Genomic DNA, 57,671 nt, shown 5'->3' on the forward strand with positions numbered 1-57,671 from the left:
CGGCGAACGTTGTCCGAAAAAAGCAGCAGGCCAGCGAGCTTCCCATCCACCTCAATGAAGCTTCCACTGCACGCCAGGTAATCCATGTGGCGCAACATGGCGGCGGCCCAATCGGTTTCGGGCGTTTCTTTATGAGCATAAGCCAACGTACCGAAACGTACTTGGACACCATCGATTCGCCCACACAGCCCAGATCCGGGAGTTTCTTCCACGTCCTGCGGGACTGCGAGGGGCAATTGGCGCTGTTGCGCCGCTTCAACAATCGCTTGGGAAACCGGGTGCGTTGAGGCCTGTGCCAGCGAAGCGGCCAGGCCGAGCAGGCGCTGTGGATCTTCCAAGCCGTTGACTTCTATCGACTGCAGGCGGGCATGACCGCTAGTCAGTGTCCCCGTCTTGTCGAGAAACACTTGCTTGATCCCGGCCAACGCCTCCAGGGTTACGCCGTCCTTGATCAGGATGCCCCGTCGCGCAGCCCTTGAAATACCCGACATGATGGAAATGGGGACCGCCAGGATCAAGGGGCAAGGCGTAGCCACCACCAGAACCGCTAAAGTTCGCAAGGGGTCTCCACTCATTAGCCAGGCCGCGACAGCAAACAGCAATGTCAGTGGAATGAAAAACAATGCATAGCGATCGGCCAAACGCACGAACGGTGCACGCGAACGCCGTGCCGTCTCGGCCAGCCGCACGATCCCGGCATAAGTGCTTTGTGCCGCTGTTTGCGTGGCTATGAGCAGGATGGGCGCACCGACATTGGCGATGCCACTGGACACTTGCTCACCTTCCCGACGAGTCACGGGCATCGATTCGCCGTTGAGCGCCGACTCATCCAGCGTGGCGGCAAGGCTCAGCAGGCGTCCATCGACAGGCACTACCTCGCCTAAGCGTACCAACAGGGTCTGATGCGGCTGGATTTGTTCAACGGGGATCTTGCGCAGGCCTCCCTCCTCCTGCAACCAGGCAAAACGCGGCGCCCGGTCGACGAGCGCGCGAAGCTCGCGCTCAGCCCGCTGTCGAGTGAAAAACTCCAGGGTGCGCCCGCTGGCGAGCATCAGGGCAATCACAGCGGCTACCAGCGCCTGTCCAAGCACCAAGGCAGCCGTCATGGACAGCAGTGCTATCAGGTCGACGCCCGCCTCGCGGCGGGCCAATCGTTGAATGACTTCCACCAGCAGCACCGCGGTCATCACCAACGTTCCGGTGGACCAGCAAAGCGTTGCCCATCCAGGTCTTTGCGCCAGGTGTGCAGCGCCCCCCACTAACAGCGTCAGCGCGGTAAACAGTAATAGAACCGGGCCCAGCCATTTGTCGAGCATTGAAGGGAGTCTCTGGAAAAACGATTCGGGCCTTATTTTCTGACAATGCCCATGTCGATGAGGACAGCGGACTGGGATGGATACCCCGAGGCTATCTCAAGTGATCACTATCTTCTGGGGGGATTGCGCCTTTATTGACAAACCTCAATCAATCCCGTTGGGCGCGGTGTGAATAATCCAACAACGAATACAGAGACGTTAGCGCACTGAGTCGAGATGCCTGCGCCAACGATTTCGGACGGTTTGACGCCGGGTATGACACGAGCACCATGCCGTCAGCAGCAATCCACTCTTTTCGAGGATGATGTTCATGAACTCACCTTCGCACAAAATGATGGAGAAGCTTTATGGCAAGCAACATTACGTTGACAGGGAGCATATAGCCCCTCTGTTGCGTCAATACGCTGAGCCACTGCCGGACCTGGACTCCCCCGCTTTTGCCCAGATGTTTGATCGCTACGCTGATGCACGCGTGGTGATGATCGGCGAGGCGAGTCATGGGACCAGCGACTTCTATCAAGCCCGGGCTGCGATTACCCAAAGACTGATCGAGCGGCACGGGTTCAATATCGTCGCGGTTGAAGCAGACTGGCCGGACGCCGGCCATGTCGACCAATACGTCCGGGGATTTGCGCATACGGCGTGGAAGCGTCACATCTTCAGCCGATTTCCGACCTGGATGTGGCGCAATCGTGAGGTGAAGGCGTTCGCCCACTGGCTACACCGCCACAATCACCAACAAGATCCCGACCGTCGCGTCGAGTTTCGTGGCTTGGACGTCTACAGCTTGCGCAACTCCATCCATGAAGTGCTGGACTATCTGGATCGGGTCGACCCGCATCTGGCTCAAGAAGCCCGGCGGCGTTATGGCTGTTTGACCCCGTGGCAGGATGAGCCCTCGCTGTACGGCCACTTCGTCGAACGTGGAGGTGTAATGCCCTGTGAACAGCCGGTGGTCGAACAGCTCAATGTCATGCTGGCTGAACAATTGGCCGGTCTCATCCACAACGATGAGGCATTCTTCAATGCGACGCAGAACGCCCGGGTGGTCATGGCGGCGGAACAGTATTACCGCGCGATTTATCGAGGGTCGACGGCCTCCTGGAACCTGCGTGACCGGCACATGTTCGATACATTGCGAGCACTGCTTGAGCACCGGGGCCCACAAGCCAAGGCAGTGGTATGGGCGCACAACTCCCATATCGGCAATGCGGGCGCCACGGAAATGGGTTGGAAGGGGCAGTTCAACATCGGTCAACTGTGTCGAAGCGCCTTTGGGCGCGATGTCGTTCTGATCGGCATGGCCACTGATCGAGGCCAGGTGGCTGCCGCCGATGATTGGGATGGCGAGATGCGGATCAAGGACATCCGCCCCTCGCGACCGGACAGTTGGGAGCATCAGTTCCTCAAGGCCGGTATCGCTGCATCGCTGACCGATTGGCGAGACCCGCAGCGAAAAGAGCTACGCCGAGTCCTGTCTACCCCCTTGCTGGAGCGGGCCATCGGGGTGATATACCGCCCCGAAAGCGAGCGTCTGAGTCATTACTTCGAGTCGGTGCTGGCTGAACAATTCGACGCCATGATCTGGATCGAACAGACCAAGCCGGTCAACGCGCTGCCACTGCCGAAAAACCAGCAACTGGAACCGGAAGACGAAACGTATCCATTTGGCGTGTGACAACGAGTGCAGGTCCTTCGGGAGTGGGGCCTGCGGGTATTTTCGAACACAACCCATGGAGCGCGGACAGGAGAAGACAATGACGATCCTACTAGCAAGTCAGCGGATGCGCCTGTATGACAGTAATGAGCTCGATGACGTGCTGCAGGCAATGGCGCGCAAGGCTGCGACCATGCTGCCGCCGGCTCACGCCGCACTGATTGGCATCCAGCGTCGGGGCGAACCTTTGGCCCAACGATTGCGCCAGTACATTGCGCATCATACCTGCCAGCCGGAACTCCCTCTTTACCCCCTGCAAGTCAAGCGCTACGCCGACGACCTGCAAGTGCTGCATACCTACACGCAATTGACCGATAACCCGGCCCTGGGCAGGCTGGACCTTGCCAATACCACCTTGCTGGTGGTTGATGATGTGCTCTTCGAAGGCCATTCGCTACTGCGTGCTTGCGCGTACTTGGCGCAACTGGGGGCTCGTCGCGTCTACACTGCCGTACTGGTCGACCGGCATATTTGCCAGCAACCGATCCGGGCCGACATAGTCGGCGTGCATCTGCAAGTCGCCGCCACTGACATCGTCGAATGTAACGTGCCGCCCTTCGAACAGGTGTTTTGCATTGAGGTGGTACGACACGGTGCCGCCCGCTGACAGTGCAACAGATCCGCGGCAACGCGGTAAAACTCACAGGGACACGTGCCATTGAGCTGAGGTGCGTTTTTCGGCTGCCTCGAAGGAGTCCTGCATGTCTACCCTGCCCCCGCTTCTTTTTGCCCTGCGAGGCAGCGAGTCCTATAGTGCCCGGGTTGCGCAATGGCTTGGCTGCGCTTTGGCGCGCCACGAGGAGCGCGACTATGAAGACGGCGAGCATAAATGCCGACCGCTGGATCCGGTAAACGGCCGCGAGGTCGTGGTGTTCCATGGCTTGTATGGTGACGACCAGCAGAGCGCCAATGACAAGCTGTGTCGCCTGCTGTTTTTCTGCGGTGCCCTCAAGGATGCCGGTGCGCGCCGGGTGCAGGTGGTGTCACCTTACCTCTGTTACGGGCGCAAGGACCGCCGCAGCCAGCCTCAGGACCCGACCATCACGCGCTATGTGGCCGCGTTTTTCGAAGCCAGTGGTGTGGATCAGCTGATCACCCTGGAAGTGCATAATCCGGCCGCGTTCGACAACGCGTTTCGCATGCCTGCGTGGAATCTGCAGTGCACGGAACTGTTCGCCGGGCATTTCGCCACACTAGTGGGCAACGATGAAGTGGTTGCCGTTTCCCCGGACTCAGGGGGCGTTAAGCGGGCCGAGTTGTTTCGTCAGGCCTTGGAGCGGCTATTGGGACGTTCGGTCGGCAGTGCGTTGATGGAAAAACATCGTGCCCATGGCTCGTTGACGGGCACCCTCTTGATAGGCGATGTCTGCGGTAAGACAGCCATCGTGTTCGACGATCTGATCAGCACGGGGGATACGCTCAAACATGCTGGCATAGCCTGCCAGAAGGCTGGAGCCGGGCGCTTGTTCGCCGCCGCTACACACGGTTTGTTTACTGCTGGCATTCAACTGTTCGACCAGCCAATCTTCGAACACATCGCCATCGCTGACACCGTGCCGCCGTTTCGCCTGCCTCCTGACTGTGTGACACGTCACCTACGGATACTCGACAGCACCGCCCTGGTCGCTTCTTTGCTGGCGGAAAACGGAGCATTTGATTGCGCCTGAGCGGACGCCTCCTGGCCGCGCCCCAGGTGTACGGCGCAGCGCATTGGCCCCTGCCCTGTCAGCCAATCCAACGGACCTCTGGTGCCTTGTGCGTGACGGGCGCTGGCGCGGACTTCGGATGGCCAACGATACGGCTGTAGATCGCCTGGCCAAGATCCATGGGGGCGGACCTCAAGGGGTTTGCTTCAAAAAATCGTCCAGCCAAGAGGATTTGCTGTTGATTTAGATAAGGTCAGGGCGCCGGGTACTCGAAGGTCATTGTTTCTGGCCCCCAAGTCCCGCCAAGTAACGTGCGACAGCTACCGCGTCTGCATCAGACAGTGCGTGCTGGGCTGTTTTTTGCAGCACATTGATCTGGTGAATCACGTACTCCGCGTGTTGTCCCGCCACCCGGGGCACCCGGCCTTCGCCCTCGCCGTCAGTACCGTGGCATGAACTGCATCGGGCGACGCCGGAGTCGGGTATACCTCCGCCGTAGATCAATTCACCGCGCGCATCAAACACATCGGTACCAGCCTGCATCGGACGCTGACTGGCAAAATAGTCGGCCAGTTCGGTGATCTGGGCCTCAGTCAAATGGGTGAAGCCGCGCATGTACTTAGTCCCGGCTTTATCACTACGTACATGGTTTTTAAAGTCCTTCAGTTGCAGTTGAAGGTATTCTTTTTGCTGACCGGCCAACTTGGGGAACATCGGCGACACGGACTCGCCCGTCAGGCCGTGGCACAAGGAGCAAACCTGATCCGCCATGGCGATACCTGACATGGGCAGCGTTTCTTGCGCCGTCTCCTCGTTCGTACTGGTACAGCCCACGAGCGCAGTCAGGCAGAGGGCAAGAATACGCTTTGATCGGTATGTTTCCATGGTCTGTGCCCCTGGCGTTCAGATGACCAACCACATCGGATCACAACTGGCTGACCAAGGAGGAAGCTTTTCCGTCTGGCCTGAGGGCCGTCACGAGGATTCCATGGACAGATGTTCTGCAAACCAGTCGCCCGCCAGCCTGGCGACCTCCTCAAGGGCTCCGGGCTCTTCAAAAAGATGTGTCGCGCCAGGCACGATATCCAGGCGCTGGACACAGCGCAGTGCTTGACTGCTCTGGCGATTGAGCCTGACCACCAAGGGGTCCTGTGCGCCGACGATCTGCAATGTGGGCGCCCTTACTTGGGACAGTGCCGGCCCGGCCAGATCGGTCCGTCCTCCCCGACTGACCACCGCGTACACCGCATCCGCTCGCTCGACCGCCGCCAACAGCGCGGCGGCGGCCCCGGTGCTCGCCCCGAACAGGCCGATGCGTAGTGATCGCAATGCTGAGTCATGACCAATCCAGTCGATCACCCTGACCAGTCGCTTGGCAAGCAGGGGGATATTGAAACGTAGCTCCCCGGTCAGGTTATCCAGACGTTGTTCGGAAACCGTAAGCAGATCAAACAGCAGCGACCCCAAGCCTCGCTCGGCCAACGATTCTGCGACATATCGATTACGCGGGCTTGATCGACCGCTGCCGCTACCGTGAACGAAAACCACCAACGCGCTGGCGCCCGGTGGTAGTCGCACATCGGCAGTCAACTCAGCATCATCCAAGTCCAACTGTCGAGATTGAAGTTCAAACATCACCATCCCCTTCAGGGGGAACGCCAGCAGACTCCCGCTGCCAGGCGCGTTGCAGCAATTGAATCACCTCTTCGTCCGATGTCTGGGTGAAACTCAAGTACCAATAGCCGATCGAGATCATCCACTCGGGCATGATCGGGCAGATCACTTCATCGACTTCGCTGCGCAGCGCTTCTACCGTTTCAAGTGGCGCAACCGGTACGGCGACAACGATGCGAGCAGGCGCTTGTCTTCTCACCGCGTGTACCGCCGCCATCATCGAGGCCCCTGTCGCCAGGCCATCGTCGATCAGGATCACCACTTGATCCTTGAGTTGCACCGGTGGGCGGTTTCCCCGATACGCTTGCTCACGACGCAACAACTCTCGGGTTTCCCGCGCGAGCACCGCATCGAAACTGGCTCGATCAATCGGATGGGACCGCAGTGCGTCTTCATTGAGGATCTGAATGCCGCCACTGGCAATGGCGCCCATTGCAAATTCCTCATGGGAAGGAACGCCAAGCTTGCGCACCAGCATCAGGTCCAGGCGAACCTGCAAGGCCGTGGCCACTTCATAGGCCACTGGAACGCCACCACGTGGCAAGGCGAGAACGATAACATCAGCCCGATGTGCATACTTGAGCAATGGCTCAACCAGCCCTCGACCTGCCGCAGCGCGGTCCTGCAAGGTGGTTTGCAATGAGGGACTCTGTGTCATGAAAGCCTCCCCAGGCGATTCGGCCTGTCGTTTCGTTACCCTTTCTTCACCAGACTGCCGGAATGCCGCAAGCGCTACCGGGTCGGGCGCCGACGTTGATTCAGCCTGCGCTGTTGCTTACACCTGGGCGTTGATTTATATCAACTCTGCGCGCAACGCCGTTCAACTCGCAGGGTGCCTGGACAGCGGCTTATTCAATCCGCGTGGCGCTATGCGTTATTGCTGCGCCGCCATGCCAATCCTTCCAGGTGCTATTCGGGAAACGGCGGCTGGGCAGGTGATTCCTTTTCCGGAATATCGGTCATGGCTGCCTCGGTCAACAACAAGATGCTGGCAACGGAAACGGCATTTTCAAGGGCGATACGCACCACCTTGGTCGGGTCAATGATGCCGGCTTCGTACATGTCCACATAGTCATTGGAGGACGCATCGAAACCAACGTTGCCGGACTCTGCCAGCATGCGCGCCACCACCACGCCGGCGTCCACCGCCGAGTTTTCCGCGATGACCCTGGCCGGCGCCTCCAGCGCCCTGCGCAGAATCTGCAACCCGGTCCTGGTATCGCCCTCATGTCGGGTCTCCTCGGCCGCGATCACTGCAACCGCCTTGAGCAGCGCCAGCCCCCCGCCTGGGACGATGCCTTCGGCGATTGCCGCTCGGGTCGCGCAGATCGCGTCGTCCAACGCATCTTTACGGGCCTTCATTTCCGCCTCCGAAGGCGCCCCGACCCGGATCACCGCGACGCCGCCGGACAACCTCGCGAGCCTTTCCTGAAGCTTTTCGCGGTCGTAATCGCTGCTGGTGTTGTCCATTTGCGCACGGATCTGTTGTGTCCGTGCCTCAATGGCCGCGCGTGTGCCAGCTCCGCCAATCAATGCCGTGCTGTCTTTTTGCACCACGACGCGATGGGCCCGCCCTAGCTGGTTCAACTGCACCTGTTCGAGGGTGATTCCCAACTCGTTGGACACCACCGTAGCACCGGTCAGGACCGCTATGTCCTGGAGCATTTCCCGGCGGCGGTCACCAAAGCCTGGTGCCTTGATCGCCACTGCGCGCAGTACCCCGCGGATCTGGTTGACGACCATGGTGGACAAGGCCTCACCTTCAATGTCGTCGGCGATCAGCACCAGGGGTTGTCCACTTTTGGCAATGAGCTCCAGCAGCGGGAGCAAATCCTTGAGCGCTCCAATCTTATGGTCACAGAGCAGCAAGTAGGCATCATCGAGTTCGACCTGCATCTTCTCGACATCGGTGACGAAATAGGGTGAGACATAACCCCGGTCGAACTGCATCCCTTCCATGACCTCCATCACGGTTTCGGTGGTCTTGGACTCCTCGACACTGACAACACCTTCAACCCCGACCTTTTCCAGCGCATCTGCAACCAGTTGGCCGATGACGGCATCGTTATGCGCCGACAGCGCGGCAACCTGGGCCTTTTCCCTGGGCGTGCTGACCGGGCGCGATCGGGCTGCGAGATTTTCCACAACTAGCGACAGCCCGCGATCCAAGCCACGCTTGAGGTCGATCGCGCTGGCCCCCGCGACAACGTTGCGAATGCCGTCGGCCAGGATGGCATGGGCCAGCACTGTTGAGGTACTGGTCCCATCCCCTACCGCGTCCCCCGTGCGTTCCGCGGCCTGACGCAGCATTTGCGCGCCCAGGTTTTCCCCGGGGTCTTGCAGGTCAACACGTTTGGCAATCGTCACGCCGTCATTGCAGACCGTTGGATTGCCCCACTTATTCTGGATCAACACTGATTTTGATTTCGGACCCAGCGTCACCCGTACGGCATCCGCCAACTGCGTGGCGCCATCCAGGATTTTCTCGCGGGCCGCAGCACGAAATACGATTTTAGTGTGAGCCATCAGCGTGTTCTCCTGAGGCGGGCTTTAACAAAGGTGTTTTTTGCAGTTTCTATGAAGTGGCCGGCTCCACGTTGACTTTTATCAACAAAGACACGATGCCAACGTCCTTCGCCAACTGCCCCTTGGCGCCAGGATGACCGACTGCCTGCTGTTGCCCCGAAGTTGACAAAAATCAACCCGTGAGACGGGAAACCGAGTCCCAATGAACCGGTGTAATCCACGGTCTGTTCACTGGACGAAAATGGTCAGGTATCCCGATCCAAGTCACAGCTGAACGTGGAACCTTTTTTCCATTTCAATGTGCGGGAGAAACGCATGGACAAGTATCAGGAGAGCCAAAAGAACAAGCTATTCAAGACATCCCCCCATGATCCCTACTGCTTGCAAAGGATCGAAGGTTCAGCTGTCTGCTCGCAATGTGGCGCGGTGTACCAAGCCGGCAACTGGACCTGGAGTCGCCCTGAAAATACGGTGGTTCATAGTGCGCAAGAGATGACATGCCCGGCCTGTCGGCGCATCCATGACAATATGCCCGCAGGTACGCTCACGCTATCAGGCAGTTTTTTGCAAAAGCATCGGAATGAAATCATCCACCTGATGGAGCACACCGAGGAGAAGGAAAAAACCGATCACGCCTTGGAACGCATCATCAAGCTGACCGACTCGGCCGGTGAGCTGATCGTGACCACTACCGGTATCCACCTGGCCAGCCGCCTGGGGCATGCACTGGAGAGCGCTTTCAAAGGGACATCCGACTACCGGTACAGCGAAAATGAGTATGGAGTGAGCATCCATTGGACACGTGACAAATAGACCCAGGGGCAGTCGCCTCGACACGGAACGTCGAGGCGCGCATCCATGATTCGACCGATCCGAGGCCAGTACTCATCCGTCTGGACGGGGATGCCCTGGTGTGCCAAACGTTGGAGTGAGCATGCACTTTTTAGCCTTGGCGGTGGACTTTGACGGGACCATTGCCGAACACGGTAGCGTTTCACCAGAAGTCTGTGCGTCGCTCACTGCCCTGAAGAACAGCGGCCGCAAGTTATTGCTGGTGACAGGCCGGGAGTTGCAAGCGCTCAAGCATCAGTTTGCGCAACTGGAGCTGTTTGACCTGGTGGTCGTAGAAAACGGCGCGCTCTTGTACGATCCGAAGACAGACACCGAGGAGCTCATCGCCGATCCGGCTTCTACCGATTTGGTTGAGCGCCTACGCGAAAAGGGCGTCTCGCCGTTGTCGATAGGCCGCTCGGTTATCGCCACATGGCACCCGTTTGAGAACGCGGTGAGCGCCAGCATTCGCGAGCTCGGCCTTGAGCTGCAGATGACGTTCAACAAGGATGCGATCATGGTGTTGCCGCCTTGTGTGAACAAAGCGTCGGGCCTTAATGCAGCCTTACGGCGACTGGGTATTTGCGCGCTGAATGTGGTGGGCGTGGGCGATGCAGAAAACGACCACGCCTTCCTATCGATCTGCGGTTGTTCTGCGGCAGTGAGTAATGCCATCGCATCGATAAAGTCCAGCGCTGACCTGTGCCTCAGTCATGATCATGGCCGAGGGGTCTGCGAACTGGTGGACATGCTGCTGGAGAAAGACGCCGCTCTGGTTCCGGTCGAACGCATCGGAATCCAGTTGGGCCAGACCACCCATGCACGCAAGGTATGGCTCGCCCCAGAGTCGGTGATGTTGATTGTTGGAAATTCAGGTTCTGGCAAATCCAGCTACATCACCTGGCTGACAGAACGCATGGTCCAGGCTCATCAGGATTTTTGCATCATTGATCCAGAGGGTGACTACCTGACCCTGGATGATGCGGTCACAGTGGGGGCCTTGAGCGCTCCTCCGACCACAGAAGAATCGGTGCATCACCTTTTGCAGGCGCAACTCAATGTGGTGGTGAGCGCCCTTGCCCTCGATCCGGCGGCACGGGTGCGACTGTTTGGCGAATTGCTGCCTTTTATCCAGCACCTACGCAACGCTTCAGGTCGCCCCTACTGGTTGATCGTGGACGAGGCTCATTACATGCTCCCCCATTGTGCGGATTGGCCCCCCGGTTTCCTCGGGGACATCGGCGCAATCATCGTTGCCCTCGACTTCGACCAGGTATGCCCGGCACTTCTCGAGGAGGTTGACGTGCTAGTGACACTCGGCAGCACCGCTCGGGAATTGGTCGAGCAGTTCGCCAAGCGTATACAGCGCCGCAGTCCCGAGTTCCCGGAGCGCTCACAGAGCCTTGAACATGCCTGCCTCTGGAACCTTCGCGAGGGCGAAGAGGTGGTGCTGCTCGATCAGGTCCAGCCCATTCAAAAGCACCATCGCCACAGCGGCAAGTACGTCGCGGGGGATGTCGGTGCATGGCATTCATTCCACTTCCCTGCACTGGGCCAAAGCGCCGCGAACCTGAATGAGTTTTTGTCCTTGTCCACGCAGCTTGCAGACCCGGCGCTTCGCAGGCACATGGATGCCGGGGACTTTTCCAACTGGTTCCGACAAGTGATCCGGGACGATGTGCTTGCTAACAAGACACGTGTGGTTGAAACAGACACAACCCTGACACCCAAGGAGGCGTTGAGCCAGGTCACGTGGCTTGTGCAGTCGCGCTATCACCTCTAATGCCCCCGCAGCCCCCTTTCCAACTCAGATCCGCGCCATTTCTTATACTTTTTTAGAATTATATAAATAGCTAAAGAAACTAATAAAAGACCTTCGGTCACCTATCTTAAAAGCTTGAAACCTCTCAAGTTCCGGTTGAATAGAGAGGATTACGAGGCCGATATGGAGATCACCTTCGTGGTGGATATGCAGCAATTGTTGGACTCGACTTCCCCTGCCCCTTCCTATGGCGACACCTTAGGGTACGTCGCCGTCTTCCCTACGGCTGACTGACGCCCGAACACGAGCCACAGGAAGTCGTTTATGGCAATCACGCAAAACAACCGCTTGGTGCAGGTCGACAGTCCGCTCGGTGGCGATGTCCTGCTGCTACAGAACATGGACGGCAGCGAGGAGCTGGGGCGGTTATTCCACTACGAATTGGACCTCACCTCCGAAGACCGGGCGATCACGTTTGACCAGTTGCTGGGCAAGCCGATGGGCCTGACCCTGGAGCTGTATGACGGCGGCAAGCGTTATTTCCACGGCATTATCAGCAGCTGCCGGCAACTGACCGGCCATGGCCAGTTCGCGGGGTACCGCGTCAGTCTAAGGCCCTGGTTCTGGCTGCTCACGCGCACCTCCGACTGCCGGATTTTCCAGAACAAGACGGTGCCGGACATCATCAAGCAGGTGTTTCGCGACCTCGGCTTCTCTGATTTCGAAGACAGCCTCAGCGGCAGCTACCGTGAGTGGGAATATTGCGTGCAGTACCGCGAAACCAGCTTCGATTTTGTCAGCCGGTTGATGGAGCAGGAAGGCATCTATTACTACTTTCGCCATGAAAAGTCGCGGCACGTCCTGGTGCTGGCCGACGCCTATGGCGCTCACTCCACGGCGGCAGACTATGAGTCGGTGCCCTTCTATCCGCCCGATCGACAAATGCGCGAGCGCGATCATTTCTACGATTGGCAACTTGCGCGGGAAGTGCAGCCCGGTTCGCTGGCGCTGAACGACTATGACTTCCTGCGCCCCCGCGCCAGCCTTGAGGTGCGCTCCAGTGTGCCGCGCAACCACAGCAACGCCGACTACCCGCTCTATGACTACCCCGGTGAATACGTCCAGAGCAACGATGGCGATCACTACGCGCGTACCCGCATCGAAGCCATTCACAGCCAGTTCGAGCGTGTGCAGTTGCGCGGCCGCGCCCGCGGGCTGGGCTCCGGGCATTTGTTCAATCTGACTGGCTACGACCGTGCGGACCAGAACCGCGAATACCTGGTGGTGGTCGCGCGTTATCAGATTCGTCAGGAAGCCTATGAAAGCGGGCAGTTGGACCTGGCCGAACAATTCGTCAGCGAGTTGGACTGCATGGATGCCAACCAGACTTTCCGGCCCCTCCCCCTGACCCCCATGCCCATTGTCCGCGGGCCGCAGACCGCCGTAGTGGTGGGCCCCAGTGGCGAGGAAATCTGGACCGATCAATATGGTCGGGTCAAAGTGCATTTCCACTGGGATCGCCATGACCAATCCAACGAAAACAGCTCCTGCTGGATTCGCGTGTCCCAAGCCTGGGCCGGGAAAAACTGGGGCTCGGTGCAGCTCCCGCGCATTGGCCAGGAAGTGATCGTCAGCTTCCTCGAAGGCGACCCGGATCGGCCGATCATCACCGGCCGCGTCTACAACGCCGAACAGACCGTGCCCTACGCGCTGCCGGCCAATGCCACCCAGAGTGGGGTGAAAAGCCGTTCAAGCAAGGGCGGCTCACCGGCCAACTTCAATGAAATCCGCATGGAGGACAAAAAAGGCGCCGAGCAACTGTTTATCCACGCCGAGAAGAACCAGGACATCGAGGTCGAGAACGACGAGACCCACTGGGTCGGTCATGATCGCAGCAAGACCATCGACAACGACGAAACCGTGCACGTCAAACACGACCGCACCGAAACCGTCGATAACAACGAAACCATCACCATCGGTGTGGATCGCAAGGAAAAGGTCGGCAACAACGAAACCATCTCCATTGGCGTGAACCGCACTGAGGATGTCGGCAGCAACGAGAAAATCACCATTGGTGCCAATCGCACCGAGCGCGTGGGCAGTAACGAGACCATCACCATCGGTGCCGACCGCACGGAAAAAGTTGGTGCGAACGAAAAAATCAGCATCGCCAGCAACCGCACCGAGGACGTGGGTGGCAACGAGACCATCGGCATCAGCGGCAACCGCAACGAAACGGTCCAGGGCAACGAAGGCATCGAGATCAACGGCAACCAGAGCACCCAGATCGGCCAGAACGAATCCCGCGACGTTGCCCAGAACCGCAACACCGGCATCAAGCAGAATGACAGCCTGGACGTTGGCAAGCATTTTTCCCTGACCGCCGGCGACTCCATCAGCCTGACCACGGGCGCAGCCAGCATCACCATGAAGAAGGACGGTACCATCGTGATCAGCGGCAAGAACATCACCATCGACGGATCCGGCGCCATCAACATCAAGGCCAACAAAAACGTGGTCGTCAAAGGCCAGAAAATCCTGCAGAACTAGCCACGGAGTGGGCGCCATGACCGTTGAATATCATTTCCCCGTTTCCTCTACCGCCACGCCCGCGCGCGTGGATGGCGTCGTGATTGGGGTGCTGCTGGATGTGCCCGGGGCAGATGCCCCGGTGGTGGCCTTCCCTGGCTGCCCCGGCGAAACGGGCCTCGCCGCGCGCACCACCACCCCGCTCGCCCGTGAAGACATTGGCGCCCAGGTCGCGCTGATGTTCGAGGCCGGAGACCTGACCCGGCCGCTGGTGATCGGTCGCATCCAGCGCCTGCCGCAAACCGCCACGCCAGCCGTCGCCCACCTGGACGGCGAGCGCTTGGAGTTCACGGCAGAGCGGGAAATCGTCCTGCGCTGCGGTAAGGCGAGCATTACCCTCACGCGTGAGGGCAAGGTGCTGATCCGTGGGACCTATCTTTCGAACCGGTCATCCGGCGTGAACCGCATCAAGGGCGGTTCGGTGCAGATCAACTAGACAGGTAGTCGACTCATGGAGCTGCTCAACGCCAGCAAACTGTTTGCGGCCTACACCCAGGGCCTGGAGCCCGATGGTCGCGAATCCCTGGTGATCGTGGCCAAAGGCACGTTTGATTTACCGCTGGACGGCCGTGCGGCAACCCTCGCCGATACCCAGCAACCGCTGCTGATGGCTGACACCTTTCTCGGCGAGCCGGGCCTCAGCGCCCCGCTGCAGGAAATGGACTTCGCCCCGGTCAAGCCATTCTGCGATGTACTGGTACGCGGCAAGGCCTATGCCCCAGGTGGGCGGCCCGTGACGCAGCTGGCCGCGGGCATTCGTGTCGGTCAGATGAGCAAAGCCTTTTCCGTCCTCGGCCCCCGACAATGGCAACCCGGGCTATTGGGGGTTTCTCCCGGTTTACCGCAACCCTTTACCGAACAGGACATCTCCTATGCCCAGGCTTACGGAGGTTCCCATCCCATGGCCAAGAATCCGGATATGCGTCATTGCTACCCGGACAATCCAAGCGGCTGCGGTTGGTTCCCAGGCAACATCGACAGTGCTGAAATCGCTTACAAGCCAATGCCGAATACGGAAGAACTGGGCAAGCCGATCGATAGCCCCTCCGGCGACTTCCGCCCCATGGCTCTCGGCCCCCTTGGGCGTAGCTGGCCGCAACGCGCCCGTTTCGCCGGTACTTACGACGATGCCTGGTTGGCCGACTGCTTTCCGTTCCTGCCGCAGGATTTCGACAACCGCTACTTTCAGGCTGCCCCTGACGATCAGCAGATCCCTTACCTGCGTGGCGGCGAGGATGTGCTGCTGCTCAACCTCACGCCACGGGAGCACGCGAGCTTTCGCATCCCCACAATGGACGTGCCAGTGACCTTCTTTCTGAAAAAAGGCGGTCATGAAACTGTGCAGGCGGTGATCGACACCCTGCTGATCGACACAGACGCGCGCCAGGTGCAGCTGACCTGGCGTGTCTCCCGTGCGCTACGACGCAATATGTTCGAGATCGCTCAGGTGCTGGTCGGCACTATGTCCACGGGCTGGTGGCGCGCCCGCAAACTGGGCAAGGATTACTACCCGTCGCTCTCCTCCCTGGTAAAAGCCAGACGCGCCCCCGAGGAGACGGACGGATGACCGCACTTTGCATCATCGGCTCCGGCATGGTCAGCGCCGTTGGCCTCAGCGCCCCCGCGAGCTGCGCGGCGATCCGCTGCGCCATCGACAATTTCCAGGAAACCCGTTTCATCGACCAAGGTGGCGAATGGCTGATGGCCGCTAGCGTACCTCTGGAGCAGCCCTGGCGCGGCCGCACCAAGCTGATCAAGATGGCCTCTCGCGCCATCGCCGAAGCGTTACAGAGCACCCCCGGGGTCGACCCGGAAAAAACCCCGCTACTGCTGGGTGTGGCCGAAGCCGAGCGTCCCGGCCGTCTGGATGGCCTCGATAAAAGACTGTTGCAGGACATCGAAGCTGAACTGGGCCTGCGCTTTCATCCGGAATCCAACATCATCGCCCGCGGCCGAGTCAGTGTCGCCGTGGCCCTGCTTAACGCACGAACGCTGATCTACCAGGGCGGCCATCGCTACGTGCTGGTCGCCGGCGTCGACTCCTTCCTGTGCGGACCCACCCTGGCCGCCTTCGAAGAACGCGAGCGTCTGCTTACCAGCGAGAACTCCAACGGCTTTATTCCCGGCGAAGGTGCTGCGGCCGTGGTACTGGCCGCCCCGGTTGCCAGCGCAACGCCGCAACTGGCCTGCATCGGCCTGGGGTTCGGCATGGAGAAGGCCACCGTGGAGGCCGAAGACATTCCCCTGCGCGCCGAAGGCCTGACTCAAGCTGTACGCGCAGCCCTGAGCGAAGCCGGCTGTGGGTTGGAGCAGATGGATTATCGGCTCACCGACATCTCCGGCGAGCAGTACTACTTCAAGGAAGCCTCCCTGGCCCTCAGCCGAACCCTGCGCGTGCGCAAGGAGTTCTTCCATCTCTGGCACCCGGCCGACTGCATTGGCGAAGTCGGCGCCGCCATCGGCCCGGCCATGCTCGCCGTGGCCCTGGCTGCCAGTCGCAAGGGCTATGGCGAAGGACCGAATATCTTCTGCCACCTCGGCAACGACGCTGGCGAACGCGCCGCCGTGATGCTCAGTTACCAGACTGTGAGGGCTGCGTAATGGCCAACGAAGTCTTTGCCAACAGTATGGAGATCTCCTGCAAAGCAGCGGATGGCAAGTCCATTGCTGCGTTCCCGGATGTCTGTTTCACTCCACCCCAGGCCCCGCCCACCCCTCTGGGGGTGCCGATTCCCTACCCCAATACCGGCATGGCGAAGGACACCATCAATGGATCCCGGACGGTAAAAATCAGTGGCAAGGAGGTCATGCTCAAGAACAAGAGCTACTTCAAGACCAGCACAGGGGATGAAGCCGGAAACGCACCGAAGAAAGGGATAGTTACCAGCAAGATTAAGGGAAAGGTGTACTTCACTGCATGGTCGATGGATGTGAAGTTCGAGGGAGAAAATGTAGTCAGGAACATGGACCTGACGACCCATAACCATGCGTCGCAGCCGGGTAATAGTCCAACTTGGCCCTATCTTGACACGGTGGCGGCGGCCAACAGCTCCCATCCCTGTCACAACGTAGTAAAGGGATTGAAAGATAACGATTGCCAGCGCCATGTCGATGCAAACACCTACTCGACAGGTGCGGTCAATCGGGCCGGCGCATCAGCGGCCTTGTGCGGCGATCCAAAATGCAAAAAGGCAGTGGAGTGCGTGCTTACACCCTATGCACCCTCGAACTGCTGTGACGGGAAAACACCCCACCATGTAGTGCCTAAATCACAATTCAAGGAGAGGGGAAAAGGTGGTCAGGCGCTCCTGCTCGATGCGCAAGGCGCCAATAAGTACGACCCCGACAAGGCACCGTGCATTTGTGAAGATGGCCATAGTCACTCCACCGGGACCCACGGTGACATTCATGAAGAGACGAACCTCCTCACGGTGAATCATCCGGCCGTTGCGCCGCATGTCACCGGCAAGACCATTGATCCAAATGCTCGCTGGAGTGTTGCCGAAGCCGAAGCGGTCGGAGCGCAGGCCGCCCAAAAAGGTGGCAGTAAGTGCGATAAGGCCTGCACGCAAAGCCAAGTGCGAGCAGGTCATCAACAGATGAATATTGGTCCGACGGACCAAATCCGTCCATCAACGGCCGGACGCGTTCCAGAACCCTCGGATACGACGACCCTATGACATCTATTTTCAAGGAGACTCCACATGCCTGATACACCGTTGAAAGGCCTCATCATGCGCACTGCGGTAGTACGCCTACCGGGCCTTGGTTATATCTATGCCGCCGACCCTAAAAAAGAAGCCGATGAGATTCCACACGCCATCACGTTCAAATACAAGGACGGCACTTTTATCAGAGGCGAGGCCAACTATGATGCCCATTCGTTAGCCGTTGTTTCTCAGCCTGAACTCGGACTCATTGCCATCTCTGGCGCCGGTTATTACTCAGCCATCATGGCAAGCGGTACCACTACTGGTGACATATTCGACGACAGCACACCTGCTCCTCAAGCGCCAAGAACGGGCGGTATTCGCGGCGTGGCGGCGATCAACGGACAAGCCTTTGCGGTCGGCCTAAGAGGTATGGTGTACCGCTTTGACGGTCCCAAACGCTGGATACGGATCGATGATGGCTTACCGGAAAACTTCAACGCGCAGGCGATTCATGGTTTCTCAAATACAGAAATCTATGCAGTTGGCCGGGATGGCGCGATATGGCTATTCGATGGTCATCATTGGCACCCTTGCGAATCGCCAACATCGGTGACTCTCACATCGGTCAAGTGCGCACCTGATGGAACGGTATACATAGCGGGCCATCGCGGTGTGCTGTTGCAAGGGCGCAAGGATATGTGGAGCGTCATCGATCAAACGGTAGTCTCCGATAATATCTGGGATTTGGAATGGTTTATCGATGCTCTTTACATCTCTACCCTGTCCAATGTCTATCGGTTGAAACAATTGCAATTGGAGCCTGTGAACTTCGGTGATGATCCTCCAGCGTCCTGTTACCAGTTGAGCGCCGGCGATGGCGTCATGTGGTCGAATGGTGAGTTCGATCTTATGTCTTTCGATGGAATTGCATGGACGAGGATCGTTTGAGCAATTGTCTGGCGTTGAGCGATGGGCCTTCCCCGATAGGCTCCTTATGATGTCGTCGATTGTGATTGATCAACACGCCGAAGAGGTAGCCTTCCTCGCGATCTTGCGCGACTACGCCGTTCGGGCACCCCACTACGACCTCGTCCACCTGGCCACCCTGGACAATCGCATCGAAGCCCATCTGGATGGCCTACACATCGCTGGTTTGCCCGGACTGGAGGTGCTGCTGCAACAACTGACTCCCACCGCGCAGGGGGAGGTATTTGCCGCTACGGTGCTGGCGTTCGAAACCGGCCATGTCGTAGCCATGGCCACCCTGGCTGGACATATGCGCGCCCACGTAGACAGCGAGCGCTATATGGCTGCGGCCCTGGGTTGGCTGGAGTGGCTGCGGGTCGAACCCTGGCTCGACCGCCTGCTCGCCTCCCCCGAGCCCCTGTTCCGCCGTCTCGGCCTCGCGGCCTGCGGCATGCATCGCCACGACCCAGGCCCCGCCCTGCTGGCCGGACTTTCCGATGCCGACCCCAGCGTGCTGGCGCGTGCCGCACGCACGGCTGGCGAACTGCGCCGGCGTGACCTGCTGCCGGCGATTCGTGCCCACCGCCAGCATGAGGACGCCGCTACGCGCTTCTGGGCCAACTGGGCCACCACCCAAATGGGCGATCAGCAGGCCTTGGAGCCTCTGCGCTCATTCGCCGAGCAGCCGGGCGAGTTCCAGTATCGCGCGCTCTGTGTATTGCTGGCCTGGCAGGAGCGCGAGCCCAGCATCGCCTGGATACGCCAGTGGGTACAGGATCCCCGGGATCGGCGCATCGGCATCCAGGCCCTTGGGCTGCTGGGCGATCCGGTCTGCGTGCCCTGGTTGATCCAACAGATGAGCGACCTGCCCTTTGCCCGGGTCGCCGGCGAAGCCTTCAGCCTGATCACTGGCGCTGACCTGGCGTTGCTTGATCTGGAACTGCAGGCCCTGCCGGATTTCGATGCGGGCCCGAACGACAACCCTGAAGATCCCAATGTCGCGATGGACCCCGATGAGAACCTGCCCTGGCCCGACCCGCAGGCAATCGAAAAATGGTGGCAAGCCAACGGCGGACAATTCCAGGTGGGTACGCGTTATATGCTGGGTTTGGCCCATAGCGAACACAGTTTTCAGCAAGCCCTTGTCCACGGCCAGCAACGCCAGCGCATCGCCGCCGCCTGCGGCCTCGCCCGCTATCGGCCAAACGAAGTGCTGTTTCCCACTAGCGCGCCGGCCTGGCGGCAAAAGAGGTGGTTGGCAGCGGTCAACGCCACATCGAACACCAACGGCACGAAACCACCGAGCTAATCCTGTACCGGCGGGCATTTTTTTGGTCCCGCTCGGCTGCGACTCCGGGGTTTTGTGGCCTGAGGCGCGGCAGGATAGCAACGATTTTTGGTGGAGAAGCCTACAAAATGTAGGACATATGCCAAATAATTGTCCTACGTCTCAGTCGCTAGAACAGCGATATTCCAGGGAATGCGCGCGTCTTCCAGGCCTTTTAGTCCGTGGGTTTTGGGCCTTGACCGATGCTCGCATCGGACATCACATCTCTCTTCGTCTACCGTTTTTCAACGGTTGACCGCTCAGTCATAGCGTCCTAGCCTAAGCGCGCGGCAAAAATGGGAGCAGTCATAGGACGTCACATCAACGAACAGTCCTTCCTGACGCTCCTGTGGCAAGGAAATGTGCCGCGAGCGACTGCCGGCTCCAGTCTCATGGAACCAGCTTTGCACCAGCCCTCACATTACATGGACGTGCCATGATCGAACCGCGATGCTTTTCGTTAAGCTCCACGCAGCAATCCGTCTGGCTCGACCAGTTATTATCGCCCGATATCCCCTCCTACAACATCGGCGTCACGGTGCAGATCCACGGTGCGGTGGACCTTGCGGTATTTGCCGCTGCGGTGCGGGTGGTAGTCGCTCAACACGATGCGTTGCGGCTGATCTTCAGCGAAAGTGACGGGCACGCGCAGCAACGGGTAGCCACCGACTTGGAGGCGCCTTTCGCCTACCATGACTGGCGCGGCGAGCCCGAGGCACGCGCCCAGGCCCTGGCCACTATCACGCAACTGAATCGCACGCCGTTCGCACTTTATGATCAACCGTTGTGGGGCATGGAATGGTTCCAGTTGTCCGACACCGAGGCCCTGTGGAACAGCCGGTATCACCACCTGATCTGTGATGGCACGTCGGTGGGCCTGGTCGGCCAGGCCGTTAGTGCGGCTTACAATCAGTTGCTGCGCGGTGAGCAGCCGGTGCTGGATCCGGAACTGGCGAGAGGCTACCGAACCTTTGCGGCCAGGGACCAGGAGTACCTGCGCTCGTCGCGCTACGACAAGGCCCGTGAATACTGGCTGGAGCAGTTTGCGGCGCTGCCGGAACCGTTGTTCCAGGCCGCCCGGTCACCGAGCGTAAAACGCCAGCCACAGCCCAATGCAGCCGCTCATGCTGTCAGCGCCCAGGCGACCTGGCCATTGGGGACACAGCGCCTGGATGCTCTGAGCCAGTTGGCAAAAGCTCAGGGCGCTACGCTGAGCCATTGTCTGAGCGCCTTACTGGCCGCTTACTTCAGCCGGGTGACGGATCAAAGGGAGAACCTGGTCATCGGTCTGCCGGTGCATAACCGCGCCAACGCCTTGCAAAAACGTACCGTGGGCATGTTTTCTTCGGTGTTGCCATTGGCGGTCGCGGTCGATCCTCTAGCCAACTTTACCCAAACCGTGCAACAGGTCGCCGGCCAGACCCTGCGCAGCTATCGGCACCAACGCTACCCATTGCAAGCCTTGCATCGCGAACTACGCGCACGGGCCGGACATCCCGGCCACCTGTTTGAACTGATGCTGTCGGTCGAACAGTACCCCGGCGATGTCAACCTGGGGTCGGCGCGTTGCTCGCTGCGCACCTGGCACAGCGGCTATGAGCGTTATCCGCTGGCCGTCTACCTGCGGGACTATGAGGCCCAAACCGAACCGTTCCTGGAGCTCAACTACGACCCGCGGCTGTTCAACGCCGAGCAGATCGCCGCGCACCTGCGGCGGCTCGAACACTTGACCGAGCAGGTGCTCGCCGACCCCACCCGGGCGCTGGCCGATTGGCCGTTGCTCGATGACACCGAACGGCATCAGGTCATTGAAAAATTCAATGCGACCACCCGTGACTACCCCGCCAATGAGCCACTGCATGTGTTGTTCGAGGCGCAGGTACAGCGTCGACCCGAGGCGACGGCGGTGCTGGATGGCGACCATTCGCTGAGCTATCGCCAGCTCGATCAGCGCGCTGAACGGTTGGCTCGCCACCTGGCGGCAAGTGGCGTCGAGACCGGCAGCAAGGTCGCGGTGTGTATGGCTCGGGCCGCGTCGCTGATCGTGTCGATCCTGGCGATCTTGAAACGCGGAGCGGCCTATGTGCCCATCGATCGAGATGCCCCGACCGCCCATCAAGCGCGAGTGTTGGTGGATTGCGGCACGGCTTGGCTGCTCAGCGCAGGTGACAGCCCAGCGCCGAAGGATGGCGTCCTGGTCATCGATGTCGAGGCCTTGACCGAAGACCCGACCGCTGGCCCAAGCCGTCTACTGGCGAGTAGCGCAGGCGACGTCGCCTACGTCATGTACACCTCCGGCTCCACTGGCGCGCCCAAGGGTGTGCAAGTACCGCACCGTGCGGTTACCCGGCTGGTGCGCAACAACGGTTTCGCCGAGTTCAACGCCCAGGACCGGATTGCCCTGGCCGCCAACCCGGCGTTCGATGCCAGTACCCTGGAAATCTGGGGCGCATTGCTCAACGGCGGCTGCCTGGTGGTCTGCCCGCGCGACACCCTGCTCGACGCTGCGCGCTTCAATGAGCATCTGCTGCACCACGAAGTCAGCGTGCTGTGGCTCACCGCCGGGCTCTTTCATCAGTTTGCCGAACCTTTGGCCCCGGCATTTCGCAGCCTGCGCTACCTGATGGTCGGCGGCGATGTGCTCGACCCTCGACGTATTGCCCAGGTGCTGCGCCATTCGCCGCCCCAACACCTGCTCAACGGCTACGGGCCGACCGAAAGCACCACCTTCGCCACCACTCACCGCATCAGCCTCGAAGACGCACTAAGCGGTGATATCCCTATCGGCAAACCCATCGGCAACACCCAGGTCTACGTGCTCGACGAACAGCGTCGTCCGTTGCCCATTGGCGTCGCTGGCGAGCTGTACATCGGCGGTGACGGCTTGGCCCTGGGTTACTTGAACCAGCCGCAACTGAGCGAACAACGCTTCGTGCCCAACCCGTTCCAGCCGGGCTCGCGTCTGTATCGCACCGGCGATCTGGCTCGCTGGCGCGCCGACGGTGTGCTGATGTTCCTGGGACGTAACGATTTCCAGGTCAAGATCCGTGGCTTTCGCATTGAACTGGGCGAGATCGAAGCGCAGCTCAAGGCCTTGCCCGAGGTGAGCGAAGCCGTGGTCCTGGCCGATGCCCAGCAACGTTTGCTGGCCTATTTCACCGCCACCACGGTCCAGGAGCCGAGCGAGTTGCGCGCGCGCCTGGCCGCCGTGCTGCCGGACTACATGCTGCCAGCGACCTTCGTCCAGGTGGACAGTTTTGCCCTGACCGCCAACGGCAAGCTGGACCGTCGCGCCCTGCCCGAACCCGATGAAACTCATTTTGCCCAGCAACGCTATGAAGCGCCGCAAGGGCCAGTGGAAACCCGCCTGGCCGAGCTTTGGGCCCAGGTCCTTGGTGTGCCGCGGGTGGGACGCCAGGACAACTTCTTTGCCCTCGGTGGGCACTCGTTGATGGCGGTGCAATTGGTCGAACAATTGCGCGTGCAGGGCTGGAGCCTGGATGTCGGGACGTTGTTCAACGCCAGCAACTTGCTCAACCTGGCCCTGGCGCTGGAACACCCTGGCGAGCCAGTCGAGGCCTGCGAAGCGGTAACAGCGTCCATCCCGCCGCACTGTGTCCGGATTACCCCAGAAAATGTGCCGCTGGTGAACCTGCCCCAAGCGCAGATCGATCGCATCGTCGCCAGCGTCGACGGCGGCACCGCCAACGTGCAGGACATCTACCCCCTCGCGCCGTTGCAGGAAGGCCTGCTGTTCCAACACTTGCTGCAGCCCACGGACGATGCCTACCTGCTGCGAGCCACCCTCGCCTTCGACAGCCGAGAGCGCCTGCAAGGGTTCATCGCAGCGTTCGACCAAGTGATTGCCCGCCATGACATCCTGCGCAGCGCGGTGCTCTGGGAGGGCCTGGACGAGCCGGTGCAAGTGGTCTGGCGCACTGCCCGTCTGCCCGTGGTCCACCTCGCCGATGGGGAAACCTTTGCCGAGCGCGCGCTGGACATTCGTCGCGCGCCGTTGGCGCAGGCGTTCACGCGCTTCGACGCGCCCCGGCAACAGTGGCAGTTGCAATTGGTCCACCACCACCTGGCCATCGACCATGCCACCCTGGGCCTGCTGTTTGCCGAAGTCCGCGCCTTGATGCTCGATCCCGATCATCGGCTGCCGCCTAGCGTGCCATTTCGCCCGTTCGTGGCCCAGGCCCGCGAGCCTCGGCGTCAAGCGAGCGCCGAGGCATATTTCCAGCGCCTGCTTGGCGACGTTGACGAACCGACCCTGCCCTATGGTCTGCACGATATCCAAGGCACGGGCCGTGACAATCGCGAGGCGCAGTGTCAGCTCGAACCGGCCTTGTCCCTGCGCTTGCGGCGCCTGGCCAAGACCCAAGGGGTGGGCGTCGCCAGCCTGTTCCACCTGGCCTGGGCGATGCTGGTCGGCAAGACCAGTGGCCGTGACGACGTAGTCTTCGGCACGGTGCTGTTCGGGCGTTTCACCGGGGGCCAGCAGGTCGACCGGGCCCTGGGCATGTTCATCAATACTCTGCCACTGCGCATCGACCTCGACACACCACTGCACACTGCGTTGCGTCAGATCCATACGCGGCTGATCGAATTACTCGCCCATGAACACGCGCCCCTGGCCCTGGCACAACGTTGCAGCGCCTTGCCAGCCCAGGCGCCGCTGTTCACGGCCCTGCTGAACTTCCGCCACAGCCAGGCCCAGCACTCGGCACGCCCGGAGTTCGACCTGCCGGGCATCCAGGTGCTGGGCAGCGAGGAACGCAGCAACTACCCGTTCTGCCTGTCTGTCGATGACTTGGGCGATGGGTTTGCCCTGACCGCGCAAATCCAGCGTTCGGTCTGCGCCGAAGCGGTCCTGGCGCACATGGTCCAAGCCCTGTGGTTGGTTGCGCAGACCTTGGAAACGGCGCCGACGACCCTTGCCAGCACACTCGACAGCTTGCCCGCGAGGCAACGCGAACAGGTACTGGAAGGGTTCAACGCGACCCATCAGCCGCACCCACGTGACACCCTGCTGCAACAACCTTTCGAACAGCAGGCCGCGTTGCGCCCCGACGCCGTGGCCGCGTATGTTGCAACCGCAACCGCCGGTACCACGACGCTCACCTATGGCCAGCTCAACCGCCAGGCCAACCAACTGGCCCATGCCTTGCTGGCGTCCGGATTGCGCCCCGATGATCGGGTGGCGATCTGTCTGGAGCGCGGCCCGCACCTGCTGGTCGCCTTGCTGGCCATCTTGAAGGCCGGCGCCGCCTACGTGCCCCTGGATCCTACTTACCCGCCGGCCCGCCTGCTGCACATGCTCGAAGACAGCGCACCGCGCCTGGTCCTGAGCAGCCAGTCACTTCGAGGTCGGCTACCGGCCGCGACGACGGCCGAGCGCTGGGAGCTGGACGCCCCAGCGTTGCAAGCACAGTTGGCCGCCTTGCCGATGGAAAATCCCGACGTCAACGGCCTGCACGCGGCGCACCTGGCCTATGTGATCTACACCTCCGGCTCGACCGGACTGCCCAAGGGCGTGATGATCGAACACCGAAACGCCTGCAACCTGCTGCACTGGGCCCTGCGCAGCTTCGAGGCGGATGAACTGCAACGCAGCCTGTTCGCCACCTCGATCAATTTCGACCTGGCGGTGTTCGAATGCTTTGTCCCCCTAGCCGCCGGCGCAGCCCTGCAACTGGTCGACAATGCCTTGGCCCTGGTTTCGCAGGCCAGCGCCGTAACGCTGATCAACAGCGTACCTTCGGCGGTCGAGGAACTGCTCAGGATCGGCGCCATCCCCGGCGCGACCCGAGTCGTCAACCTGGCCGGCGAACCGCTCAAGGCGCGCCTGGTGGAACAGCTGTTCGCCCAGAGCGCCACGCGTCGAGTGTGCAACCTCTACGGACCGACGGAAACCACCACCTACTCGACCTGGTTGTCGATGCGTCGCGAAGAGGGCTACGTGGCCGGCATTGGCCGACCGCTGGACAACACCCGCGTGTACCTGCTCGATCGCCATCGCCAGCCGGTGCCGCTGGGGGTGGCCGGGGAAATCTACATAGGCGGCGCGGGCGTGGCGCGCGGCTACCTGAACCGGCCGGAGCTGAGCGCCGAGCGGTTTCTGCCCGACCCTTTTGTCACCACGCCCGACGCGCGTATGTACCGCACGGGTGATCTGGGGCGCTGGCGTGCCGATGGTCACCTGGAATACCTGGGGCGTAACGATTTCCAGGTCAAGGTACGCGGCTTTCGCATCGAACTGGGTGAGATCGAAACCCAGTTGCTCGGCATGCCGGGCCTGCGCGAAGCGGTGGTAGTGGCTCAACCCGGCCCTTCCGGCGACTCGCGCCTGGTCGCCTACCTGGTGCCCCATGACGCCGCCAGCCCTGCCCCGGTTCTGGCCGAAGTCCGCGCCCATCTGCAAAGCCGTTTGCCGGACTACATGCTGCCCAGTGCATGCGTCGTCCTGGCCAGCCTGCCGCTGACGCCCAACGGCAAACTCGATCGCCAAGCTTTGCCAGCGCCTGCGGCAGCGTCCGGTGGCCACGCCAAACAGGCGCCACGCGGGGCCACCGAACGACGCCTGGCAGCGATCTGGACGCAGGTACTCGGTGAACCGGACATCGGTCGCGAGGATGACTTCTTCAGCCTCGGCGGGCACTCGCTGTTGGCGGTACAACTGCTCGAACAACTGCGGCGCAACGGTTGGGACCTGGACATCCGCAGCGTTTTCGAACGCCCGACCCTTGCCACCTTGGCCCAGCGTCTGGAGACACTCGGCACTGGCGCCGCGCCTGAAGCCAGTGCCACGCGCATTCCTACCCCTTGCTCACAGATCACCCCGTCGATGCTCGACCTGATCGAGTTGCCCCAGGCCCAGATCGACCTGATCGCTGCCCGGGTCCCCGGCGGTGCCGCCAACATCCAGGATATCTATCCGCTGGGACCCTTGCAGGAAGGCATGCTCTATCACCATCGTGCGCAAAGCGCCGGGGATCGCTACGTGTTGCGCAGCCTGCTGGCGTTTACCGACGAGGCACGCCTGCAAGGCTTCTGCGCCGCACTGGAGCAGGTCATCGCCCGGCACGACGCCTTGCGCACCCTGGTGCTCTGGGAAGACTTGGACGAACCCCTGCAAGTGGTCTTGCGCCAGGTGGCCTTCGTGCCTCGTCGCCTGTTATTCAGCGGTGACGACATCGCCGGGCAATTGCAGGCCAGCGCCGATCCCCGCCATTACCGACTCGACTTGCGCCAGGCACCGCTGATCGAGGCGCGGGAGGCGTTCGATGCCGTCCATGAGCGCTGGTTGCTGTTGCTGCTGCATCATCACGTAGTGGTGGATCACACGTCGCTGGAGCTGATGATCGAGGAGATCGCCCTGATCGAAGGCGCCCGCCAGGCAGACTTGCCGCCACCCACCAGCACCCGTGGGTTGGTGGCCCAGGCTCGACAGGCGCACGTCGAGGCGGCTGCGCGGACATTTTTCAGCGAGCAGTTGGGCGACCTGGAGGAACCCACCCTGCCCTTTGCCATCGATCTGGAAACCGATCCGCGCTGGCAGGCTCTGGAACACCGGCAAGCGCTGCCGACCGAACTGGCTCGGCGCTTGCGTCAACAGGCCAGCGCCCACGGGGTGAGCGCGGCCAGTATCTGTCACTTGGCCTGGGCGTTGGTCTTGAGTCACCTCAGCGGGCGCGATGACGTGGTTTTCGGCACGGTCCTGTTCGGGCGTCTGCAGGCCGGGGCCCACGCGGACCGGACCGTGGGGCTGTTCATCAACACCTTGCCGTTGCGCGTGCGCCTGGATGACGGTGTGCAGGTAGTGCTGGCCCGCGTGCAGCATGCCTTGAACGGTTTGCTGAGCCACGAGCAGACCCCGCTGGCCTTGGCCCAGCGTTGCAGCGCCATGCCGGCGGGCACCGCGCTGTTCAGCGCGTTGTTCAATTACCGCTACAGCCATGCCGAGCAGGCGAACCTGCGCCAGGCCATGCCGGGAATGAGCTTGTTGCACAGCGAAGAGCGCACCCATTATCCGTTCAACCTGGCGGTGGACGACCTGGGCGAAGGTTTTCAACTGACCGCCCAGACCCACCCCGGGCACGCCCCGGCCCGGCTCGTCGGGTTCATGCAGCAAGCCTTGGGTGCGTTGGTGGAAGCGCTGGAGCAAGCCGGCGATACCTCCGTGCTGCAATTGTGCGTGCTGCCAGCCGAAGAAAAGGCGCAATTGGACCGCCTCAACCCACCGCTCGCCGCGCAGGCCCCCGCCGCGACCCTCCAACAACGCTTTGCCGAACAGGCCGCGCGCAGCCCGGACGCCCTGGCGGTCATCGACGAACACCAAGCCCTGAGCTTTCGTCAGCTCAACCAACAGGCCAATCGCCTGGCCCATCACCTGCTCGCGATGGGTATACAGCGCGGCCAGCGCATCGCGGTCTGCCTGGAACGCGAGGCCCATCTGGCGATCGCCCTGCTGGCAGTGTGGAAAGCCGGTTGCGCCTATGTACCGCTGGATCCGGACTACCCGGTGACACGCCTGGCTTACATGCTCAGCGACAGCGCCCCGGCCGCCCTGCTTACCCAGGAACACGTGCGCGACCGGCTACCGTCTTTCGACGGCGGACCGTTGCTCAGCCTCGATGCACAATCGGAAGGGCTCGCGGCCTGGCAGCAGGCCTGCGCAGACAACCCCGATGGCGCCGCGCTGGGACAGCAGCCCAGCGACCTGGCCTACCTGATCTATACCTCAGGTTCCACCGGACAGCCCAAAGGCGTCATGGTCGAACACCGCTCGGTGCTCAACCTTTGGGCCGGGTTGCGCCAGCGCCTGGACGATCTGCCGCCCGGTACGCGCTGTTCACTCAACGCCTCTGTCGCCTTCGATGCCTCGGTGCAGCAGCTCTGCCAATGGCTGAGCGGCCACTGCCTGGTGCTGGTCCCCAAACGCGTGCGTCTGGATGCAGGCGCCTTGCTCGGCTACCTCAGCGCCCAGCAGGTCACTGTATTCGATTGCACCCCAAGCCAGATGCAGGCCTTGCTCAAGCACCGACAAACGCTGGCAGCGGCCGAGCCGTTGCCGCGGCGCATCCTGCTTGGCGGCGAAGCGGTGTCCAGCGAGTTGTGGACGCAGTTGGCCGGCGAGTACGAGGTACGCGTGTTGAACGTCTACGGCCCCACCGAATGCACGGTCGACACCACCAGCGCCTGGCTCGATCACCATTCGCAGCCAAGCCTGGGCCAGCCGCTGCCCAACACTCAGGTGCAGGTGCTCGATGGCCATGGCCGACGCGCGCCGTTGGGGGGGGCTGGGGAAATTCATATTGGTGGCTATGGCGTGGCCCGTGGTTACTGGCAACGCGAAGACCTGACCCGCGAGCGTTTCATTGTCGACCCGTTTACCCGCCAGCCGGGCGCGCGGCTCTATCGCACCGGTGACCTCGGCCGCTGGGAGCTGGATGGCAGCCTCAGCTACTTGGGGCGCACGGACTTTCAAGTGAAGATCCATGGGCACCGCATCGAGCTGGGTGAAATCGAAAGCCACCTACTGGCGCTGCCCGGCGTGCGCCAGGCCGTGGTGGTGGGGCGCGCCGACCGCCATGGCGTGACGCGCCTGGTCGCCTACCTGCAAGGCTCGGCCCTGCCCACCCCGAGCCAGGCACGCACCACCCTTGGTGAACGTTTGCCCGATTACATGCTGCCTAGCGCGTATGTGCGCCTGGACAGCCTGCCATTGACCGCCAACGGCAAGCTCGACCGCAACGCCCTGCCAGAACCTGACGCCCAGGCCTTTGTGCAAACGAACTATGCAGCCCCGCAAGGTGAGGTGGAGATCACTCTGGCGGCGCTCTGGTGCGAGCTGCTGAATGTCGAGCGGGTCGGTCGCCACGACAATTTCTTTGCCCTGGGCGGTCACTCGTTGATCGCCATGAGTCTGGTCGAGCGCATGCGCCAGCAGCGCTTGCGGGTGGATATCAGCCAACTGTTCACCGCCCCGACCCTGGCAGGTCTGGCCGCGGCCACTACCCCTTTGAAGGAGATGCTCCTGTGACTGCGGCTCAACTGCTGGCTTTGCTCAAACAACGTGGTGTGACCCTGTCATTGCGCGGCGATCAATTATCGGTGGTGGCCGACGATCAGGTCCTGGCCGACCAGGAGCTGATCGCGCTGCTGCGCAGCCACAAACCGGCACTGATCGAAGCCTTGCGCCAGCCTGTCGCGCTACCGCCCCTCGAGAGCGGATTGCCCAAGGGAACCACGCACGTTACCCCAGCGATGTTCGACCTCTGCCAGCTGGACGAAGCCCAGGTCGCCAGCATCGTTGCCGGCGTACCGGGCGGCGCCGCCAATATCCAGGACATCTACCCACTGGTGCCCTTGCAAGCGGGCATTCTCTTTCATCACCTGCTCCAACAGCGCGGCGACACCTATCTGCTGAACGTGCTGCTGGCCTTCGACGACGAGCCCTGTTTGCGGCGCTTCATGGACGCGCTCAACCAAGCCATCGCCCGCCATGACATCCTGCGCACCGCCTTGGCCTGGGAGGGCCTCGATGAACCGGTGCAGGTGGTCTGGCGCCAGGCGCCGCTGGCACTGGAGTTGATCAACCCCGCCCAGGCCGATGTCGAGGCTGCATTGCGCGCCCACACCGATCCACGGCAGCAGCGCCTGGACCTGCGCCAGGCGCCCTTGATGCGCGCGGTGGCCGCCGAGGACCCAAGCGCCGGCCGCTGGCTGTTGCAACTGTTGCACCACCACGCGGTAATGGATCACACCTCGCTGGAACGGCTGGTTCGGGAGGTCGCGGCGATCCAGCAAGGTCGGCTGGCCGAACTGCAGCCACCGCAGCCGTTCCGCGATTTCGTACTGCGCGCTCGCCAGGGACTGAGCGACGCGCAACATGCCGCGTTCTTCACCGAGCTGCTGGGCGATATCGATGAACCCACCGCGCCGTGCGGGCTGCTCGACGTACGCGGCGATGGCAGCCAGGTCCAAACCCTGGAGGCACCGCTGGCGATCGATCTGAGTCGCCGGATCCGTCTGCTCGCACGCAACCTGGGCGTCAGCAGCGCCAGTCTGTTGCACCTGGCCTGGGCCTTGGTCCTGGGCAAGGCCAGCGGCCGCGACGATGTGGTGTTCGGCACGGTGATGTTCGGTCGATTGCTCGGCGCTGGCGAAGCCGCGACCGCCATGGGGCTGTTCATCAATACCCTGCCATTGCGGGTGCGCCTGGCGGTGCCGGTGGAACAGGCGCTGCGCGACACCCACACGTTGCTCAGCCGGCTGATTGCCCACGAGCACGCGCCCCTCGGCCTGGCCCAGCGTTGCAGTGCCTTGCCCAGTGGCACGCCGCTGTTCTCGGCGTTGCTCAACTACCGGCATAGCGCCGCCACCGAGCACGCCCCAGTGCTGGCTGGCATGCGCGTACTGGGTGGCGAGGAACGCACCAACTACCCATTCAATTTATCGGTGGACGATCTGGGCGAAGGTTTTTCGCTGAGCCTGCAAATCGACGCCCAGGTCGGTGCCGAACCGGTGCTCGACTGGCTGAACACAGCGCTGCAGAACCTGCTCGAGGCCCTCGAACGGCACCCACAAACCCTGGCATGCCAGCTTTCAGTGCTGCCTGGTGCGGAACAAGAACGGCTGTTGCGCACCTTCAACGCCACCACTCGCACCCTTCCTGGCCCGGGCTTGCTGCACCTGGCATTGGAGCAACAGGCCGAGCGGCAACCACAAGCCATCGCCGCACGTTTCGAGGCCGCCGATGGCTCGAGTCCGCTGACCTATGGGCAGCTCAATGCCCAGGCCAACCGGTTGGCGCACCGTCTATTGCAGGCCGGGGTCGAACCCGACAGCCGTGTCGCGATCTGCCTGGAACGCGGCCCGCACCTGCTGATCGCCCTGCTCGGGATTCTCAAGGCCGGCGCCGCCTATGTGCCGTTGGATCCGGCGTATCCACGGGAACGTTTGCTGCACATGCTCGAAGACAGCGCGCCGCGGGCGCTGTTGACGCTTCGCGCCCTGCAATCCAGTGTTCCAGCGCCCACTGGTTGCGAGCTGCTGTGCCTGGACGCCCCCCACACCCAGGCCAGCCTGGCCGAACTCCCCTGCGACAATCCCGATCCAGCTAGCCTGGGCCTGACCAGCGCGCACCTGGCCTACGTGATCTACACCTCGGGGTCCACGGGCACGCCCAAAGGCGTGATGATCGAGCACCGCAACGCCTGCAACTTGCTGAACTGGGCGCTGCACGCATTCGACGCGGTCAGCCTGCGGGACAGCCTGTTTGCCACTTCGATCAACTTTGACCTGGCGGTGTTCGAGTATTTCGTCCCTCTGGCCGCTGGCGCGACCTTGCACGTGGCCCGCAATGCCCTGGCCTTGCTCGACTGCCCGGTGCCGGTGACGCTGATCAACAGCGTGCCTTCGGCGCTTGACGCGCTGGTCGGTGCCCAGGCGATCCCGGCCTCGACGCGTGTGGTCAACCTGGCTGGCGAGCCCCTCAAGCAAAGCCTGGTCGAGCAAGTGTTCGCCCATAGCGCGGTGCAGCGCCTGTGCAACCTGTACGGTCCTTCGGAAACCACCACGTATTCGACCTGGGTGTCGATGAGCCGCGAGCAGGGTTTCGTACCCGGTATCGGGCGACCGCTGGACAACACCCGGGTGTACATCCTCGATGCCCATCGGCAGTTGGTGCCGCTGGGCGTGGTCGGGGAGCTCTATATCGGCGGCGCCGGGGTCGCCCGTGGCTACCTGAATCGACCAGCACTGAGCGCGGAGCGCTTCCTGGAGGACCCGTTCGCTACCCAGCCCGGCGCGAGGATGTACCGCACCGGAGACCTGGGCCGCTGGACCGCCGAGGGTCAGCTTCTCTATCTGGGGCGCAACGACTTCCAGGTCAAGGTGCGTGGCTATCGCATCGAGCTGGGGGAAATCGAAACGGCCCTGGGCCGGGTGTCGGGCGTGCAGCACGCCGTGGTGATCGCTCGGGAAGATGTGGCCGGGGACCCACGCTTGGTGGCGTACTGGGTGGCCCAGCCAGGCGTGTCGGTGTCCGAGGTACAACTGCGCGACGCCCTGGCCGCAGGCCTGCCGGAGTACATGCAGCCCAGCGCTTACGTAGCTCTGTCGGCCCTGCCGCTGACGCCCAATGGCAAGCTCGATCGCAGCGCCCTGCCCGCTCCCGAGCATGGCGCGGCCGGGCACTTCGAACCGCCCCAAGGCCCGCTGGAAATCCAGTTGGCGGCCATTTGGAGCCGCTTGTTGGGGGTGCCAAGGGTCGGTCGGGACGAGCACTTTTTCCAAGCCGGCGGCCATTCGCTGCTGGCGGTGCAGTTGATTTCTCAACTGCGTCAGCAATTGCGGGTCGAGCTACCACTGGCCTGTGTGTTCGACCAGCCAACCCTGCAGCGTCAGGCCCGGGCTATCGAAGCCTTGGCCGCGTCCGGACAATACGGTGCGGCGTCCATCCCGGCCGTTGCGCGGCCGGCACGGCTGCCGCTGTCGTTTGCCCAGCAACGCTTGTGGTTTATCGCCCACCTGGATACCCAGGCCAGCGCCGCCTACCACATGGCCGGTGGTGTGCATTTGCGCGGAGAGTTAAACGAATCGGCATTGCGCGCGACACTGTCACGCATCGTTGAGCGGCATGAAGCCTTGCGCACCCGTTTCGTGTCCGAAGGTGGTGAACCGGTCCAGGTCATCGACCCACCGCAGGCTTTCGTCATGCCCAACGAAGACCTGCGCGGCCACCCACAGGCGATATTCCAGGCCCGCTGCGCCGCCGAAGCGCAGGCGGCGTTCGACCTGGCGCGGGGCCCGTTGATTCGTGCGCGCCTATTGCGCCTGGCCGACCAGGAGCACGTCCTGCTGGTCACCTTGCACCACATCGTCGGCGATGCCTGGTCGCTGGGGGTGCTCACCCGCGAACTGACCGAACTGTACCGGGCCTTTGTCCTGGACCAAGCCGACCCGCTGCCGCCGCTGGCCATCCAGTACGCCGACTACGCCCTGTGGCAACGCTCACCGCGCCAGGCACAACGAATCGCCGAACAACTGGCTTACTGGCGCACCCAGCTCGAAGACGCCCCGCCACTGTTGAACCTGACCTTGGACCGGCCACGTCCAGCGCACCAGGATTTCACCGGCGCCAGCCTGGAAGTCAGCATCGACGCAGGTTTGGTCCAGTCCATCAAACAGCTGAGCGACCGGCACGGCGGCACCTTGTTCATGACCGTCCTGACCGCCTGGTCGATCGTACTGGCGCGGTTGTCCGGGCAGAATGACCTGGTGATCGGCTCGGTGCTGGCGAACCGGACCCGTGTCGAAGTCGAGCCGCTGATCGGCTTTTTCGTCAACACCCAAGCGTTGCGTATACGGCTCGACGAGGTCAGCCAGGTTGCGCAATTGCTCGCCCAGGTGCGGCGCACCGCGCTGGACGCCCAGGCCCATCAGGAGGTCGCCTTCGAGCATCTGGTCGAGGCCTTGAATCCAAGCCGTTCGCTGGCCCATAGTCCGATCTTCCAGGTCATGTTCGCCTGGCAGAACGCTCCGCAGCCGAGCCTGGCACTGGGCGCCCTGGAATTGACGCCGCTGAGCACCGACGAAGACAGCGCCAAATTCGACCTGACCCTTAACCTGTACGAACGCGACGGCGTGATTGGCGGTCGATTGACCTATGCCACGGCGCTGTTCGAGGCCAGCACCGTGCAACGGCATTGGCAGGCCCTGTGCGCCACGTTGCAGGCCATGGTCGACGATGACCAGCAACCCCTCGATGGGCTGTCGATTCTCGGCACAGCCGAGCGCGAACAAGTGCTGCATGCCTTCAATGCCAGCGCCCTCGACTACCCGGCAGCCGAGCCGCTGCACGCGTTATTCGAGGCCCAGGCACAGCGTCGACCCGAGGCGACGGCGGTGCAGGATGGCGACCACTCGCTGAGCTATCGTCAGCTCGACCATTACGCCGAACAATTGGCTAACTGGCTGGCCGAACACGGCGTGCAACCGGGTGATCGGGTGGCCCTGTGCCTGGACCGCGGCCCGCGTCTGGTCGCGACAATCCTGGCGATTCTGAAAAACGGCGCGGCCTACGTGCCCATCGACACGGCCACCCCGCTGGAACGGCAACGTGCCCTGCTGCACGATTGCGGCAGTGCCTGGTTGCTCACCGACGAACTGCCCTCCAGCGTGCTCGACCCGACGGTCCGACACCTGGCCTTGGCAACCTGGGAAAACACCCTGGCGCAGGGCTCTCTCGCCACGCCGCGCCAGCATCCTTCGGTGTCTGCCGAAGCGACCGCCTACATCATGTATACCTCCGGTTCCACTGGCGCGCCCAAGGGTGTGCAAGTCCCCCACCGTGCGGTTACCCGGCTGGTGCGCAACAACGGTTTCGCCGAGTTCAACGCCCAGGACCGGATTGCCCTGGCCGCCAACCCGGCGTTCGATGCCTGCACCCTGGAAATCTGGGGCGCATTGCTCAACGGCGGCTGCCTGGTGGTCTGCCCGCGCGACACCCTGCTCGACGCTGCGCGCTTCAATGAACATCTGCTGCACCATGAAGTCAGCGTGCTGTGGCTCACCGCCGGGCTCTTTCATCAGTTTGCCGAACCCTTGGCCCCGGCGTTTCGCAGCCTGCGCTACCTGATGGTCGGCGGCGATGTGCTCGACCCTCGACGTATTGCCCAGGTGCTGCGCCATTCGCCGCCCCAACACCTGCTCAACGGCTACGGGCCGACCGAAAGCACTACTTTTGCCACCACCCACCGCATCACCCTTGAAGACGCCCTGAACGGTGATATTCCGATTGGCAAACCCATCGGCAACACCCAGGTCTACGTGCTCGACGAACAGCGTCGTCCGTTGCCCATTGGCGTCGCTGGCGAGCTGTACATCGGCGGTGACGGGTTGGCCCTGGGTTACTTGAACCAGCCGCAACTGAGCGAACAACGCTTCGTGCCCAACCCGTTCCAGCCGGGCTCGCGTCTGTATCGCACCGGCGATCTGGCTCGCTGGCGCGCCGACGGTGTGCTGATGTTCCGGGGACGTAACGATTTCCAGGTCAAGATCCGTGGCTTTCGCATTGAACTGGGCGAGATCGAAGCGCAGCTCAAGGCCTTGCACGAGGTGAGCGAAGCCGTGGTCCTGGCCGATGCCCGGCAACGTTTGCTGGCCTATTTCACCGCCACCACGGTCCAGGAGCCGAGCGAGTTGCGTGCGCGCCTGGCCGCCGTGCTGCCGGACTACATGCTGCCCGCCGCCTTCGTCCAGGTGGACAGTTTTGCCCTGACCGCCAACGGCAAGCTGGACCGTCGCGCCCTGCCCGAACCCGACGAAACTCATTTTGCCCAGCAACGTTATGAAACGCCGCAAGGGCTGGTGGAAACCCGCCTGGCCGAGCTTTGGGCCCAGGTCCTTGGTGTGCCGCGGGTGGGGCGCCAGGACAACTTCTTTGCCCTCGGTGGGCATTCGCTGCTGGCGGTGCAACTGGTCGAGCAGATGCGTACAGAAGGCTGGGGCATCGATGTTCGCACCCTGTTCGGTGCGCCCACCATCGCCGCACTGGCCACGGCGCTGGCGCACCGCGAAACATCCCCCAGTCATGATCCCGCAGCAATGGGAGCATCCCTGCCATTGGGCTGCACCCACATCACGCCTGAGTTGTTGCCGTTGGTGGAATTGACCCAGGCGCAGATCGACCGCATCGTCGCCAGCGTCGAGGGCGGCGCGGCCAACGTGCAGGACATCTATCCCCTGGCGCCGTTGCAGGAAGGCCTGTTCTTTCACTATTTGTTGCAGGACGAAGGCGACACCTACCTGCTGCACACCACCCTGGCCTTCGCCGACGAAGCCCGGCTGGACGCTTTTTGCCTGGCGCTGCAACAAGTCATCGCCCGCCACGACATTTTGCGCACCGCCCTGGCCTGGGAAGACCTGGAGCAACCCGTGCAGGTGGTTTGGCGGGAGGCGCCGCTGCCCATCGAGATCCTGCGCATTACCGAAGTCGATGCGCTCGCTCAACTACAGGCCCACACCAATCCCCGGCAGCGACGCCTGGACATCCGCCAGGCGCCGCTGCTACGGGTGGTGAAGGCGTTCGACGCCGGCCAGCAACGTTGGTTGCTGCAGGTCTTGCACCATCACCTGGTGCTGGACCACACCACCCTGGAACGCATGGTCGAGGAAATCGTGCTGATCCAGCAGGGCCGCGCGGCGCAGTTGCGCGCACCGGTGCCGTTCCGGACCTTCGTCGGGCACGCCCGGCGCGGCCAGGACAGTGCCCGGCAGCAGGCTTTTTTTCAAACCATGCTTGCCGACGTCAGCGAACCCACCGCCCCGTTTGGCCTGCTGGATGTGCAAAATACCGGCGAAATCGACGAGGCCCACGGGTCGCTGGACCCAACGCTGGCGCTCGCCCTGCGCCAGGCGGCGCGGCGCCATCAGGTGAGCGTCGCCAGTCTGTTTCACCTGGCCATGGCGCTGGTGTTGGGCAAGGCCACCGGTCGCGCCGACGTGGTATTCGGCACAGTCTTGCTCGGTCGTTTGCAAGGCGTGCAAGGCGCCGATCAGGCGTTGGGGGTTTTCATCAATACCTTACCGCTGCGCATCGGCTTCGCGCAGACCTCGGTAAGCGACAGTCTGCAACGTACCCATCAGGCCTTGCTGGCGTTGCTCGAACATGAGCACGCACCGTTGACCATGGCCCAACGCTGCAGCGGCGTGCCGGCCAGCACGCCGTTGTTTTCCGCGCTGCTGAATTTTCGCTACAGCCTGGAAGACACGCCACACCAAAGTGTCGAGGGCATGCAGGTGCTGAGCAGCGCCGAACGCACCAACTATCCCTTCACTGTTTCGGTGGACGACCTTGGCCAAGGCTTCGGCGTGACTGCGCAAATTGCCGGTTCGGTGGGGGCGCAACGAGTCTGGTCCTTCCTGCACCGTGCCCTCGTTAGCCTGGTCGAAGCCCTGGATCACAACGCGCAACAGCTCGCCCAAACCCTCGACATCCTGCCGGCGGACGAGCATCAGCGCTTGGCCCGCTTCAACGCCACGCAGCGTACGCAGCCCGAACGTGCCTTGCTGCACCAGCGGTTCGAAGCACAGGCTCGCTTGACCCCGGAGGCTGAGGCGGTGCGGTGCAAGGGGCGCGTGCTCAGCTACGGACAGCTCGACCGCCAGGCCAATCGCCTGGCCCGGCAACTGCAAGCACTGGGTGTCGGGCCCGAGACACGGGTCGGTGTTCACTTGCGCCGCTGTCCGGAATTGATCGTCGCGCTGCTTGCCGTGCTCAAGGCGGGCGGCGCGTACGTCCCGCTGGACCCTGCCTACCCGACTCAACGCCTGGCCTACATGCTCGACGACAGTGCCCCCGTGGCGGTGCTGACGATGGGCGACGCGCCGCTGGGCCTCACCCTCGCCGATACCTGCCGGCGGCTCAATGTCGACGAGGCGTTGCACACCGGCGACACGACGCCGTTGGCTGTGGCGTTGGAGGGCAGCCACCTGGCCTACATGATCTACACCTCCGGCTCTACCGGGCAACCCAAGGGGGTGATGATCGAACACCGCAACGCGCGCAATTTCCTCGACTGGGCCCTGCGTAGCTTTAGCGCTGAAACCCTTGCCCACAGCCTGTTCAGCACCTCGATCAACTTCGACTTGTCGGTGTTCGAATGCTTCGCACCGTTGTCCTGCGGCGGCTCCCTCGAACTGGTCGACGACGCCCTTGCCCTGCTCGAGCACCGTCCCGCCCTGAGCCTGCTCAACAGTGTGCCCTCGGCCGTTGACGCCTTGCTGCGCGCCGATGCGCTGCCGGGCTCGCTGGGCACCGTCAACCTCGCCGGCGAAGCGCTGCCACGACACTTGGTCGAGCGGCTGTTCGCCCATGGCGCGGTGCGCCAAGTCAACAACCTCTATGGCCCGACCGAGACCACGGTCTATTCGACCTGGGCCTCGATGGACCGCGCGCGCGGCTTTGTCCCGCACATTGGCCGGCCCATCGACAATACTCAGGTGCACGTGTTGGATGACGCGCGGCAACCACTGCCGGTGGGCGTGACTGGCGAGTTGTATATCGGCGGGGCCGGCGTGGGGCGTGGCTACCATCGGCGCCCCGAACTGACCCGCGAGCGCTTCCTGCCCGACCCGTTCAGTGCCGAGCCGACGGCGCGGCTGTACCGCACTGGCGACTTGGGCTTCTGGGACGCCCACGGCCAGTTGCATTACCTGGGGCGCAACGATTTCCAGGTCAAGATTCGTGGTTTTCGCATCGAACTGGGGGAAATCGAAGCGGCTCTGCTCGCGCTTCCACACGTGGCCGCCGCAGCAGTGCTGGCGGTCCAGCGTAATGGTCGCGAGCCCGCGCTGGTGGCCTATGCCGTGGCGACGGCGGACGCAGCGCCGTTGACCCCAACAGCGCTGCGCGAAGCCCTGGCGAGTCGTTTGCCGGGATACATGGTGCCAGCGCTGGTCATGCCCCTGGACGCGCTGCCCCTGACCCCCAACGGCAAACTCGACCGCGCGGCCTTGCCGGTGCCCGACGAAGACGCCTGGACCGCCCAGGCTTACGAAGCGCCAAGCGGTGAACAGGAAACGCTCATGGCCGAAATCTGGCGCGACCTGCTGGGCGTCGCCCAGGTGGGACGTCATGATCATTTCTTCGAGCTCGGCGGACACTCGCTGCTGGCGGTGCAATGGGTCTCCCGGGTGCGCCAGCGCCTGGGGCTGGAATTGCCCCTGGCGACCTTGTATGCGCACCCGACCGTGGCCGCGCTGGCCAGCGTCATGGGCAATGCGACGCGCAGCGCCCTGGCGCCGATCACGGTGCTGCCGCAGAGCGTTGCGCGTCCCTTGTCGTTTGCCCAGCAACGTCTATGGTTCATCGCCCGCCTGGATGAGCAGGCGAGCGCCGCCTACCACATCAGCGGCGCCCTGCGCCTGGATGGCGAACTGGACGAAACGGCGCTGCGCAACGCCTTGACGCGCATCGTCGAACGCCACGCCGTGCTGCGTACCCGTTTCATCGAGCAGGACGCAGAAGTCCGCCAGGTCATCGACGCGCAGCCGCGCATGGCGTTCGCCCGCCTGGCGCTGGACGCTAGCGACCCGGCCCGCCTGCAACAAGTCATGGCCAGCGAAGCTGCCCAGCCGTTCTCATTGAGCGAAGGCCCGTTGCTACGGGTGCTGCTGGTGCGGCAGAACCCTTGCTGCCACGTGCTGCACGTGACCTTGCACCACATCATCGCCGACGGCTGGTCCATCGGGGTGCTGATCGACGAACTGTCAACCTTGTACAAAGCGTTCCGCCAGGGCGCGGCGGATCCGCTTCCAGCCCTGGCGATCCAATACGCCGACTATGCCGCCTGGCAACGCGACTGGCTGGCCGGCGAGCGTCGTACCGAGCAGTTGGCCTATTGGCTCGAACACCTGCGCGACGCACCTGAGCGGGTCGACCTGCCCAGCGATCGTCCACGGCCACCCCGCCAGGACTTCGCCGGTGCGCGGCTGACGGTCGCACTCGATGAGCCGACCAGCGCTGCGATCAAGGACTTGAGTCGCCGCCACGGCACGTCGCTGTACATGACCTTGCTGGCGGCCTGGGCGATAGTGGTCGGGCGCCTGGCCGGCCAGGAACGCGTGGTGATCGGCACCCCGGTCGCCAACCGCACACGCAGCGAAGTCGAACCGTTGATTGGCTTTTTCGTCAACACCCAGGCGCTGTGCATCGACCTGGCCGGGCAACCGGACGTCAGCCAGTTGCTGGCCCAGGTGCGTGAGCACGCGCTGCAGGCCCAGGCGCACCAGGACGTGCCGTTCGAGCATGTGGTCGAAGCCCTCAACCCGCCCCGCTCGCTGGCGCACAGCCCGGTGTTCCAGTTGATGTTCGCCTGGCAGAACGCTCCACGCAGCGCGCTGGACCTCGATGGCTTGAGCCTGACCAGTCTGGCCGCCGAGCAGGTCACCGCGCCTTTCGATCTGTCCCTGGAACTTTATGAGGCCGCGGGGCGCATTGTCGGTGGGCTCAACTACGCCACTGCGCTGTTCGATGCCGTCGGCGTGCATCGGCATTGGCGGTACCTGGTCAACGTCCTGCGCCAGCTGTGCGTCGACGACCGCCAACCGCTGGCCAGCCTGTCGTTGGTCGATGCCCAGGAGCGCGAGCACCTGCTGCACGGCCTCAACCCGGCGCCAACCGCCTACCCGCAGGCCGGCTGGGTGCACCAGCCGTTCGAACGCCAAGCGCTTTTGCAGCCCGACGCCATCGCGGTCGAACTGCATGGACGCGGGCTGAGTTACGCTGAGCTCGATCGCCAGGCCAATCACCTGGCCTGGCAGATGATCGAGCTGGGCGCGGGTCCAGGCCAACGCGTGGCGATCCATCTGCCGCGCAGTCTGGAGATGGTGTTGGCACTGGTCGCCACCCTCAAGACCGGTGCGGCCTACGTGCCGCTCGACCCGAGTCAGCCCCTCGCACGCCGGCAAGGCATCATCGAGGATTGCCAGCCGTGCCTGCTGCTGTGGGATGCGCTGGGCGTCGAGGTGTTGCAATGCGGCGACCGTTGCACGCCGCTGTCGGTGCGCTTGGCGGCAACGGCGATGCAGGCACCCTCCTCTCCATCGCTCGGGCAACCGAGCCCCGATGACCTGGCCTATGTCATGTACACCTCCGGCTCCACCGGCCTGCCCAAGGGGGTCGCCATGGGTCATCTGGCGTTGAGCAACCTGCTGGCCTGGCAGGTCGAACAGCCGTTGCCCGGCCCGGCTCGTACCCTGCAATTCGCCGCGCTGGGATTCGATGTCGCGTTTCAGGAGGTTTTCTCCACCCTGGGCAGCGGCGGTACCCTGGTGCTGTTGGACGAAGCCCAGCGCCTGGACCTCGCGAGCCTGCCGCGCTGGCTCGGCCAGGCGCGTATCGAGCGTTTGTTCCTGCCGTATATCGCCCTGGCAGCGATGGCCGACAGCTGGGCCGACGCCCCGCTTGAACTGCCCATGCTGCGCGACGTGATTGTCGCTGGCGAGGCGCTGCGCATCACCGGCGCGTTACGCACATTGTTCAGGCACCATCCCCGCGCGCGCCTGCACAACCACTATGGCCCGACCGAAACCCATGTGGTGTGTACCCACACCCTGCCCGACGATCCGGACCAATGGCCGGACGTACCGGTGATCGGACGGCCGATTGCCAACACCCAGGTGTGCCTGCTCGATGCCCATGGCCAATGGGTGCCCCAAGGCGTTGTCGGCGAACTGCATGTCACCGGCGTGGCCCTGGCCCAAGGCTACTTGAACCGTCCCGAACTGACCGCCGAGCGGTTTATCGAGTCCCCGTTCGACGCCACCCCCGGCGCGCGCCTGTACAAGACCGGCGACCTGGCTCGCTGGACCGCCGAAGGGACGCTGCAGTACCTGGGGCGCAATGACTTCCAAGTGAAGATTCGCGGTTATCGGGTTGAACTGGCCGAAGTGGAAAGCCGCCTCGATCAATTGCCCGGGCTGCGCGAGTCGGTGGTCGTCGTGCTGCCGGCGGACCACGGCGACCCGCGCCTGGTTGCCTATTTCAGCGCCGAGCAGACCTTGTCGCCGCTGGACCTGCGCAGCCAACTGAGTGAGCGCCTGCCCGAGTACATGTTGCCCAGCGCCTTTGTACAACTGCATGTCCTGCCGCTGACCAGCAATGGCAAGGTCGATCGCCAACGTTTGCCGGCGCCAGCCCCCGAGGCGTTTGCGCAAACGGAATATAGCCAGCCCGAGGGCGAGCTGGAAATGACCCTGGCGGCGATCTGGAGCCAATTGCTGGGTATCGCATCCATCGGTCGCGAAGACGATTTCTTCGCCTTGGGCGGACACTCGCTGCTGGCATTGCGGTTGCTCGCTCAAGTGCGCCATCGACTGGGCCTGGAAGTGCCGCTCTCGACGATCTTCGCCCAACCGCGCCTGCGCGCGTTGGCGGCAGTGCTGGCCGATGCCGGGCGCAGTCGCTTGGAACCGTTGCAGGAAGCCGACCGCAGCCAGCCCCTGCCACTCTCGTTCGCCCAGCAAAACCTCTGGCTGATCCAGCAACTCAACCCGGACTCGACAGCAGCCTTCAACATGCCGGCGGGCTTGCGCCTGCGCGGCAAGCTCGACATCGAGGCGCTGCGCCGCACGCTGGATCGTATCGTGGCGCGCCACGAAAGCCTGCGGACCCGGTTCGTGAGCCTGGCCGGCCAAGCGCGGCAGGTGATCGACCCACCACGGGCGATAGCCCTGCAGGTGCTGGACCTGAGCGCGCCCGGCGCGGCGGATTGGCAGGTGCTGTGCGCCGAGGAAGCTGGCCGGCCGTTCGACTTGACCTGTCAGTGGCCGATCCGCGCACGCCTGTTGCGACTGGATGTCGACGATCATGTCTTGCTGGTGACAGTGCATCACCTGGTCTCGGACGGCTGGTCCATGGGTGTGCTCACCGACGAGTTCTCCCGTCTCTACCGAGCCTTCAGCCAGGATCAGGTCGATCCCTTGGCGCCCCTGGTACGCCAGTACGGCGATTACACGCTGTGGCAACGCCAATGGCTGCAGGCGGACGAATTGCAACGCCAACGTGCCTATTGGAAGGCCCACCTGGACGGCGCGCCGACCTGCGTGACCCTGCCCACCGACCGACCGCGTCCGGCTCGACAGGACTACGCCGGGGCGAGCCTGCCGGTGCGCATCGATGCCGAACTGAGCCATGGGATCAAGGCCCTCGGACGGCGCCATGGCACCACCTTGTACATGACCTTGCTGGCGGCCTGGGCCGTGGTGGTCAGCCGGCTGTCGGGCCAGGCCGAGGTGGTGATCGGCTCACCTGTCGCCAACCGCAACCGGGTCGAGCTGGAACCGCTGATCGGCTTCTTCGTGAACTTCCAGGCCCTGCGCATCGACCTGGGCGACGCGCCCCGGGTGAGTGCGCTGCTGGCCCAGGTCAAGAACCTGGCGCTGGCCGCCCAAGAGCATCAGGACCTGCCATTCGAGCAAGTGATCGAAGCGCTCAACCCACCGCGTTCGCTGGCTCATAACGCGATTTTCCAACTGATGCTGGCCTGGCAGAACGCTCCGCAGGGCAACCTCGACCTGGGCAACGGACTGCAATTGCACAGCGTCGGCGCGCCGGTCAGCACAGCCAAGTTCGACCTGGCCCTGGATGTCCATGAAGCGGGCGATGTCATCGAGGGTGGCTTCAACTACGCCACCGCGCTGTTCGATGCCGACACCGTGGCCCGTCACTGGCAGGCGCTGTTGGCCGTGCTGCGGGCCATGGTCGACGACGATCGTCGGGCCGTGACCCGCATCGACCTGCTCAGCCCGGCCGAGCGCGAGCAGTTGCTGCATGGCTTCAATCCGGCGCTGGCGCTGGAGGCCCCGAGCGGCGAACGATTGCACCAACGTTTCGAAGCCCAGGTCGCACGTCGTGGGGACGCCATTGCGCTCCAATACGAGAGCCTGACCCTCAGCTACCGGGCGCTCAACGAGCGGGCCAATCGCCTGGCCCATCGCCTGCGCGACCTGGATGTCGGCCCGGACAGCCGCGTGGCGATCCACGCCGAGCGCGGCATCGAAATGCTCATCGGCATACTCGCGGTCCTCAAGGCCGGAGGCGCCTATGTGCCGCTGGATCCGGTCTACCCGGCGCAGCGCTTGAACTTCATGCTCGACGACAGTGCGCCACGGGTCCTGCTGACCCTGGATGCGTTGCCTGAGACGCTGCAGGTCCCCGCGTCGTGCGCAGTGGTATCCCTGGACCCGGACACCGGTGAATGGGGGCATTTGTCCAGCATTGACCTGGCAGCCGATCCGCGGGCCAGTGACACGGACCTGGCCTACATCATTTACACCTCGGGCTCGACCGGCGTGCCCAAGGGCGTAATGATCGAGCATCGCGCGGTGATGCGGCTGTTCAGCGCCACCGATGCCTGGTTCGGCTTCAACGACCGGGACGTCTGGACCTTGTTCCACTCGTTCGCCTTCGACTTCTCGGTGTGGGAAATCTGGGGTGCGCTGCTGCACGGTGGCCGGTTGGTGGTGGTGCCCTACTTGACCTCGCGCAGCCCGGAGGATTTCTACCACCTGCTCGTGGACGCTGGCGTCACCGTGCTCAACCAGACCCCTAGCGCCTTTTATACCTGGATGAAACAGACCCGCGCCGAACCCCATCGGTTGCGCTGCATCATCTTCGGCGGCGAGGCCCTGGATGCCGCCGCGCTGCGGCCCTGGTTCGAACGGCCAGACAGCCAGGCTACCCGCCTGGTGAACATGTACGGCATCACCGAGACCACTGTGCACGTGACCTACCAGCCGATCGAAGCCGCCGACTGCCACGCCCAGGCCGGACTGGCGCCGATTGGCCGGCCCATCCCGGACTTGCAGGTCTACCTGCTCGATGCCCACGGCGAACTGGTACCACGAGGCGTAGTCGGCGAGCTGCATGTCGCCGGCCCAGGCCTGGCGCGCGGCTATCTGAATCAACCGGCGCTCGATGCCGAGCGCTTCCAGCCGGCGCGCTTCCTCGGAAGCCAAGGCGAGCGTCTCTACAAGACCGGCGATCTGGCACGCTGGACCGCCGACGGCACCTTGCACTACCTGGGCCGTAACGACCAGCAGGTCAAGGTGCGTGGCTTCCGCATCGAACTGGGCGAAATCGAAGCTCGGCTGAGTGTCCTGGACGGCGTGCACTCGGCGGTGGTGCTGGCACGCCAGGACGATCCCGGCGATGCGCGCCTGGTCGCCTATCTGCTGGCCGAGCCGGGCCGGCACCTGGAGCCTGGGCAATTGCGCTCAGCACTGGCCGGGGAATTGCCGGCGCACCTGTTGCCCAGCGCCTATGTGCAGCTGGAGCAATGGCCCTTGACCGCCAATGGCAAACTTGACCGGCGCGCCCTGCCGGTTCCCGATCAGCAAGCCTTGCAACAGCGTCCTTATGCGGCGCCACGCGGCACCACGGAAACGCGACTGGCGCAACTGTGGTCACGACTGCTAGGCATCGAGCAGATCGGTCGTGACGACAACTTCTTTGCCCTGGGCGGGCATTCGCTGCTGCTCGTGCAACTGCTCGACGGCTTGCGCGCGCAGGGAATGGACGTGGCCATCGACGCCCTGTTCAGCGCTGAAAGCCTCGCCGCACTGGCCCGCCAGGTGGTTACGCTGGACGTTGCCAACGTCGCAGCCCAAGGCCTGCTGTGCATTCGCGCCGGTTCGCCGGGCCGCGCACCGCTGTTTTTCATTCATGAAGGCACGGGCGAGGCGCTGCCGTATGTCCGGCTAGCGCAGCATCTGGACCCGGAATGGGGGATCTATGCCGTGCAGGCCGCCGCCGAGCTGGACGACGGCGTCGACAACACGACCTTGGCCAGACGCTACATCGAGCTGCTGCGCACGGTCCAACCGCACGGTCCCTATCAGCTCGCCGGCTGGTCGGCGGGTGGCGTGCTGGCCTATGAAATGGCCCGCCAACTGCTGGGCGAGGATTGCCCGGTAGCGTTCCTCGGGTTGATCGACAGCAGCCAGCCGGGCGCCCTGCGCGCCGCACCGTTGGCGCTGACCTTTGACGAAGCCGGCCTGCGCCAACAACTGATCGGGTACTTGGCGCACCACCGGATCGGCGAAAGCCCCGATGACCCTGCCCAGGACACCTGGCATGCCGGGCTCGACCTGAACGCGGTGATCGCTGCGGCCCAGGCACGGGGTTGGCTGCCAGCCGGTTTCGACCGCCAGGAACTGAGCCGCCGGGCCCGTCTCAACCTGAACCTGCGCAATGCCATGGTTCGCTATCGGCCGGCGCCGCTAGGTCTGCCCGTGCACCTGTTCCGTGCCACATCGGCGGGCCCTGCGGGAAGTGACGCGCGAGATCTGGCAGCCGACTGGCGCGCGCTGCTGGGGGCCGAGCTGATCGAGCAGCGCATCGACGGCGATCACTGGTCGATCATGCGCGACCCCGAGCATTTGCAACGGCTGGCGCAGGCCTTGGAGCAGGCGCTGGCGCGAGCCGAGCAGCGCCCTGCCGGTCCGTCGGGCGCGCGCGTCAGCCTGGTCTTGCAAACCGGCGCGCCGAACGCGCCCTGCCTGTTCATGATCCCCGGCGCCGGCGCGAATGTCGCCAGCTTCGTGCCCCTGGTCCGGCAACTGGACCCGCGACTGACGGTGATCGGCCTGCAAGCCCGTGGTTCCGACGGCCAGCGCGAACCGCATGCCTCGGTGCAGGCTGCGGCCAGCGCTTATGTACGGGAAATCCGCGCGCAGGTTCCGAACGGTCCCTACTACCTGCTCGGGCATTCATTTGGCGGCTGGCTGGCCTTTGAAGTCGCCCGCCAATTGCACGCTGAGGGTACTCCGGTGGCACCGGTGCTGGTGCTCGACAGCCGCGCGCCTGGCACGCGGTTGGCCAGTGATCCGCGTGAGGCCCTGGCGCGCTATGTGGCGTTGCTGGAGATGGAGGCCGGGTGTGAGCTGGGCCTCGACGTCGACAGCCTGGCCCAGCTGGAACCGGACGAGCAATGCGCCCGACTGCTGGCGCGGATGCAAGCCGTCGGTTTGATGCCCGCGCAAGCGCGTGCCGATGCGTTGCGTGGCCCTTTGCGGGTGTTTTACGCCAACCTGGCGAAAGACTATCGACCGGCATCGGTCTATCCGGGCTCAGTGGTGGTGTTCAAGGCCGAGCGGGGTCGTGACGAAACCGCGGATGGCTGGGAGGCATTCGCCGGGAACTGTCAGCGCCACGTGCTTGAAGGGTGTGATCACCTGTCGATTCTCAAAGCGCCGGCGGCACAGGCTTTGGCCGAGTACCTAAAACACTATTGGCCCGTGCTGGAGGCGTTTCAAACCCATGAAAATTGAGCATTCGGTGCGGCCCTGGGTATGGGCGTGGGCGGGTCAGGTCGTCTCCACCTTGGGGTCGGCCCTTGCGGCCTTCAGCCTGGGCATCTGGTTGTTGCAGCAACATGCCAGTGTGACGGACTACGCCCTGGTCATCGCGCTGTCTGCGTTGCCGGGACTGCTCCTGGCACCCGTGGCGGGCTGGTTGGTGGACCGCTGCGAGGCGCGGGCGATCCTGCTCGGCGTCGAGGCCGGCAGCGGTTTCGCGGCGCTGATCCTCTGGTGGCTGTTCGAGCAAGGCGAGCTGGAACGGTGGCAGGTGTATGCCTTTGCCGCCGTCAATTCCAGTGGCCAGGTCATGCGCATGCTCACTTGCCAGGCAGCGATCCCACGAATCTTGAGCAGTGCGCAAGCGATTGGCCGGGCCAACGGCCTGATGCAACTGATGGTCGGCTTGCCGCAACTGATCGCGCCCACCCTGGCGGCCCTGTTGCTGGGTAGCGTTGGAGTCCCTGGACTGTTGTTGCTGGATGTCGGTGCGGTGCTGTTTTCCGCCGGCGTGCTCGGTTGGCTCGCTTGGGTGGCGACGGCGGTGCGCGCCACCGGCCAAGGGCGTGTCGTGGCCGTGGGAGGGTTGGCACCCGTCTTGGCGGTGCTGCGCGGGCGTCCGGCGTTTTGGGCGTTGCTTGCCTACCTGGGCGTCGAGCATTTGATGCTCGGGCTGGCCTCGGTCCTGTTGGCGCCCCTGGTTTTGGAGCGTTACTCGGTATTGGTGCTGGGCACGCTGATGACCTGCGGCGGCCTGGGCATGCTAGGCGGCTCATTGTGGGTGGTCGCCCGTCCACCACAGCGATTGATCCGCACGGTATTGCTCGCGGACCTGATGCTCGGCGCCAGCATCCTGGGCATAGGTGTCAGTACCTCGCCGGTGGTTTTGTATGCGGCGGCATTCGTAGCCTTTGGCTGCTTTTCACTGAGCACCAGCAGCGACCAGAGCTTTTGGCAACGCAGCCTGCCCAACGCCATCCTCGGTCGGGTACTGTCAGCCCGGCAGATGGTGTGCCTGCTGGCCTTGCCGCTCGGTGCGCTGGGCGCGGGCGCGTTGGCCGACGGTTGGGCGATTCCGTTAATGAGCCAAAGCAGCGAGCTGCAAGCCAGGCTGGGCCCCGTGCTCGGTATCGGCAAGGTCGGCGGCTTGAGCTTGCTCTTCGCAGTCGCCGGCCTGCTGTATGTGCTGCTGGCCGGCCTGGGATTGACCATCGCACCGTTTCGTCGGCTAGAGCCTGGGTGGGTTGCGTCCACCCAGGTCGCGACCGAACCTGGGTGATCCGGCCAAGCCCTACACGGCCGGGACCCGTGGCAATGCGCGTTTGTGGGCCGTCTTGAGGTAGGCGCGTTCGATGATCTCTCGCGTCTGAGGCGACACCTCCTCCCCCATCAGGTACGCATCGATTTCCTCGTAACTGCACCCATACGCCACTTCATCCAACTTGCCGGGTGCCAGGTCTTCCAAATCAGCGGTCGGCGCCTTGCGCACCAGGTGCGCGGGAGCACCCATCGCGTCGGCCAGTAACCGCACCTGGGTCTTCGTCAGCCCGGACAGTGGTGCCAGGTCGCAAGCGCCGTCGCCGAATTTGGTGAAGAAGCCCATCAGCGCCTCAGCTGCATGATCGGTGCCGACCACCAACCCATTGCTTGTATTGGCAATGGCGTATTGCGCCAGCATCCGTGCCCGGGCCTTGACGTTGCCTTTGACAAAGTCGCTGAGTTCGGCCGAAGGCTGCAAGCCGTCGACTGCGATATTGGCCATCAGCCCGTCAACACACGCGGCGATGTTGCTGGTGGTGATCAAGTCCGGCTGAATGAAGTCCAGGGACGCCTGGGCATCTTGCTCATCCGCCTGGGTCTTGTACGGCAATCGGACTGCGATAAAACGCGCCGGATAGTCTTCTCCCCGCAGTTGCTCCACCGCCAACTGGCACAGGCGGCCGGCTGTGAGCGAGTCGACGCCACCACTGATGCCGAGGACCAGGGACTTGCAACCCGACTCACGCAAAATCTGCTTGATAAACCCGACCCGACGGGCAATTTCAGTTCCTTCGCCACCCCGTGCGAGTTGGCGGTCGATGCCCAGTTCCCGGGCGATGCTTTCTTGCTCGAGCGAAGTCATATCAGGCTCCCAGCTGTGGATTGATCAGGCCAACGTTGAAGACTTGGGCGGCGTAGCGCAGGAACGAGGCGTCTTCGCAAACGTTCTTGATGGGGTCATCGGAGAACTTCACCACCGGCTCGCCGTGGACCCGGACCAACTTCATGACGATGCTCAGCGGTTCGACACCGTCCACATCGCAGGCCAGGCTGGTGCCCATGCCAAACCCGAATTTGGCCTTGCCGCGTACGTGACGCAGGATCGGCAGGCATTTTTCGAAATTGAGGCCATCGGAGAACATCAGGTCCTTGGTGCGCGGATCGACCCCCAGTTCCTTGTAACGCCCCAGCACCTTGTCAGCCCAGACGATCGGATCACCGGAATCCTGGCGCAGGCCGTCATAGAGTTTGGCGAAGTACAGGTCGAAATCCTTGAGGAAGAAGTCGGTGCTGATGCAGTCCGTAAGCGCGATACCGAGCCTGCCGCGATACTCGCGCACCCAGTTTTCCAACGCGGCGTTCTGGCTCTCGCGTAACCGTCCCAGTTGCTGATGCACCATCAGCCATTGGTGGGCCATGGTGCCAATCAGCGGCAGATCGAACTCATAAGCCAAGTGCGCGTTGCTGGTGCCGACAAAGACCCCAGGAAAATCGCTGCGCATGACATTCACCACTTCACGCTGGGCCCTGAACGACAGGCGCCGGCGGGTGGAGAAGTCGGAAACACGAAATTCGGCGAGTTCTTCACGGCTGGCATTTTTCTCCAGCCATTCGAACTTCTGGTACAGCTTGCGAGTCACATCGGCCAGCTCGACTTCGGGATACTTTTCGCGGTTGCGCAGTTCGCTGACCATCGCCAGTACCGGTTGCTCGAACATGATGCAATGCAACATCGGACCACGGACGCGGATGTGCAGTTGGCCGTCGACCTCCGAAACGTGGATGTAGCGCAGATTGAAGCGGAACAGGCCGAGAAACTGTTCAAAGTCCGGTGTCAGGTACTCACGGAAACGCTTGTTGAACAGAAACCGTTGCTCCCCTTCGCGTAGCTGCAATCCGGCGAGCTTTTCCAGCTCGACACGAATGTCCGGGATCAGGTGAGCGAGTCGCTCTTTGGAGCGCACGATGAACTGGTATTCCACCTCTACATTCGGGTGCTGGTGCAAGACCGCCTGCATCATGGTGAAGGTGTAGTAATCGGTATCCAGAAGACTCCGGATGACGCCATTGCTTGAATCGTATGCACTGTCCATGTTTCTTCCTTATGCACTTGCCAGGCGGATAGTTTCTTCGCGGGTCGCGGCAATCGAGACCCCCACTTGCTGCATGTCTTGAACGGCTTGGAGGGCGCCCTCCTCACTGATGGCGCGGCAGGCTGGGAGGTGGATGATCACCTTGAAGCCGGCGGCAGCCAGTTGCAGCGCGGTGGTCTTGACGCAGAAATCCAGCGCCAGCCCGCCGACAATGACTTGCTCCACGCTCAGACCTTTCAAGTACTCGATCACCCCGGTGGAAAGCTTGCCGTGCAGGTCGTGGTAGCAGGCGCCGTACGGGTGCAAGTCCGGCTCGACGCCCTTCCAGACGAAGTAGTCGTAGTCGTATGGGGTCGGCAACTCGTCCAACAGGGTGAAACCTTCGGTGCCAGGGACACAGTGGCTGACCCAGGTGATGTCGGCGTGCTCGAGCCCGGTCGGCACGAACATCTGTGAATGATCGGCGACCACCCATGGGGCCTGAGGCGAATGGGCGTCCTTGCTGCCGATGCGGAGGCTGGCCAGAGACGCGATGAAATTCAGCTCGCTGCCAATTTGATCGCCGCCAGGCACTGGCAGCTCATCAGGGCACAGCGGTGTGAAGCTCTTTTGCGCATCAACATCGAAGGAAGCGGTTTTGCGGGTCAGGCTGTTCATCATGGCTCTCTCCTCTTCATGACCACAAAGTACATGACATGTACTTTTGAGACAAGCCTCGCTGACATGATTTTTTAGACATAGCAGGTTTTGTTAAATAAATCGGTGGCGAACCAGGTACAGTTCCATCGAATGGCTTTTGATGCTACGGTACATGTCGTGTACTAACAGGAGATAAGCCATGTTCGAAATAGCCCTCTATGGCGGCGCCTTCAATCCTCCTCACGCCGGTCATGCCCATGTGATGATCGAGGCCTCAACCCAGGCCAGACGGGTGCTGGTGGCCCCAAGCTTCAGGCATCCGTACGGCAAGCGAATGGTCGACTATGAAGTTCGCCTGAACTGGCTGGAATCGATCGTCGAGAACCTCCAGCCGCTGTGCTGCGCACCAGTGCGTGCAAGTCGGGTGGAGCAGGTGGTGGCGCGCGGGGTTGAAGGCCCGATTTACAGCTACACCCTCCTCGCCCACCTCGCTGACAGCCTGGCCCTGGACGGCAAGCAGATAGCCTTGGTGGTGGGTCAGGACGTCGCGGACCGGTTGCCGACCTTCTATCGCGGCCAAGCGTTACTGGAGCGTTTTTCCATCCTTTGCATGGAGGAAAAGCTGCCTGTGCGCAGTACGGTGGTTCGCGAACGAATGGCTCTGGGCAAGCCGCTACCCATCCACTGGATGGCACCCGGCATGGATCCGTTAAACTATGACCTTTACGCTGCCCACGGAAACTGACATGCCGAATCCCACCGCCCCTGCGCGAGATTATTTGCACACCATCGACCTCTGTGTGCTGCGCTTCTGCCGGGAAACCCAGGCGCTTGAAATCCTCCTGAACCGACGGGAAGCCGAGCCGTTCGCCGGCCATTGGGCACTGCCCGGGATCGTGGTCAATGGAGGGGTCGAAGACCTCACGCTGAGCGACGCGGTGGAACGCCTGCGTAACTCAAGCAAGGTAGGCATGCCGTTAGCCTGGATCGAACAAGTCGGCACCGTCGGCGACGCGTTCCGCGATCCGCGCTGCTGGTCATCGTCGACTTTCTATCTTGCCATTGTCAGCGATGCAGTCCAGCTCGCCGAACACCAAGGTTTTTTTCCCCTCAAAGGCGTAGCGGATGCCTCGATAAAACTCCCTTTCGATCACAACAGTCTGGTGGCGGCTGTCCAGGAGCGGTTGTTGTCCAAAGCCCTCTACAGCAGCCTGCCGCTGATGTTCCTGGGAACTGAGTTCAGCGCGCCGCAAGCCGTGGATATTTTCTCCCTGGTGCTTGAGCGCCCGGTGCTCAAGACCAGTATTCGCCAGCGTTTGCTGAAGATGACCGAAGCGGGTTACCTGCGGGAAACCGGCCGCAAAAAAAGCGGCCACGGCGGCCGCCCGCAAAGCACTGTGGAAAATCTCAAACCTGCCAGCCTGTACCTTTTCGATCGTTGTTTTCTGGAGTAATGCCCAGCATGAAGCGCGATCTGACGAGCCTCATCCGGGCAGCAGAAAATCCGGAGTCTGATAAAGACCCCGGATTACCCGGATTATTAACTCAATACAACATCGCGCATTGGCGGAATGTAGCCATAGTCATAGGCTTCCTGTACGAATGAGCGATCTCCCTTCAGCAGAATTTTCACCGTGGGTGCCTCCGTGCCGCCGATGCGGTAGTCATCGCCCGTGGTCGGCACACTGTCGATAAACGAGGTCACCAAACCATTGGGCATCACGCAGTGGGAATAGGTCTGGAAAGGCTGCGACGGCGGGTTACCCAGTACAAGGCCGGAAGCGTTCATCGGCGTGTAAGGGCCGAGCAAATGATCGCTGACAAAGCCGTAGACGCCATCGGGACCGGTGACACCGTCAGCGTAAGTAAACTTGTGGCTGATGGTGAACAGGTAATATTTATTATCCTGAAAGACATAATGCGGACGCTCGGTCTGATCATTTACACCGACTGCGGTGACCAAAGGTGGCAGTATTTCCCACTCATCACCCTTGAGGTCTTTGGCCACGGCCAAACCAATACAGCCCACTTGAAACCTTGCCCCACCCACCTCTTCATAACCCGGTGGCACCCGCCCAAGTTCGTCAGGACCAATTTTATGTGTGCCGCGCTCTCCAGCCACATTGCCTTCGAAGACCATATATAACTTGCCGTCATTGGGGTCGATGAATGGACTGGGGTCGCGGAAGTTCCACGTCGCGTTCTGGGCTTCCGTCTGGTAATACACACCATCAGCATCAAATAACGATTGGACTTTATTAAACCCTTGCAATTCAACGCCCTTCTCCGACGTCACGATCTGGCCTCTGACTTTGGCGATGGTGGCACCGGGCGTTACACAGGTGTAATACAGATCAATATCACCGTTGTTATTTAAAAGAACAGGTGTGCCTGCCCATTCACGAGTGGTTGGCGATACCCCTTCGGCCATGACACGGTCGCCGAAGATCCAGTCCTTGCCGGTTCGGGAATACCAGTAGCAAATACGTGCGTGGCCATGGCGATCCTCCCAATCGCGCTTGATGTCATAGCGCCCGTCGGCATTGATGAACGCTGGGTCGTGGGGGCGACGATCTGCGGTCAGGGTAAAAATCACCGACCAGCCGTTGACCGATACCACCGTTCCATCCAGTTCACGCAAGGGCATGGTGTCCCAGATAAACACGCTGTCACTCATGACGGGGAAATCAGGGTTTACTAATGGTTGCGTTGTAGTCGGGTCATTTTCATTAACTTTTAGCGCATCGGCCCGGGTCCAGCGCGTGGGTGATTGATTCGCAGGTTTCATGTTGATGTCCTTTTACTGACGCTTATTTTACAAGCGGGGTTTAGCGAAAGAATGCGACTTTTAAAATTGCAGCAAGGGCATAAAGATGGCCAGGCTCAATTCCAAGAGCACGAACCAAGGTTTAACATGGAAGCGATGTTTTGCAAGATGAATATAATTTAATTGATAGAGGCCACTGCTTTGATGTTATTTGCGCATTAAACCAATGGCGCACCCAAGGACTGAATCTTGTTAATTGGTCGATTTATAATGTAATAAAATTGAACTTACAGGTCGGTTGCCACCCCATGCCCGCCTATTCTCCTGAAATAAATACTGCCGATGATGGCATTGGCGTGGTAAATCACTGGCTCGGCTTTGATTGGGAGAACACCATGGCAAACGCTGTAGTGCAGGATCATGTGGCAATCGTCAGTGGCGTTGGAAGTGAGATTGGCATTGGGATGGCAATTGCGCGCAGGCTTGGCGTTGCCGGAACCAAATTGATCATCACCGCCAGCAGCGCTCGCGTCTTTGATCGAGTCGAAGAACTGCGAGCCGAAGGCTTCGAAGTCGAAGGGCGGCCCGTCGACCTGACCGACGAAAACCAGGTGCGAGAGTTTAGCCTTTGGGCAGAGTCGCGCTGGGGGCGGATCGATATCCTGGTGAACAACGCGGGCATGGCCATGCAAGGTTCCCCAGAAGTTCTTTCTGAGCTGGCGATCATGGATCTGCAAGCCTGGAACCTTTCGCTGGCGCGAAATCTGACGACGGCTTTTCTGCTTACACGGGCTGTTCTGCCTGGTATGCAGGCGCGCCGTTACGGGCGCATCGTCAATATCAGTTCCACTACCGGCACTCGGTGCAGTAACCCCGGTGAAGCGGCCTACAGCGCCGCGAAGGCCGCAATGGTAGGCATGAGCATGGGCCTGGCGCTTGAAGTGGCCCGGCAAGGGATTACCGTGAACAGCGTTGCTCCCGGCTGGATCGCTACGGGGTCGAGTTCTCCCGAAGAAGTCGAGGCCGCCCGGTACACGCCGATGGGCCGGGCGGGACGTCCCGAAGAAGTGGCTGCGCTGGTTGCTTTCCTCGCATCGCCAGACGCGAGTTACATGAGCGGCGAAGTCATCGTGGTGGATGGCGGAAACTGTCTGGTCGAGAACAAGGCCCCTTGATCTGAGCACACGTTCTGTTCGCGGAGAGAGGCGATCGGCGCCTCTCTTCGCCACCTATAAACATCACCACTGACATCAAACCGTCATCTCTCCATCGCCAAACCGCCATATCCCCTGAGTAATGTCCTCGCCAATGAGATCGATCTCAAGCGAGTGACAATGACTGATTTGAAAGAAGTGGCACAGTTGGCTGGGGTATCGCGAGCGACTGCGGCGCGTGCCTTTGCTTCCCCCGAAGTGGTCCGTCCGGCCACCCGGGAACAGGTATTCGCCGCTGCGCGCGAGCTGGGTTTTCGGCCTAACCGTCTTGGCCGCCAACTGCGCCTGCAAGTGACCAAGCTGATCGGCGTCGTGGTGCCCAACCTGCTCAACCCGGTGTTTGCCGAGCAATTCCAGGCGATGGAACGCGCTGCGCGTTTGCGCGGTTACAACCTGCTGTTGGCCACCACGGACTACAGCAGCGAGCGCGAAAGCGCAGTGGTCGAAGAGTTGTTGCGCCAGCGTGTCGATGGCCTGGTCCTCACAGTGACCGACGCCGAGAGTAACCGGGTGCTGCAAAGCCTGGACAGCGAGGACACACCGTTTGTGCTGGCCTACCACCAGCCGCGTAATCCGGACTACAGCGCCGTGTCGGTGGATAACCGCGCCGGCATGGCCCTCGCCACCCGTTATCTGCTGGAAGCCGGGCATTGGCGCATTGGCATGGTCGCAGGTCCCGCCCTGCAATCGGACCGTGCTCGCCTGCGCTATGCCGGGTATTGCGACGCCATGCGAGAGGCGGGGCTCGACAGCGTGCCGGTGATTGAAATGCCCGCCCATACCCAAGCCGACTTCGCCGCCATCGAGCCGCTGCTGCAAGGCCCACAGGCGCTCAGTGCGCTGGTCTGCTCCAACGACTTACTCGCCATCAGCCTGATTGCCGAGTTGCGCCGCAACGGCTGGCAGGTACCCAGGCAACTCTCGGTCATCGGCTTTGACGGCATTGCCCTTGGCACTCAGATGCACCCGACGCTGTGCAGTGTCGTCCAGCCCATCGAGGCGCTGGCTTGCACGGTGATCGATCAGTTGTTGGCGCAAATCGCTGGCGCCCCTGCGGTTTCCCATTGCCTGCCCTGCCATATCCGGCCGGGCGAAAGTACTCAACCCTACGAGGAGACACTTGATGATCCGCTTGCGTAAAACCCTGGCGACATTGCTGCTGTGCGGCGTTGCCAGCCTGGCCCAGGCCGCCGAAACGGCGATTTGCTACAACTGCCCGCCGGAATGGGCCGACTGGGGCACTCAGCTCAAGGCGATTGCCGATACCACCGGCGTGCAGGTCCCGCTGGACAACAAGAACTCCGGGCAGGCATTGGCGCAACTGGTTGCCGAACAAGCCGCGCCGGTGGCCGATGTGGTGTATTACGGCGTGACGTTCGGTTTACAGGCGCAAAAAGCCGGAGTGGTTGGCACTTATAAACCCAAGGGCTGGGAGCAGATCCCGGCAGGCTTGAAGGACCCGCAAGGGCACTGGTTTGCCATTCATTCCGGCACCCTGGGCATCATGGTCAATGTCGATGCACTGGGCGGCTTGCCCGTGCCGCAAAGCTGGGCCGATCTGCTCAAGCCAGAATACAAAGGCATGGTCGGCTACCTGGATCCGTCCAGCGCGTTCGTCGGCTACGTCTCTGCGGTCGCGATCAATCAGGCCATGGGCGGTAACCTGGATAACTTCGCCCCGGCTATCGATTACTTCCAGAAGCTGGCGAAAAACTCGCCCATCGTGCCCAAGCAAACGGCTTATGCGCGGGTGCTGTCCGGCGAGCTGCCGATCCTGGTGGATTACGACTTCAACGCCTATCGGGCGCGTTACAAGGACAA

The 57,671-nt window shown here is 62.4% G+C and carries 29 protein-coding genes (2 of these 29 running past the window's edge); 20 read left to right on the top strand and 9 right to left on the bottom strand.

Going from position 1 to position 57,671, the window contains the following annotated elements; translation table 11 throughout:
* Positions 1 to 1,316, bottom strand: the 5' portion of a protein-coding gene (locus tag EPZ47_RS14880) for a heavy metal translocating P-type ATPase (protein ID WP_135845484.1). 967 nt of this gene lie to the left of the window's left edge; only the first 1,316 of its 2,283 coding nucleotides appear in the window; its start codon is at positions 1,314 to 1,316; the stop codon falls past the left edge of the window.
* A 310-nt stretch (positions 1,317 to 1,626) separates the two neighbouring features.
* Between EPZ47_RS14880 and EPZ47_RS14885 the strand changes: the two genes are divergently transcribed.
* From EPZ47_RS14885 to EPZ47_RS14895, 3 genes are all read left to right on the top strand, one after another.
* Positions 1,627 to 2,994 carry an erythromycin esterase family protein gene (locus EPZ47_RS14885; protein WP_135845485.1) on the top strand — a complete coding sequence of 456 codons (1,368 nt, stop codon included), beginning with the start codon at positions 1,627 to 1,629 and terminating at the stop codon, positions 2,992 to 2,994.
* Between the two features lie 79 nt (positions 2,995 to 3,073).
* Positions 3,074 to 3,640 (top strand): phosphoribosyltransferase family protein, encoded by a 567-nt coding sequence (locus EPZ47_RS14890; protein ID WP_135845486.1) that lies wholly within the window; start codon positions 3,074 to 3,076, stop codon positions 3,638 to 3,640.
* Positions 3,641 to 3,734: 94 nt separating this feature from the next.
* On the top strand, positions 3,735 to 4,700 hold the full coding sequence (locus tag EPZ47_RS14895) for a ribose-phosphate diphosphokinase (RefSeq protein ID WP_135845487.1): 966 nt from the start codon (positions 3,735 to 3,737) through the stop codon (positions 4,698 to 4,700).
* A gap of 255 nt (positions 4,701 to 4,955) precedes the next feature.
* Here EPZ47_RS14895 and EPZ47_RS14905 read toward each other — a convergent pair whose 3' ends face one another.
* The 4 genes from EPZ47_RS14905 to groL form a co-directional block, all read right to left on the bottom strand.
* The gene (locus EPZ47_RS14905; RefSeq protein WP_238346740.1) at positions 4,956 to 5,564 is read right to left on the bottom strand and encodes a c-type cytochrome; all 609 of its coding nucleotides are present in this window, start codon (positions 5,562 to 5,564) and stop codon (positions 4,956 to 4,958) included.
* A 90-nt stretch (positions 5,565 to 5,654) separates the two neighbouring features.
* Complete coding sequence (locus EPZ47_RS14910; protein ID WP_135845488.1) at positions 5,655 to 6,314, bottom strand: dienelactone hydrolase family protein; 660 nt, start codon at positions 6,312 to 6,314, stop codon at positions 5,655 to 5,657.
* Positions 6,307 to 7,011 (bottom strand): phosphoribosyltransferase, encoded by a 705-nt coding sequence (locus EPZ47_RS14915; protein WP_135845489.1) that lies wholly within the window; start codon positions 7,009 to 7,011, stop codon positions 6,307 to 6,309. Before EPZ47_RS14915 ends, EPZ47_RS14910 begins: the two co-directional genes overlap by 8 nt.
* A gap of 251 nt (positions 7,012 to 7,262) precedes the next feature.
* Positions 7,263 to 8,879, bottom strand: coding sequence for a chaperonin GroEL (gene groL, locus EPZ47_RS14920; RefSeq protein WP_135845490.1), 1,617 nt, complete (start codon positions 8,877 to 8,879; stop codon positions 7,263 to 7,265).
* Positions 8,880 to 9,194: 315 nt separating this feature from the next.
* On the opposite strand from groL, the gene EPZ47_RS14925 reads away from it, so the two are divergent.
* From EPZ47_RS14925 to EPZ47_RS14980, 12 genes are all read left to right on the top strand, one after another.
* Positions 9,195 to 9,692, top strand: coding sequence for a BCAM0308 family protein (locus EPZ47_RS14925; protein WP_135845491.1), 498 nt, complete (start codon positions 9,195 to 9,197; stop codon positions 9,690 to 9,692).
* Positions 9,693 to 9,813: 121 nt separating this feature from the next.
* Entirely contained in the window at positions 9,814 to 11,493 is a 1,680-nt protein-coding gene (locus tag EPZ47_RS14930) for an HAD-IIB family hydrolase (RefSeq protein ID WP_135845492.1), read from the top strand.
* Positions 11,494 to 11,796: 303 nt separating this feature from the next.
* Positions 11,797 to 14,022 (top strand): type VI secretion system Vgr family protein, encoded by a 2,226-nt coding sequence (locus EPZ47_RS14935; RefSeq protein WP_135845493.1) that lies wholly within the window; start codon positions 11,797 to 11,799, stop codon positions 14,020 to 14,022.
* Positions 14,023 to 14,038: 16 nt separating this feature from the next.
* Positions 14,039 to 14,497 (top strand): DUF6484 domain-containing protein, encoded by a 459-nt coding sequence (locus EPZ47_RS14940; RefSeq protein WP_109754103.1) that lies wholly within the window; start codon positions 14,039 to 14,041, stop codon positions 14,495 to 14,497.
* Positions 14,498 to 14,512: 15 nt separating this feature from the next.
* On the top strand, positions 14,513 to 15,628 hold the full coding sequence (locus EPZ47_RS14945) for a DUF2169 family type VI secretion system accessory protein (protein WP_135845494.1): 1,116 nt from the start codon (positions 14,513 to 14,515) through the stop codon (positions 15,626 to 15,628).
* On the top strand, positions 15,625 to 16,662 hold the full coding sequence (locus EPZ47_RS14950; RefSeq protein WP_135845495.1) for a beta-ketoacyl synthase N-terminal-like domain-containing protein: 1,038 nt from the start codon (positions 15,625 to 15,627) through the stop codon (positions 16,660 to 16,662). Before EPZ47_RS14945 ends, EPZ47_RS14950 begins: the two co-directional genes overlap by 4 nt.
* Positions 16,662 to 17,741 carry an HNH/endonuclease VII fold toxin-2 domain-containing protein gene (locus tag EPZ47_RS14955; protein ID WP_135845496.1) on the top strand — a complete coding sequence of 360 codons (1,080 nt, stop codon included), beginning with the start codon at positions 16,662 to 16,664 and terminating at the stop codon, positions 17,739 to 17,741. The genes EPZ47_RS14950 and EPZ47_RS14955 overlap by 1 nt, the downstream gene beginning before the upstream one ends.
* Positions 17,742 to 17,765: 24 nt before the next feature.
* Positions 17,766 to 18,662, top strand: a complete 897-nt coding sequence (locus tag EPZ47_RS14960; protein ID WP_135845497.1) for a WD40/YVTN/BNR-like repeat-containing protein — start codon at positions 17,766 to 17,768, stop codon at positions 18,660 to 18,662.
* A 46-nt stretch (positions 18,663 to 18,708) separates the two neighbouring features.
* On the top strand, positions 18,709 to 19,989 hold the full coding sequence (locus tag EPZ47_RS14965; RefSeq protein WP_135845498.1) for a TIGR02270 family protein: 1,281 nt from the start codon (positions 18,709 to 18,711) through the stop codon (positions 19,987 to 19,989).
* A 454-nt stretch (positions 19,990 to 20,443) separates the two neighbouring features.
* Entirely contained in the window at positions 20,444 to 30,052 is a 9,609-nt protein-coding gene (locus EPZ47_RS14970) for a non-ribosomal peptide synthetase (RefSeq protein ID WP_135845499.1), read from the top strand.
* Positions 30,049 to 47,850: a non-ribosomal peptide synthase/polyketide synthase gene (locus EPZ47_RS14975; RefSeq protein ID WP_135845500.1), complete on the top strand. Its 17,802-nt coding sequence runs from the start codon at positions 30,049 to 30,051 to the stop codon at positions 47,848 to 47,850. The genes EPZ47_RS14970 and EPZ47_RS14975 overlap by 4 nt, the downstream gene beginning before the upstream one ends.
* A complete protein-coding gene (locus EPZ47_RS14980) occupies positions 47,840 to 49,156 on the top strand; it encodes an MFS transporter (protein WP_135845501.1) in 1,317 nt (438 codons plus the stop codon). Before EPZ47_RS14975 ends, EPZ47_RS14980 begins: the two co-directional genes overlap by 11 nt.
* A gap of 12 nt (positions 49,157 to 49,168) precedes the next feature.
* Here EPZ47_RS14980 and nadE read toward each other — a convergent pair whose 3' ends face one another.
* Genes nadE through EPZ47_RS14995 form a run of 3 tightly spaced genes read right to left on the bottom strand, consistent with a single transcriptional unit; the run spans position 49,169 to position 51,887 of the window.
* Complete coding sequence (gene nadE / locus EPZ47_RS14985) at positions 49,169 to 49,999, bottom strand: ammonia-dependent NAD(+) synthetase (RefSeq protein WP_135845502.1); 831 nt, start codon at positions 49,997 to 49,999, stop codon at positions 49,169 to 49,171.
* Between the two features lies 1 nt (position 50,000).
* Positions 50,001 to 51,230: a nicotinate phosphoribosyltransferase gene (gene pncB / locus EPZ47_RS14990; protein ID WP_135845503.1), complete on the bottom strand. Its 1,230-nt coding sequence runs from the start codon at positions 51,228 to 51,230 to the stop codon at positions 50,001 to 50,003.
* 9 nt (positions 51,231 to 51,239) lie between these two features.
* Entirely contained in the window at positions 51,240 to 51,887 is a 648-nt protein-coding gene (locus tag EPZ47_RS14995) for an isochorismatase family protein (RefSeq protein WP_135847995.1), read from the bottom strand.
* 181 nt (positions 51,888 to 52,068) lie between these two features.
* Here EPZ47_RS14995 and EPZ47_RS15000 point away from each other — a divergent pair, with 181 nt between their 5' ends.
* Positions 52,069 to 52,614: an adenylyltransferase/cytidyltransferase family protein gene (locus tag EPZ47_RS15000; RefSeq protein WP_135845504.1), complete on the top strand. Its 546-nt coding sequence runs from the start codon at positions 52,069 to 52,071 to the stop codon at positions 52,612 to 52,614.
* A gap of 1 nt (position 52,615) precedes the next feature.
* Positions 52,616 to 53,323: an NUDIX hydrolase gene (locus EPZ47_RS15005; RefSeq protein ID WP_135845505.1), complete on the top strand. Its 708-nt coding sequence runs from the start codon at positions 52,616 to 52,618 to the stop codon at positions 53,321 to 53,323.
* 86 nt (positions 53,324 to 53,409) lie between these two features.
* Here the strand turns inward: EPZ47_RS15005 and EPZ47_RS15010 are convergent, their stop codons facing one another.
* On the bottom strand, positions 53,410 to 54,657 hold the full coding sequence (locus EPZ47_RS15010; RefSeq protein ID WP_135845506.1) for a glycoside hydrolase family 68 protein: 1,248 nt from the start codon (positions 54,655 to 54,657) through the stop codon (positions 53,410 to 53,412).
* Between the two features lie 374 nt (positions 54,658 to 55,031).
* Here EPZ47_RS15010 and EPZ47_RS15015 point away from each other — a divergent pair, with 374 nt between their 5' ends.
* The 3 genes from EPZ47_RS15015 to EPZ47_RS15025 all read left to right on the top strand — a co-directional run.
* Entirely contained in the window at positions 55,032 to 55,811 is a 780-nt protein-coding gene (locus EPZ47_RS15015; RefSeq protein WP_135847996.1) for an SDR family NAD(P)-dependent oxidoreductase, read from the top strand.
* Positions 55,812 to 55,970: 159 nt separating this feature from the next.
* Positions 55,971 to 56,990 (top strand): LacI family DNA-binding transcriptional regulator, encoded by a 1,020-nt coding sequence (locus EPZ47_RS15020; protein WP_135845507.1) that lies wholly within the window; start codon positions 55,971 to 55,973, stop codon positions 56,988 to 56,990.
* Positions 56,974 to 57,671, top strand: partial view of an ABC transporter substrate-binding protein gene (locus EPZ47_RS15025; RefSeq protein ID WP_135845508.1) — the 5' portion only. Its footprint extends 307 nt past the window's final position; only the first 698 of its 1,005 coding nucleotides appear in the window; its start codon is at positions 56,974 to 56,976; its stop codon lies off the right edge, out of view. Before EPZ47_RS15020 ends, EPZ47_RS15025 begins: the two co-directional genes overlap by 17 nt.

The sequence above is a fragment of the Pseudomonas viciae genome, assembly GCF_004786035.1.
Classification (GTDB): domain Bacteria; phylum Pseudomonadota; class Gammaproteobacteria; order Pseudomonadales; family Pseudomonadaceae; genus Aquipseudomonas; species Aquipseudomonas viciae.

Coding starts and splice junctions, on each gene's coding strand:
- pncB (WP_135845503.1), bottom strand. CDS start 51,230: ATGGACAGTGCATACGATTCAAGCAATGGCGTCATCCGGAGTCTTCTG.
- EPZ47_RS14895 (WP_135845487.1), top strand. CDS start 3,735: ATGTCTACCCTGCCCCCGCTTCTTTTTGCCCTGCGAGGCAGCGAGTCC.
- EPZ47_RS14910 (WP_135845488.1), bottom strand. CDS start 6,314: ATGTTTGAACTTCAATCTCGACAGTTGGACTTGGATGATGCTGAGTTG.
- EPZ47_RS14955 (WP_135845496.1), top strand. CDS start 16,662: ATGGCCAACGAAGTCTTTGCCAACAGTATGGAGATCTCCTGCAAAGCA.
- EPZ47_RS14925 (WP_135845491.1), top strand. CDS start 9,195: ATGGACAAGTATCAGGAGAGCCAAAAGAACAAGCTATTCAAGACATCC.
- EPZ47_RS14885 (WP_135845485.1), top strand. CDS start 1,627: ATGAACTCACCTTCGCACAAAATGATGGAGAAGCTTTATGGCAAGCAA.
- EPZ47_RS15020 (WP_135845507.1), top strand. CDS start 55,971: ATGACTGATTTGAAAGAAGTGGCACAGTTGGCTGGGGTATCGCGAGCG.
- EPZ47_RS14930 (WP_135845492.1), top strand. CDS start 9,814: ATGCACTTTTTAGCCTTGGCGGTGGACTTTGACGGGACCATTGCCGAA.
- EPZ47_RS14890 (WP_135845486.1), top strand. CDS start 3,074: ATGACGATCCTACTAGCAAGTCAGCGGATGCGCCTGTATGACAGTAAT.
- EPZ47_RS15015 (WP_135847996.1), top strand. CDS start 55,032: ATGGCAAACGCTGTAGTGCAGGATCATGTGGCAATCGTCAGTGGCGTT.
- EPZ47_RS15010 (WP_135845506.1), bottom strand. CDS start 54,657: ATGAAACCTGCGAATCAATCACCCACGCGCTGGACCCGGGCCGATGCG.
- nadE (WP_135845502.1), bottom strand. CDS start 49,999: ATGACTTCGCTCGAGCAAGAAAGCATCGCCCGGGAACTGGGCATCGAC.
- EPZ47_RS14915 (WP_135845489.1), bottom strand. CDS start 7,011: ATGACACAGAGTCCCTCATTGCAAACCACCTTGCAGGACCGCGCTGCG.
- EPZ47_RS15005 (WP_135845505.1), top strand. CDS start 52,616: ATGCCGAATCCCACCGCCCCTGCGCGAGATTATTTGCACACCATCGAC.
- EPZ47_RS14995 (WP_135847995.1), bottom strand. CDS start 51,887: ATGAACAGCCTGACCCGCAAAACCGCTTCCTTCGATGTTGATGCGCAA.
- EPZ47_RS14960 (WP_135845497.1), top strand. CDS start 17,766: ATGCCTGATACACCGTTGAAAGGCCTCATCATGCGCACTGCGGTAGTA.
- EPZ47_RS14935 (WP_135845493.1), top strand. CDS start 11,797: ATGGCAATCACGCAAAACAACCGCTTGGTGCAGGTCGACAGTCCGCTC.
- EPZ47_RS14970 (WP_135845499.1), top strand. CDS start 20,444: ATGATCGAACCGCGATGCTTTTCGTTAAGCTCCACGCAGCAATCCGTC.
- EPZ47_RS14945 (WP_135845494.1), top strand. CDS start 14,513: ATGGAGCTGCTCAACGCCAGCAAACTGTTTGCGGCCTACACCCAGGGC.
- EPZ47_RS14965 (WP_135845498.1), top strand. CDS start 18,709: ATGATGTCGTCGATTGTGATTGATCAACACGCCGAAGAGGTAGCCTTC.
- EPZ47_RS15000 (WP_135845504.1), top strand. CDS start 52,069: ATGTTCGAAATAGCCCTCTATGGCGGCGCCTTCAATCCTCCTCACGCC.
- groL (WP_135845490.1), bottom strand. CDS start 8,879: ATGGCTCACACTAAAATCGTATTTCGTGCTGCGGCCCGCGAGAAAATC.
- EPZ47_RS14905 (WP_238346740.1), bottom strand. CDS start 5,564: ATGGAAACATACCGATCAAAGCGTATTCTTGCCCTCTGCCTGACTGCG.
- EPZ47_RS14950 (WP_135845495.1), top strand. CDS start 15,625: ATGACCGCACTTTGCATCATCGGCTCCGGCATGGTCAGCGCCGTTGGC.
- EPZ47_RS14940 (WP_109754103.1), top strand. CDS start 14,039: ATGACCGTTGAATATCATTTCCCCGTTTCCTCTACCGCCACGCCCGCG.
- EPZ47_RS14980 (WP_135845501.1), top strand. CDS start 47,840: ATGAAAATTGAGCATTCGGTGCGGCCCTGGGTATGGGCGTGGGCGGGT.